Raw genomic sequence first — 57671 nt, forward strand, 5'->3', positions numbered from 1 at the left:
GCATTCGACCCTGGGCTATCTACCGCCCAACCGGTATGAGCGGCAGATAGCCTGAGCTCCCACATTGCGGTGTCCGGAAAAAGTTGACCAGCTCAGGGTTGTCAGCCTTTGTTTTTTCGGCGATGTATCGCGGGGAGGCTGTCAGGTTCGGCTCGGTACCGCGTCGTACCAACAAGGCGGACAACCATGGCCTGTCAGGCATAGGTACGTTGCAACAAATGTTGGAGCGGATTCATCCGCGATGCGCCGCGCGGGCGGCGCTCGATCTTCAGAGCGCTGCAAGCCTCAAGACAGGCACCTGGCGGCCTTGATGCGTTCCCCCCGACAAGCCTTCGAAGATATGCAGATCCCCATGCACATTGCGCCAGGCCAGACAGCGAACCACGTCCGCGCTCGAAACGTGGTTCGCCCACCGCAGGCGCGATTAGCTCTCCAGCACGCGCAAGCGCGACTTGCGCACCTGCTCGACAGGATCAGCGCTCGGCTGCAGGGTGAAGTCGAACACAATCTCGGCGAAACGCCCGGCTACGCCATGCTGCGCCGCACGGGCGGCATCGTCGCTGAAGGTGATGCTGGCGATCAGCTCGTCACGGGTGGCATAGGCGAAGTCGTCATGCAGGTAGGGATCGCCGTCGAGGTTGATCTGCGTGGTCAGATGACGGTGATCCGGCGCCGAAATGAAGAAGTGGATATGCGCCGGGCGCTGGCCGTGACGCCCCAGCTGGTCGAGCAGTTGCTGGGTCGGGCCATCGGGCGGGCAACCGTAGCCGGACGGCACGATGCTGCGCAGGCGGAAGTGCCCCTCGGCATCGGTGACGATGCGCCGCCGCAGGTTGAAGGGCGACTGGCTCGGGTCGAAGTAGGAGTAGGTGCCGGCGGTATTGGCATGCCAGACATCCACCAGCGCGCCGGCCAGCGGTTGGCCCTCCGCCCCGAGCACCTGCCCGCGCATGAACAGCGGCACGCCGGCGTCCTGCCCGTCATCCAGGCGGGCCTCCGAGCCATCCTCCACCAGCGGCGCGCCGGCCACATACAGCGGGCCCTCGATGGTCCGCGGGGTGCCACCGCTGAACCCGGCCTGGGCATCCTGGGCGTCGAGCAGCAGGTCCAGGTAATGCTCCAGGCCCAGGCCGGCCACCAGCAGGCCGGCTTCCTGGCGCGCGCCGAGGGTGTTGAAGTAGTTGACCGCCTTCCAGAACTCCTCGGGGCTGATGTGCTCGTCCTCGATGATGTGCACCGCCTCGCGCAGGATGCGGTGGACGATCGCCTTGAGCCGCGGGTTGCCCTCGGCCACCGTGAGACCACTGGCCTCCTCCAGCAGCTGCTTGACGTGGGGGGTATGGGAAATGTTCATGCTCATGATCAGGCCTCGTTGTTGTTGTTTGTGGGTGCTACGAAAAAAACGCTCAGAACGGCAGGGTCAGCTTCAGCCAGTAGGCATCGCCCTCGGCACGGTTGCGCACCGCGGTTTCACGCTGCCACTTGGCGGTCAGGAACCAGCCGTCGCGACTGGTGTATTTCAGCGAGGGGCCGATGGCGAAGACCCGGCCCTTGTTGTCGTCGATGCGCTCGCCATGCTGGCGGTCGTCGCTGGTCTGGTAGAGCGCATAGCCGCCAACCCCGACCACCCAGCCATTGCCCAGGCCCCAGCCGAGCGCGTAGTCGGCGTGCAGCTCCTGGCCCGAGCGATAGTCGGTGGCGCGGTTGCGCAGGTTGAAGTCGTACATGGCCTTGACGTCGATGTTCAGGCCGTCCGGGTCGACATACGACAGCGCGTACACCGGCTCGACCACCCAGTAGTTGCGCCCGATGTTGGCCAGGTCGCCACGCTCGTACTCGCCGCTGGGCGCGATGAAATCCAGGGCCAGGGTGCTGTGCAGCTTCTCGCTGTGATGGAAGCCCAGCGCCGGGCCGAAGATGATGTCGCCCAGCCCCTGCTTGCTCTGCGACTGGCCATTGACCTTCACGTCGAGGTCCACCAGCGGGACGATCGCGTGGAAGGCCAGGCTGGCGCCGAACAGTTGCTGCTCGGTGACCCAGATCAGCCGTGGCGTGAGCGCATTGGCGCGCACCCGGAAATCCACCGGCACCTTGCCGCCGCGGTTGTCGCGCAGGGTGTCGGCCTCGTAGTGGTTGACGAAGAACTGCGCGTACAGCCCCGGTGGCGGCATCGCCCCGGACATGTAGTTTTCCGCGCCCATGGGGTACGACGAGCCGCCCCCTTCCGAGGCCTGGGCCGCGCCGCCCAGCAATGCCAGCAGGCCGACGGCGACGATCACGGGGCGGCAGGCCCTTTCGCGTGTTGATTGCATGCACATTCACCTTTGTTGTTGTTCTTGGCGACCGCGCGCGGACCGCGGTCCGGCGGCCCGCGGCGCGGTGTGGCGTGAAGCGTCAGATACGTTTGAACAAGGCCGAGCGCGTGCCCTGGCCGGAGCCATCGGCGGCGCTGTAGAAGCGCTCCATGAAGATGTCGCGCTCGAACAGGCGTCCCTGCATCAGGCTGGTGACGGCCGCGTCGATCATCATCGGCGGGCCGCACAGGTAGGCCTTGTGGCTGCTGAAGCGGCCCTCGAAATGCGCCTTGGCCGCTTCGTGCACATAGCCGCGGAAGCCGCTCCAGGCGGGATCGTCCTGCACCTGGCTGAGCGCCGGGACATAGACGAAGTTGGCGTGTTCGCGGGCCAGGCGTTCGAACAGCTCGCGGTTGTACAACTCGGCCAGGTTGCGCGCCCCCTGGAACAGCACGATGCGCCGCGCGTCGCCGCCCTGCAGCAGGTCGAGAATCATCGACTGCGGACTCGACAGGCCCGAGCCACCGGCGATGAAGATCAGGTCGCCCGGCTGCGAGGTGCGCACGAAGAACTGCCCGTACGGCCCGGACAGCGCCAGCGGATCGCCGACCTGCAACCGCTCGTGGACGAAGCCCGTGACCGCACCGCCCTCGACGTAGCGAATGTGCAGTTCGACCTCGTCGGCCTGGCTCGGTGGATTGGCCAGGGAAAAGGCCCGCGTGCCCTCGATGCCCGGCAATTGCAGGTTGATGTACTGCCCGGCCTGGAAGGCCATCGGCCGGTCCAGCTTGAGGTGCACGCCCTTGATGGTCGGCGACAGGTCGACCAGCGCGGTGACCACCGCGGCGTAGTCCTCGACCGCGTGGCCGAGGAAATCCGGGTCGGCGTCGACATCGGCCTCGATGACCATGTCGCTGCGCGGAATCGCACAGCAGGCCAGGACCTTGCCTTCGTCACGCTCCATGTCCATCAGGGCGAACGACGACGCCTCGCCCAGGTCGGCCTCGCCTTCGAGGACCTGCACCTTGCAGGTCGCGCAGGTGCCGTGGCCGCAGGCAAACGGCAGCCAGACACCCTGGCGCAGGGCGGCCTGGAGGATGGTCTGGCCCTCCTCCACGGCGATCTGCTCGCCGGTGGGTTCGATGGTGACTTGGTAGCTCATGACAGCGCCCTCAATTGCAGGTACCGGCGATGCCGGTCAGGCCCGGGGTGTTCAGGTGCAACAGGCTCTTGTGGCCGATGCCGTTGCCGGCAAGGCTGGCGTTGGCGTCCGGGGTGAACGGCCGGCCGTCGAGGCGCCAGCTGGCCGCGGCAAAATCCACCGCGGGCGCATCGGGGTGCTGGGCGATCGATGGCTTGACCACCTGGGCGAGGAAGTCGCCGAACAGCATCGTCGGCGGCAACGGGAAGGTGAATGGCGCGCAGTACATCAGGTGCTTTTCCCAGCACAGGTACACCAGTTGCGCACCGTTGAACTTGTCCTGGCTGTCCAGGGGCGTGGCGGCATAGGCGCCGATAGCGGTCACGGGCATGATCTTGTGGTCCTTGTTCTTGTCGGGTGTCGGGAGCGGGCAGCCAGGCCCGCTCCGGCGGACGGCGGCGAGGCTCAGCCGGTCTTGCGCAGGTTCGTCTCGGTCGGGGCCGCGGCATCGGCGGGCTTGCCGGCCTGCCAGTCCTGCCAGCGGCGGTGCTCGGTGGAGCCGAGGTACTCGAAGTTGTCCTGGCCCGGCGCGATGTTGTAGTAGTCGCGCACGATGCTCTCGACATCGGCGCCGCCGCAGTTGCCCTGGAGGATCTGGTGCACCGGCAGCCAGGCCTGGATGTACTTGGTCGGCTCGTACTCGAAGATGTCGCAGCAGCCCTGGGAGCAGCAGTGGTAGCGCTCGCCTTCGTGCACCGCGCTGCGGTGGCTCAGCGTGGTGGGGTCGTCGGCCTCGGTGAACGCCAGCGGGATCTGGCACACCTGGCAGAGCATCGGCAGGGTCGCGTTGTAGAAGCGCTCGCCTTTTTCCTGCTGGGCCCGCCAGTGCTCGAAGCGTGGCCGGTAGATGCGCTCGAAGGTGTCGGGGTACTTCTCCGACAGCCAGTCCAGCTCCTGGTCGGACGGCATCCAGGTGTGGAAGTTGGTGGCCTGGGTGTACTGGTAGAAGATCGACCAGGCCTGGTGGCTGACGTGGTCCTTGCCGATGTTGGCTTCCTCGACGTGCTTCGGCGGGCGGATGCCATAGCGTTCGAGGTCCTTGAACAGGGCGCCGCCGGCGTCTTCGAAGTAGACCTTCCAGGCCTCGGCCCAGGACATGACTTTGTTCGGCAGCATGTAGTCCATCATCATGCCCACCAGGCTCAGCAGGCGGAAACCGCGCCAGAACCACTTGTCGATCCAGCGCTGGATGATCGGCACGTTGTCTTCGTGCTGTTCGAGGAGGAACTTGATCACCTCCAGGCCCAGGGTCATGTGCCGGGCCTCGTCGGATTGCGCCGAGAAGCCGAAGGTCACCGTGGCCATGTCGCCGTTGTAGGCGGCACCGGACATGAACGGCACGAACAGCAGGTTGGTCAGCACGTACTCGAAGGAGAACGAGATGGCCGTGAGGAATTCGAACGGCCCGGCGGTGCGCGCATCCTCGAAGAACGACTTGGGCACCGAGAGGAACCAGACCCGGTCGTGCATGTGGGCGAAATCATGCAGGCCGTTGAAGTGCTTGTTGTAGTGGCTCATCGCATGGATCTGCGTCTGCACGTGGCGCAGTTCGTCGATCGCCTGCATCTGGCAGGCCACCCGCGCCCCGGCCCCGCTGAACTGCCGGCCGACCCGGGCGAAGCCCTGGTAGGCCTGGTATTCCAGCGGCGTGACCCCGGACAGGAACAGCTTCAGGGCATTGACGTAGCGCGCATCGGAAAGGCCGGTATGGCCGTTGTTCTGCGAGAACGCATCGAAGATCGCGTAGAGCTTCTTCTCTTTCTCGGCCTGGTACTTCCAGTAGGTGTCCATGGTCAGGCGGAACGGGTCTTCCCACTTGTCCCAGTCGGTGATCTTGATGCCTTCGAAACGTTCGTGCGGGTAGATGTCCTCGTGACGCTGGTAGCTGGGCTCCCAGTCCAGGTCGCGGGTCATGCAGCGGTACTTGTCCTTGGCGTTGAGGCGTTTGTTCACGGCCATGAGCGGTCTCCAGGTGTTCTTGTTGTGTGGCTGAAGGTGGGGCGGGCGGTCAGCTGTTCCAGTGCAGGGCGAAGCTGTCGTCTTCCTCCTCGACGTTGCCGCCGAGGGTGATCACGTACATGAGCATTTCCTGGATGTCCCACGGCTGGCCGGTGATGCGCTCCACCGTCTCGCGGTTGATCACCAGGCGGTCGGCGGCCTCGATGCGGACCATCGACGGCTGCTGCTGCACCCGGGCATGGGGGTTGTCCTGCTCAATCGCCGCGACGATGGATTGCGCGTAGTCGTTGGCCTGCAGGTTCAGGTAGACGAGGGAGCTCATGCCGCACCTCCGGCCAGGCCGAGTTTGTTCAGGCGTGCGCCGAAGGCCGCATCCACCTCGGCCAGCGCGTCGCTGCCGGGGGCGATGGCCGCCAGAGGGGCCAGGGCCTCGACGGCGCGGGCGCGCCAGTGATCGACCCAGGCCTGCACCCGCGTGCGGTTCTCGGCGCTTTCGCCGACCACCGTCTTGACCAGCGCATCCACCCAACGCTGCGACTCGGCGAACCACAGGCGCATGAACTCGGTGAGCATGCCGACCTGCCCCGCACCGGAGGCCATCAACTGTTCGTCGAAACGCTGGAACATCAGCGGGTACAACAGGCCGTCGCTGACCAGGTTCTGCGCCACCGCCAGCTCGAACCAGTCACGGATTACCAGGCTGTCTTCGACATAGCGGCGCAGGCCTTGCCAGGCCGGTTCGTTCAGCCACTGCTGCTTGGCCTCGGCCAGCAGCTGCACGTCGCCGCCATCGAGCAGCATGCCGATACGCGTCAGGTACTGGGCGATGCCCAGGCGGTCCATGGCCTGGAACATGTGCATCTGGGTGACGCTGGTGCCGAAGCCGTCAGCGGCGATGTTGCTGTTGTTCATGTTCGCGCCCAGCTCGGCATGACGCAGGGGCAACAGCAGTCGGGTGATCAGCTCGCGGTGCTGCGGCGACAGGCTGGCGAGCATGTCGCGCTTCTCGCAGAAGGCGTAGTCGTGCTCGGCGTTCTCCTGCATCTTCGCGCGGGCCTGGACATAGGCGCCGTAGTAGTACTGGCGGGGGTCGCTGACGCTGTACCAGTCGGCCATCACCACCGCGGTGCGAGTGGCGTCGTTGAGCAGCTTGTCCGGTTGCCACAGCGGCCGGTAATGGAAGTTGGTGGCGGCCTCGATGTCGAAGCTGGCCTCCTGGTAGCGGCTGGCGACCTTGTCACCGAAGCGTCGACGGGTATGACTGAAGGTATTGCGCAGCGTCTCGACGGTGGCCGTCTTGATCTCGATACTCATGCAAGGCGTTCCTCTAGTTGTTGTTTTCGGGCAAGGCGGTCATTGCGCGCTGGCGCTTTCGCCATAACGCCAACGCTGCGCGTCGGCATCGAGGGCGGCGCACATCCGTTCATCCATGTGTTGAACTTTGTATTGTTCGCAAAACACCGCGAAGGCTGTTTGCGGCAGCACCAGTTCGACATACAGCTCGGGATAACCAATGGCGAAATCGAATTCGACGAATGCCGCCTTCGCGTCACTGCGAACACGTACATAGCGAGGCAGTTGATTGAAGACATCGTTGTTTGCAGACATGCCCGGAGCCTCTGTCACTGCTGTTGTTATTGTTGCCAGGGACTTGAGCAACAACGATGCCAATGCCGTTTCAGGCGCCAGAAATTTTTATAAAATCCTTTAAAAACAAACAGATATATAAAACCATGGGCTATTCATCCGGCATTTACCATGCCTGCTCGACAGCCGCCGACATGGGCGATTTGATTATTTGATCAATGCTTGGAAGGCAAGTTGATTAAATGAATAATCGAAGGCACTCCGAAAGTTAACGCCATGCCGATAGTTGGCCAATTCCTTGCGTCGTCCGATGAATATGCACATATCCAAAGTTCCACCCGTGCATTACCATTCGAGCAGCCGTGTGCCGCCTGGCCGGGTAACTCCCGACCCGCGCGTTTTCCCCCACCAACAAGAATTCAAGGGGTGCGTCTGCATGACAACGAAGTACCGAGCCGCCGAACATTCCGCCTGGCTCAAGGACCTGACCGAGCGCATCCACTTTCTCGGCAGCGAGGGCAAGATCTGGCTGGACGAGCAGCGCATGCTGCTGATGCAGGCCTCCGCCATGGGTTCGCTGCGCCGCGAGCTGATCGAGATGGTCGGCGAAGAACGGGCCAAGGGCTTCTTCCTGCGCCTGGGCTACCAGTCCGGCCTCAAGGACGCCGAGCTTGCGCGCAAGCTGCGCCCGCACAGCAGCGACCTGGAAATGTTCCTCATCGGGCCGCAACTGCACTCGCTCAAGGGCATGGTCAACGTGCGCCCGGTGACGATGGACATCGACATCGAGGCGGGCACCTTCTATGCCGATATCGAGTGGCTGGACTCGTTCGAAGTGGAAAACCACCAGACCGAACAGCTGCACAGCGACCAGGCGATCTGCTGGACGCTGCTGGGCTACGCGATCAGCTACTCGTCGTTCTTCATGGGCCGGCAGATCCTCTACAAGGAGGTCAGTTGCCGCGGCTGTGGCGACAGGATCTGCCGGATCATCGGCAAGCCCGCGGAGGACTGGGAGGATGCCGATGAATTCATGCGCTATTTCCAGAGCACGTCGATCATCGATGAACTGCACACCCTGCAACTGCAGGTGGAGCACATGAATCAACGCCTGCAGTTGCGTGCCGGGCAGTTCTACGGCATCGGCCAGTCGGCGACCTACCGCAAGACCTGCGAGATGATCGACAAGGTCGCCGCGGGCAAGGCCTCGGTGCTGTTGCTGGGCGAAACCGGGGTGGGCAAGGAGGTCATCGCCCGCAGCCTGCACCTGCGCAGCGAACGCGCGGGCGGTCCCTTCGTCGCCCTGAACTGCGCGGCCATCTCCCCGGAACTGATCGAAGCCGAACTGTTCGGCGTGGAGAAAGGCGCCTACACCGGTGCCCAGCAATCGCGCATGGGGCGTTTCGAACGGGCCCACGGTGGCACCCTGTTCCTCGACGAGATCATCGAACTCACCCCGCGGGCCCAGGCCAGCCTGTTGCGCGTCTTGCAGGAAGGCGAGCTGGAGCGGGTCGGCGACAGCCAGACCCGCACGGTCAACGTCCGGGTCATCGGCGCGACCCACGAAGACCTGGCCCAGGCGGTCAAGCAAGGGCGCTTCCGCGCCGACCTGTACTACCGCCTGAACGTCTATCCGGTGCATATCCCGGCGCTGCGCGATCGTCGCGAAGACATACCGCTGCTGATCGAGCACTTCCTCGACAAGCTCCACGGCGAGTACCAGAAAAAGACCCTCGGCCTCTCCGACCGGGCCCTGGAGGCCTGCCTGCGTTATGACTGGCCGGGCAACATCCGCGAGCTGGAGAACCTGATCGAGCGCGGAGTGATCATCACCGACGGCAACCAGAGCATTTCCGTGGAGGCGTTGTTCCCGCACCAGACCGAGGAACGCCAGAGTATCGGCCTGACCCTCGAAGGCGCGTTGGTCAGCCAGGAGTTGCGGCCTTCGGATGATTGGGTCGAGCGGCTATTGGACCAGGGCACCAGCCTGGACAGCATCGAGGAGCAACTGCTGCGCGGGGCGATGGAACGCGCCGGACAGAACGTCTCGGAGGCCGCGCGCCTGCTCGGCATGACCCGGCCTGCCCTCGCCTACCGGTTGAGAAAGTTGCCTGGCGAGATGCCGTGATTGGGGGGGGCTGCTGGGTTCCTGTCTTGAGTCTTGCAGCGCTCTGGAGATCGAGCGCCGCCCGCGCGGCGCATCGCGAGCACGCTCGCTCCTACATTTGTTGCAACGTACCTATGTCTGTCAGGCCATGGTTGACCGCCTTGTTTGCACGACGCGGTACCGCGTCGACCCCAAGGGCTTCCCCGCGATAGATCGCCAAGCGACAAAGGCTGGCGACGCCTATCCAACAGGCCATGGCACGTTGCAACAAATGTAGGAGCGAGCGTGCTCGCGATGCGCCGCGCGGGCGGCGCTCGATCTTCTGAGCGCTGCAAGATTCAAGACAGGCACCTGGCGGACTTGATGCGGTCTCCCGCCAAGCCCTCAGAGTCGTGTAGATACCCACGCAGTGCAGGCCAAAACGAAAAAACCCGAGCCCTCCCCGCACGGAAAGACCCGGGCAAAACCCTGCTCAGCCGCAGCGGCTGGCCACAAGCATCGGCGTACGTCGCTCAGCGATCATCCGCATGAATGGACGACGGGTGACGGCACAGCCCGTCGACCTCGATATCCATGTAGGGAAACAGCGGCAACTGCATCAAGGTATCGTGCAGCGCCTCGACACTGGGCAGGTCGAACACGCTGTAGTTGGCGTAGTGCCCGGCGATGCGCCACAGGTGGCGCCAGCTGCCCTCGCGCTGCAGGCGCTGGGCCAGTTCCTTCTCGTCGGCCTTGAGTTGCGCGGCCTTGGCCGGGTCCATGTCGACCGGCAGTTTCACGGTCATCTTCACGTGGAACAGCATGTGCTCTCTCCTCTGTTCAGCGGCGGGCGAAGCGCGCCAGCTGCGCCTCGTCCAAGGTCAGGCCCAGGCCCGGGGTGGCCGGGACGTGCAGGTGGAAGTCGCGGTACAGCGGTGCCTCGCGGACGATCTCCTCGGTCAGCAGCAGCGGCCCGAACAGTTCGGTGCCCCAGGTCAGCTGGCGCAGGGTGAGGAAGGCATGGGCCGAGGCCAGGGTGCCGACCGAGCCTTCGAGCATGGTCCCACCGTACAGGGCAATGCCCGCCGCCTCGGCGATCTGCGCGGTGCGCAGCACAGCACGCGGGCCACCGTTCTTGGCGATTTTCAGGGCGAAGATGCTCGCCGCACCCTCGGCGGCGAGGCTGAAGGCGTCCTCGACGCTTTCGATGGATTCGTCGGCCATGATCGGCGCCGGACTGCGCTGGTTGAGGCGGACCTGGCCACCGCGGTTGATCCGCGAGATCGGCTGTTCGATCAGGTCGATGCCATTGTCACCGAGCACCTGGCAGGCGCGGATGGCCTGGGACTCGTCCCAGTACTGGTTGACGTCGACGCGCACGCTGGCCAGGTCACCCAGCTCGCGCTTGATCGCCAGCACATGCGTGAGGTCCTGCTCCAGCGGGTTGGCGCCGATCTTCAGCTTGAACACGCGGTGGCGGCGGATCTCCAGCATGTGCTGGGCTTCGGCGATATCCCGCGCGGTGTCGCCGCTGGCCAGGGTCCAGGCCACTTCCAGGCTGTCGCGCACGCGGCCGCCCAGCAGCTCGCTGACCGGCAGGCCGAGGCGCTTGCCCTGGGCATCCAGCAGCGCGCTTTCGATGCCGGACTTGGCGAAGGTGTTGCCCTTGGCCAGCTTGTCGAGCTTGAGCATGGCGGCGTTGATGTTGCCCGCCGGCAGGCCGATCAGGGCCGGGGCCAGGTGCGCGTCGATATTGGCCTTGATCCCTTCCGGGCTCTCGTAGCCGTAGGCCAGGCCGCCGATGGTGGTGGCCTCGCCGATGCCTTCGACGCCGTCGCTGCAACGCAGGCGAATGATCACCAGGGTCTGCTGCTGCATCGTGTGCATGGCCAGCTTGTGCGGACGGATGGTCGGCAGGTCGACGATGATCGCCTCAAGACTTTCGATAAGCGTTTGCTTCATGGTTCGGATCAACCTATGCGATGGGACTTCGCCAGCGCGCCACGGGCCGGCACGTTGCCTGTCGCACTGTGCGCCAGCGCTGGGGTCGCGTCCAATATCGAATGGGTCTGCAACGATACCCTTGAGGTATTTTCGTCAACATCAATCAGCTGTAACCTCTGCAAAGCCCAATATCAGATGCAGGAGGTATCGTGGAGCTCAGGCATATCAAGTATTTCCAGGCGGTCGCCCAGACCCTGAATTTCACCCAGGCGGCGCAACGCCTGAACATCGCCCAGCCGCCGTTGAGCCGGCAGATCCAGCAACTGGAGGACGAACTGGGCACGCAACTGCTGGAACGCAGCAGGCCGCTGCAACTGACCGAGGCCGGCCGCTTCTTCCAGGAGCAGAGTCGCGCCCTGCTGCAGCAGTTCGAAAGCCTCTGCGAGAACACCCGGCGCATCGGCGCGGGGCAACGTCGCTGGCTGGGTATCGGCTTCGCCCCGTCGACCCTGTATGCGCTGCTGCCCGAGCTGATCCGCGAACTGCGCGAAGACCCGGAGCTCGAACTGGGCCTGCATGAAATGACCACCCTGCAGCAGGTCGAGGCGCTGAAGGCTGGTCGCATCGACATCGGCTTCGGCCGCATTCATGTGGCGGACGACGCGATCCACCAGCAGGTGCTGCGCGAAGACCCGCTGGTCGCGGTCCTCCCGGTCAGCCAGGCGCCGGCGGATAGCACGGTGAGCCTGGCATCCCTGGCGCACCGGCCGTTCGTGCTGTACCCGGCGCAACCCCGCCCCAGCTATGCCGACCATGTGCTGTCGCTGTTCGCCCGGCAGGGGCTGAGCCTGCACGTCGCGCAGTGGGCGAACGAACTGCAGACCGCCATCGGCCTGGTGGCTGCCGGTGTCGGCATCACCCTCGTCCCGGCGTCGGTGCAACAACAGCACCGCGCCGATATCGTCTATGCGGCGATCAGCGACCCCGAGGCCGTTTCGCCGATCATTCTCAGTCGCCGCAACGGTGATATCAGCGACATCGTCCAGCGCTGCCTGCACATCATCGAGCGGATCAATCGGCGACCCTGATGCGCTGCGCAGCATTTGCCTTACGCTTTTGTACCTTTTAGTTAATGCGCCCGATGGTGACTCCTTGTATCCTTGCATCGCGTCGAAATAGCCAAGTGCCATTACCCTCGCCTACCGCTCGTCAATCCAGGAATCGGCTTTCCCCCAGGTATCAACGTGAAGCGTGACATCCACCTCGTCGTTCTCTTGCTGTCAGTCATCGGTTGCTCGCTCGCTTCATTGACGCTCTGGAAAGTGATGGCCTCGCGAGAGCGGGCGCTGGAAGAAATCGACACCCACAGCCTGAACCTCACCCAGGCGCTCTCCACTTATTCCGAAGGCATCGTGCGCCAGAGCGCATTGATTCTCCTCGGCCTGGTCGAACGCCTGGAAACCGAAGGCAGCGGGCCGCGGCAGATCGAACGCCTGAGCCAGCTGGTCAGCCGGCAACAGCCGCTGATGCCGCAGTTGAGCGGCATCACCGTGTACGCCAGGGACGGGCGCTGGCTGATGTCGTCCAACCGCCCCATCCCGGCCGGCGCCAACAGCAGCGACCGGGCCTACTTCATTCACCACCGTGACGACCCGTCCCGCGAGCCCTTCATCGGTCTGCCCATCCGCAGCCGCGCCACCCAGGAGTGGGTGATCACCATCAGCCGCCGCTTCAACGATGCGCAAGGCGACTTCGCCGGGGTGGTGGCGGTGACGCTCGGCGTGGAGAACTTCCTGCGCCTGTTCGGCCAGATCGATGTGGGCCAGGAGGGTGCGATCGGGCTGACCTACACCGACGGCTCGCTGCTGGTGCGCTACCCGTTTCGCGAACAGGACATGGGGCGCAATTTCTCCAAGTCGCCGATCTATGCCAAGTACCTGGTCGACAACACGGTGGGCACCGCGTCCTTCACCTCCAGCCTGGATGGCGTCGAGCGCCTGTATGCGTTTCGCAAGAGCGACAAGCTGCCACTGGTGACGACGGTGGCGCTGGGCAAGCGCGAGGCGCTGGCGGCCTGGCAGCTCGAAGCCCTTTTTTCGCTGCTGGTGGTGTCCGGGCTGCTGGGCCTGACCGGCATCATTGGCTGGCTGCTGATACGCACCATGCGCCGCCGAAACCTGGCGGAAGGCGAGCTGAGGCTGGCCCAGCGGCAATTGCTCGACAGCAACCGCCAGCTCGAACACCTGGCGCGGCACGATGCGCTGACCGGGCTGGCCAACCGCCGCTGCTTCGACGAAGCCCTGGCCCAGGAAAGCGCCAGGTCCCGTCGAAGCGCGACGTCACTGGCCTTGCTGATGATCGATATCGATCATTTCAAGCGCTACAACGACACCCATGGCCACCCTGCCGGGGATGCCTGCCTGCAGCAGGTCGCCCGGTTGTTCTCGGCCTGCGTGCGGCGCCCTTGCGACGTGCTGGCCCGTTACGGCGGCGAGGAACTGGCGGCGATCCTGCCCGACACCGACAGCGTCGGTGCCGCCAGCATCGCCCGGGCGATGCTCGAACGCCTGGACCAGAACCCCATCGCCCATCACGACAGCCCGTTCGCCCGGGTGACCGTCAGCATCGGCATCGCCTGCATGACCGGCAGCGAACCGGACGTCACCCCGTCGCTGCTCGAACGCGCCGACCAGGCGCTCTGCGTGGCCAAGGAAAGTGGTCGCAACCGCGTGCATATCGGCTGAAGCGACGCGGCGGGGTTCGTCCTGGGCCAACGACGCATCGATTGAGCACAGCGGGGCAACGAGGCGCATCCGCGTGACGGCTCAGGCATCGCGCAGATGTATGTCCAGCCCCTGCACTCCCGGCGCCAGTTCGGGGCGCAGGGTCAGTTCCGGAATCAGGTAGTCCCCGTCGTTCTGCCGCCGCCAGGCAATCGGCGCGTCGCTCCACAATCCGTCCAGGCGCTGCTCCAGCGCCGTGCAGGCCTGCGCGAACGCCTCGGCGTCGATCCGGCTGGTGCGATGCAGGACAAACGGCGGCAGCACCTCGAAGCCCGGATAGAAAAGGATGCCGTGCTGGATCGGAAACAGGATCGCGTCCAGCGATCCATTGACGCCCCGCGGCGCGTAGTGCGAGGCCCAGCCACCGGTGCTGACCATCAGCATGGCGCGCTTGCCGCTCATGTTGCCCTCGCCGTAGCGGTCGCCCCAGTGGCGATCGGAGTGCTCGCCCACGCCGTAGGCGAAGCCACAGGCGTAGACCCGATCGACCCAGCCCTTGAGGATCGCCGGCAAGCCGAACCACCACAACGGGAACTGCAGGATCACCGCGTCGGCCCAGCGCAGCTTGTCCTGTTCCAGGGCGATGTCGGGGCTCTGGGTACCGTCGGCATAGGCCTGGCGCGAATCCTCCGCAACCCGGAAGCGCACCCCCGGCTGGCTCGCGCGGTTGTCGCCGACGTCGATCAGCGGGTTGAAGCCCATCGCGTAGAGATCGGACACCTGCACCGCATGCCCCTGGCGTTGCAGGTGGGCCAGCGCATGGTCCTTGAGCGCGCCGTTGAGGGAGCGGGGTTCGGGGTGGGCGTAGACGATCAGCACATTCATGGTGGTACTCCGCAAGAGATAGGCAGCGCATGATGGGCAGTCGCACGATATAGTTGAAATGAATATCCAATATGCCAGGTATTGCCGTGCATGATTCCCTGCGACGCCTCGACCTCAACCTGCTGGTCACCCTCGATGCCCTGCTCGCCGAACTCAATGTGACCCGCGCGGCGCAGCGCCTGCACCTGGCGCAGCCGACGGTCAGCGTGCAACTGGCGCGCCTGCGCGACCTGCTCGACGATCCCCTGCTGCTCCCCGGTCCGCGGGGCATGCGTCCCACGGCGCGGGCCGAGACATTGCGCGCGCCGCTGCGTCAGGCGCTGGAGGCTCTGCATCAGGCGATCGCACCGGCGCAGGGCTTCGACCCGGGCGCCGCCACGCAGACCTGGCGCCTGGCCGCCACCGACTACGGCGCGTCGACCATCCTCCTGCCGGCGCTGGCCAGGATCCGCGCCGCCGCCCCGGCCAGCCGGCTTGCCGTGCTCGACCTGCAGCCCGCGGCCATGGTCCGCCAGGCCGAACTGGGCGAGATCGACATGGCTTTCCATATCGCCGAGCGCGCACCGCCGCAACTGCGCCAGCGCTCGCTGTTCGTCGAGCATTACGTGCTGGTGGGCCGGGTCGACCATCCGGGGCTGCGGCGCAAGCCGACGTTGAAGCAGTTCTGTGCCCTTGAGCAGGTGATCGTCTCGCCCGATGGCGGCGGCTTTCACGGCCCGACCGATACCGCCCTCGCCGAACGCGGCCTGAGCCGTCAGGTGGTGCTGTCGGTGCCGCATTTCATGTTGCTGGCGGCGGTACTGGCCAGCTCGGACCTGGTGGCCATGGTGCCGCAGCGCCTGGTGCTCGACGACCCCCGGCTCAAGGTGGTGGAGGCCCCGCTGGCGGTGCGCGGGTTCGAGATGATGATGCTGTGGCCGGAGCGGGTGCACCGCGACCCGGGGCACCAGTGGTTGCGTGGGGTGATCGCCGGGTGCGTGGGTGATGGGCCCGTTGGTGGCTGAGGCAGATACCTTGCTCGGCGGGCCTGCCTATGGCTCGGCAGTTTGATCAGGCAACGACAGTGAAAGTCTCCCATCGTCGCGGATTTTCTTCACCTGCACCCGCAGGACCTGGTCCTGGACGTAACGAGCGGAAAGATCGCTATCGCCAGGTAGCTGACTGCGATGAAGCAGTCCCATGTGCGAGCCGATCGTCAGAAATACGCCGTAGTGCCGTATCCCTGCTACATGCCCGTCGTAGACGCCACCAATCACCAGGTCCTCCGGGACGCCATCGTTTTCCATGCCTGCGTAACGCAACGCCGGACCTTTTTCCGTCAGTTCCAGGACTTCCACGCTGATCGTACTGCCCACCGGATACTTCACTGCGAGGCTCGCCCAATCACCGCTGTTGATTCGATGCAGCAGCCCTGCCTGTCCCTCGACGCTTACGCGTAAACCGAAATCCAGCCGCTCAAGTACACGCCCTTCATGTATTCCACCGACCCTCAGCAACACGGGTCTGTCCACACTGACCTGGACTACTTCACGGTCCACGTTGAGTCTCTGCACAAAGAAAGAAAGCGTCACACCTTTGGTCCCACGAACGCCACCGTTCTCGTGAGCCCAGATAGCCATTAACCCGATCTCCAGCTCCACCCAGCAAAACTTCTGTCTGGCCACCATCACCCGACCCTTGACGGGCAGGACTTCATCCAGATATCGACGCGCCGTATTCCAGACGGGTGAGTCTCTACGTTCATGCACCGCCCGCCACCAGTTCCGCACGGGCTCGGGAAGCTCGGTATCGAGCTTCAAATCACCGATCAGCGCTTGCGTCCTGCACCAATGCTTGTTGTTTGGAATGGCTTGGATTCGTTGCTCCAGCGCCTGAGCGAAATCCGCCGAGGCTGCATGATATGGCGCCGCAACGATGAACTTGGCAGCCAGCAACGGCCACTCGGGTTTGCTCTCGGTGAGTTTCAGCCAACAGGCGGCTCGCTCGAACAGATCAGCGTCCTGGAGCCGTCGGTCAAGCAGCGCCTCACAGACGAAGCTCCATTCTTCGGCAGTGTCGCGGCCCACCAGCCATGCCACGCCTGAACGCAGTAGTTCAGCGAGTGGCACCAGATCCGGCCGTGCATCGGCATGCTTGAGCAAGTCCTGCCAAATGTGCGACCAGTCGGCGCGATCCTCGCGTCCTGCCAGCCAGGCGACACCTTGCGACAAATGTTCAGCCAGCGGCACGAGGTCAGGCATCGTCTCGGCATGCTTCAGCAGTTCCTGCCACACATACGCCCACTCCGCCCGATCCTCGCGCCCAACCAGCCACACAACGCCTCGATCGAGCAGTTCAGTGCGCGGTACGACCTCAGGCTGCACATCGGCGAGCCTCACCAACTCCTGCCAGATGTACGCCCACTCGTCCCGATCCTCGTTATGCGCCAACCAAGCAAAGCCTCGACGCAGCAGTTCGGCGAGTGGCACAGCGTCAGGCAGCGCTTCGGAATGCTTCAACAAGTCATACCAAACGTACACCCACTCGATCCGTTCTTCGCGACCTCTCAGCCATGACACGCCTCGACTCAGCAATTCAGAGACAGGCAACTCATCAGGCAGCGCATCGGTGTGCATCAGAAAGGACCGCCAGACATAGGTCCACTCGACCCGATCCTCCCTTCCGACCAGCCACTCGGCACCTCGAAGCAAAAGCTCAGCAACCGGCACAGCATCAGGGAGCGCAGCGGGACGCATCAGCAAGGTGCGCCAGACAAAAGACCACTCGACACGTTCCTGATACTTGGCCAACCATGACCAACCCAAGGTCGCCAGATAGTTCACCTGTGGACTGCCAGGCTCAGCCAAAGCGTAAAGATCCTGAAAGACATATGCCCAAACGGGGTCGTCCTGCTCGGCACGCAGACGGCGCATTCCAAGAATCAAGACGGGATCGCCCTGCCAGTCTGGCGCGGCCCCATCACGCAGCAACTTTTTCCAGACGATATGCCAGTCATGCCGGCGCAAGCGATGCTGCAACCAGCCAAGCCCCATATTCCGCCAGGTGTCCTCCTGAGCGGTGCTGCATTGCAAGCAGTCTTCCCAGACGAAGGACCATGTGGGGTGTGTGATCCGCGACGACTCTCCAAGGTGTTCAAAAGCCCATGCGAAAACTTCGTCATTACCTGGATAACAATTGATCAGCCGTCTCCACGCCTCAGGCCAGACCTTATAGGCCTGCCCCAGTTGCGCCAGCGCCCTCTCCAGCAGATCCGCCCCCAGAACACTGGCAATGCAAGGTGCGGTAGTCGCCCAGCAGGCCCAACTGACAGAGGCATCGGCCTGCCCATCCTCACTCAGCACCAGCTGATTGCCACACCAGGCCCTGGCACACTCACGGGCCAGTTGGTCACGCTCCACGATGCTCAGGCGCTCGCTGATCACCCCTGCTTCATTTACCGAAAACAGGCGCAGCAACTGGGACACCAACCCCGCATCCCGGGCGGCGAGCGCACGCCGGAAGGCGGCCACCAGATCGTTGGTGTACGCCAATCTGTTCGCGGGCTTGCGCAAGGCCTGGTAGAGGGCATCCGCCAGGTGCGGATGGGTCAGGCGCACGGTCTGCCCTTCGCTGCCCATTTCAAACAGGCTGAAATCTCCCTCACCGTTGAGCGTGGCCAGTTTCTCGCGGTCGCTTTCACTCAGCCAGTCGTACGGCGTACTCAGGTAGAGCCGGTTCAGCGCAAGCGGCAACCGCAACGCCTCATCGAGTCCATTGAGCTGTACCCGCTCGCCAAAACGCAGGGCGAAGACGTTCAGGTCACCGTGCGCCAGCTCGACCGCCACCGAGATGAACAGACCGCCATCGTCTTGTGACGCCTGGGACACCGCGGGGCCGCGCTGCGACGCCCGACCGGTGCGCTCGCGATACCAGGCCTCGACCTCGGCGGCCTCGTCGGCGGCGATGGTCTGGATCGTCAGGGGATAGAGATCGAAACCGCGGTAAGCGGAATCTTCCTTGAAAGCATCGGCGAACTCGGTCGGGCCGCAGGTCAGGATCATCGGCCAGGTCTGATGCCCACGCTCGTCGATGAACTCGCCCAGACGGCCGAGATCGAGCCGGGTGCGGGCGCTGCGATCGTAAAGATCATCGATGGCGATGAAATCCGGCCGCCATTGCGCCGGCGCATCGGCGACGGCCCGCAGGGCCGGTTCCAGCAGTTCGGCCTGGCCCTTGAGCCAGAGCACTTTCCAGCCTTCGCCGACAAGGCGCTCGACGGTCTGCAGCAGCAACACACTCTTGCCAACGCCAGAGCGCCCGCTCAGCCAGAAGACCCGCGCCTCGCTTCGGAGATCTCGCAAGCTCAGATCCTGACGTTCGAGCAACGTCGCATACAGGGCGTTCAGGCGATGGGAGCGCGGCATGTACTGCTGGTCGCGCAATCGCGCCAGGGTGATCTCACGGCCGATTTCCAGGGACCGGCTGGGAACGGCATTGCGCTGAAAGTCCGCCGCCGTCAGCAGTTGCCCAGGCAGTTCATGTCCTCGCCGGTCAGCGGCGAAGCGCTCGCAGATGTCGTCGCGGATGCGCTGGGCATCCACGGCCGATGGGGCACGACTCAATGCCCGCTCCAGAGCGAAGCGCAGGAAGCCGTAGGGGTCTTTCAGGTGCGTCCAGACGGCGACCACCGCCCGCCACCACGGATCCGCTTCGATAACGGGTGGCAGGAGCCGTCCCTGGCGCAGAAGCGCGTCGATCGTGGGCCGTGCGGGGTGTGCCGCCGGTACGTCAGTCCATTGCAGGCTGGCGTCGCCTTGAGAGGCGACCAGCTTGAACGTCACCTGCGCACTCATCTGTGGATAGTGCGTGGTCAGGAAACGCTGGATGGTCTCGACTTCGGCAGCGGCATCGGCGAAGGCCTTGCGCGTCAGGGTGCGCTTGACCTGGATGCACACCAGCGTCTGGTTCGCGGCCTGAATGGCGACATCGGAAAGGGCTTCGAGGAAGAGCCGGCCGACCTCGTCGAGCACGGCCCCTCCGGCGGCAAGCGACTCCACGAGTTCGGCCAGATAGAAGCGCAACTGGTAGTCGAAGCCAGCCAACGCATGAATACCGCCAAGTGCCCTGTGTGGTTCCGCTCGCTCATACGCCGAGAGGATGGATGTCATATCTGCCATAGAAACATCGAAGACCTGGTAAGACACGAACAACCCTTCGCCACTGGCCGGTCGTCATTCGGTGTGCGCTTTGAGTCCAATTTCCCGACAAGACGGTAGCAAAATGATGGCCTTCAGGCAAAAGCCTGCCGGACCAACAGAGGCCCGGCAGATCGAGGCGAACACCCCGCGGCCTTGATCCAGACTCCCGCCAGGCCCCCGAACCTCACCACTCAGACTCGCCAAGCGGACGCTGGCCGTCCGTCAGGCCTCGCGCATCCTCCCACAACCCGACAATGCTCCGCGCCTTGATGAACTCGCCCTCCTGCTCCGGCAACCAGCTCTGTCCATTGCGATCGACCTTGACGATATGCACGCCGCGCTCGCGGGTTTCATCCGCCGGACGGGCCAGGGTCCAGACGAACTTCGCGCTGCGTCGCAGCAGTCCGGCGCGGAAACCCGCCGCGGCATCGAGCAGGTCGACCCGCCATGGCAAGGGCGACTGCGCGTACAGCGGCAAGGACAACTCGATCCCGGTATCACGCGGGGCCCGGGTCAGCGCCGCATACAGTCCCGGCGGCGGCTCGGCCACCGGTTCGTCGGTGACGATCAGGGTCATGCTCAGCGGGCCCCCGGCGAAACTCGCGGCCAGTTCCAGCAGGTCGCCAGCGGCAAGGTCCGCCGGACGGCCATCGAGTTCCAGCAGACGCCCGAGCGACAACTGGTACACCCGCTCCGGCTGCAGCATGGCCGGTTTCCCCTCGGCGACACCGGCCAGCCGCAGGTCACGCGGCTGGCCACTGCGCGGCAGCGCGCGCAATGTCAGGTTCAGGGACGCAGCCGTCCCCTGCCCCGACTGGGTCCAGGCCATCAGGGTCACCGCGCCCTGTCGGTTGACCCGCTGGCGGTCAGCGCCGAACAGGTAGAGATCCTGCTCGCCACGCCGTGACACCTGGTGCGGCGGCGCGCTGAGTCCGGCGTCGTAGGCCGGGTCGCAGAACAGCAGCGAGCAGGGCTCCAGGGCCAGCGCACCGCGCCCGCGCAGCAGCGGCCAGAGGGCGAAGCGCAGCTCCAGCGGTGGGTTGGCAGCGCCGGACGGCAGTACCTGCTCGTCGCTGGCCAGGACAAAACTGCCCAGGTTGCGTTTGCCGCCCACCACCCACTCGCTCGGCTGCACCATCAGGCGCAACTGCACCGCGGGATTGCCAGCGGCGTTGGCCAGTCGCTCGGCGATGGCCGCCAGCACCGGACCGGGTACCTGGTTGGCCGGGGCGGACTCGCGCATGTCGAGGACGATGCTCACGTACCCCCGCTGGAACCTCTCGGGCTGCGGTTGCGGTGCCTGCCGCGGCGAGACCTGCAGGCTGCGGAAGACCAGCGAGTGACCGTCGATTTCCAGACTGGCCGAGGCCTGCACGGTATAGGGCGGCTTGGCCGGCAATGCCTGCGGCCCGAACAGCAGTTCCAGCAGTTCACCGGCCCAGGACTCGGGCACCGCACTCGCGGGCGGCTCCTTGTTGTCGTCATCCAGCACCGGTCGTTCGTCGATCTCGGCGATCAGGCGCAGGGTGCCGTCCCACGAGGAGGTAATGGTGCCCGAGGTTTCCGGGGCGGCGACCAGGGTCACGCTCCAGTCGAACAGGCTGCCATCGCCGCGCCGCGCGCGACCGCTGAGGCTGTCGGCCGGACCGATCAGGGCCCGGTGGTTGAGCCCGGGCAACAGCGGCGAGGCGCAGGGCCGACGGTCGAAGGCCGAATAGCCGCTATTGGCCGCCAACGGCCCGGGGCGCGGGGTGCGCTCCACCCGCGGCAGCGCGGCGCTGGCCTGCGCCGGGGCGCCGAAGCGCGGGAACGCCGGGTCGAACGCGCCGACAGCGGCGCCCTGCTGCCCGGCGCCGATTTCCAGACGCAGGTGACGCGCCATGAGGATGCCCGGCCGCTCGGAAATGGCCGCAAGCATGGCCTGACCGGTCAGCAGCGGCTGCCAGTTGCCTCCACCCTGCGCCCCGCCCAGCGCCTTGAGATGCGCGTCGAGCATCCCGGCAACCGGTACCCGCGAACGCGGCGCGGCCGGCACCAGCCAGGGAATCGGCTCGCAGGCGAAGCGCGAGCGGATCGGCAGGTACAAGGGCGCGCGCTGCTGGGCCAGCCAGACCGCCCTGGCCGCATCGGGCGCCGCGGCCAGGGCGGGCAGATCGACCCGCCGCGACAGCGCGGCGATACCGCTGCCGCCCTGCCGGTCGTCGCGCAGCGCCGCGCTGAAGCCCTCCTCCACCCCGGCCATTTCCAGGCCGCTGTGCACCGGCAACTGATAACCGCGGCCGGCATCGGCGAAATCCCGCGACAGCAGGGGGCGTGAGCGCGGCTGCAGGGTTGGCTGCGGCAAGACCACGCTGCGCAGTTCACCGCTGCGGTCGCAGAGCAAGGCCGCCCTGGGCCGTGTGTGCAGGGCGTAGGCTTTCATCGCCACCTGGGCATCGAAGCCATCCTCGGCCTGGCTGGCAAACTCCAGCCCCGGCCAGGGTTGGGCCAGCACGCTGTCGCCGGCCACCAGCAGTTCGCCGCGATCCTCACCCGGCAACCCGTCGTTCGGCCTGGTCGGCGTGCCCTCCCAGTCGCCGCTGGTCAGCAGGGCCGCCGCACGTCGCTGCGCCGGCCCGTCGAGGGGGTCGAGATGCACCTGCGCGACCACCGACAGGACCCGCGCCGCGGCAATGGCCGTCGCCTTGGCCCTGGCCTGCTGCCAGGCCTGCAACACCCGGCTCAGCGCCGCCGCCGAGGCGAAGAAGTACGGCGTCCGCTCCAGGGCCTGCGCAGTGAAGTTGGTGGCAAAAGCCTGCTCGACCAGCAGCGCTCCTACCAGCCGGCCGCCGGCCTCGGGATCACCGTGCAATGGCCGCGAGCCGATGCGCACGGCGCTCTGCAGGTCGGCGTCGGTGGCGCTCGCCGGGCTGGTGGCGCAGGCGAAGGTCGGCGCCACTTTCAGGGCGGCCAGGCTGTCCGGCCAGGCCACGTCGAGATCGATCGGGCCAGCGGGCTCATTCTGCAGCAGCAGCGGTTCCTCACCCTCGCCCAGGTAGCCCGGCGACAAACCCATCAGCGTCGGCAGGCGCAGCAGCGGCACCCTGTCGTGGCCGGCCTGCTCGATCAACCCGACGAAGCCACCGCTCACGACGACATTGCCGGCCTGCTCGCCCGCGGCGTAGATCGCCTGGCGAAACGCCTGGCCCTGGGCACCGTGCAGCACCGAACCGAGGCCGCCGCGCCCCGGCCAGAGCATGCCGGGGTTGCCGTCGCGGTAGCGCGCGGCGAAGGTACTGCGTGCCTGCCGCTCTTCCTTGAACGGATCGGCACCGCCCGGCCACGGCGGGATCAACGCGCCCAGGGCGCCCAGGACGATGCCGTCGACGGCGGTGAAGCGAAATACCTCGCCGTCCTCCTGCACCAGCGCATGCCGGGCCATTACCGTCGCGGTCCACACACCGTTCAGCGGATCGGCATGGTTGATGGCATGGGCAGTCTCCAGCGCCATGCGATGGCCATCGAGCAGCCACTCGACCTGATGGGCATGCACCGGGCCACTTTCGATGCGCAACGTGCGCCGGCCATTGGGCGCGGTTTCCGGGAAGGGAATTTCCTCGTCGACCGGGTTCGGCGCCGTCACCCGCGGCCAGCCGATGACACTGCAGCCGGCGAGCGTGCCATACAGGCTCAGTTCACCGTGCCAGGCGCCCGGGGTGCCGCCGCCTTCGATCAGGACGTGATCGAGCAGGTACCGGCAGCGTGGCACACCCCCCGGATAGGCCCACCGGTCGAGGGCACCGCGAAAGCGCGCCGACTGCAGCACTGACTGGGTGCCCGCACCAAACGCCGCGAGGCTGGCGAGCAGACCGAAGCGCAGGCGTTTGCTGTCGGGGAAACCCTTGAGCAACGCCTTGGCCGGACTGTCGCTGGTCAGGCTCAGCGCACCGCGGGTCAGCTCGACGTGCACCGGCACAACGCTGTCCAGCAGTTTCAGCACGCCCTCATGCCGACTGTCCTCGAGCCCGCCACTGGCGCGCACACGCAGGGCCGGTGTGCCCTGGTCCACCTTGCCCGGATCGATCACCAGCGCATGGGCGATGCGCAGGTGCGTCTGGCTGCCCTGCTCACGCAGCCCGACCTGCAACCTCGCCGCGGTGATCGACAGCTGTCCCGACTGCGCCGGCTCGCCGCGCCAGGTGAAGACCGGTCCCGGGTTCTGCCTGGCACACGCCAGGGTCAGCGGGTAGCCGGCGAAATCGAAGCTCAGCGCTGGATCGAGCAGGCGCAACCTGTCGCCAGCCAGCTCCAGCGTGCGCGCTTCGAGCATGACCAGGCGCCTGCTGACCATGACCGGCAGGCGCACCGACGCCTGCACCGGCAGCACCGCCTGCAAGGCCAGGTGGCCCGCTGGCGAGGCGAAGACCAGCTTGACCAGGTCGCCACCGTCGTCGACATCCTCGCGCTCGTCACCGATGGACAGGCGCGCCAGGATCGTCAGGCTGTCCGGCAGCGCGGCACTGGGCGCGCCGCCATTGAAGGGCACCTGCAAGGCGAGCAGGCGCAACGGCTCGATGAACAGATCGCCCAGGGCGATGCGCTCCGAGCCGCTGGCGAACGCCGTCGTCTTCCCGGTGGCGGGCAACAGGCGCCACTCGAAGCCGCCCTTGAGCAGGTGACCGTCCTGCCAGGCGAAGGTATCGACCCCCGGCGCATGCTCGAAACCACCCTTGTGGGTCAAGGGCAGGTCCTTGAACCAGAACCGCAGCAGCTCCAGACCAGGGTCGTCGTGGGCGCGCACCGTGAATGTCTCCGGACTGGAGAAACGTCCGGCCACCTTCGCGTCGTCCGCAAGCAGGCCGGACAGCGGACGCCACCAGCCATGGCGCGGATCCAGTGGCTGCGCGCCAACCCCACGGGCATCGACGAGATACGTGCCGCGCAGGTACGCGCTCGGGCTGTTGCCCAGCACCTGCACGCTCTGCGCACTGGGCGCGGCACCGATCTTCAGCTCCGTCGCGGACACCGCGAAGGTCGCGCTCAACCCGCGCAGCGCCTGGTTGCCGGAGAGTCTGGTGGTACTGCCCAGTTGCATCCAGCCATATGGCAGGGGCTGCGCCACGTCCAGACCGACCCCGATATTGTCCGTATTCCAGCGCAGGCCGCCGACCAGCGCGTCGACCGCGACCTTGTCGACCTTGCCCAGAGGCCGGTAGCCGACCATGTAGCTGTGCGCCACCCGGGCCAGTTGCAGGCGCCGCTCCTGCTCGCCCCAGAACTGCTCCAGAACGCTCCAGTCGAGGGCGGTGGCGATGGGCGCGGTGTCTGCCTGGCGGGCCGCGTCCGGCTCCTCGGCCGAGCGCGGCAGCGCCGCCGTGGCGAAGGCTTCGTCGAGCACCGGCAGGTCGAAGCGCAAGGCCGCCTGCAGTTCATCCCAGCGTCGGGTCTGCCAGCTGTTCAGGGTCGGCTTGAGCTCGGCACCGGGCACGCCGAAGGCCACCAGACCGATACCCCGATCGGGCGGTTCGAGGGCGTCCGGGGCTTGCGGATCCGGCGGCAATGGCCAGTGTGCGGCCACGCGGTAGCGCCAGTTGCCCTGCAGTACGGCGAAGACCTTCTCGCCCGACCAGTTCAGCTCCGCCACGCGCTTGTCCGGGGCGTCCGCAGGCCGCATTTCGAACGGCAGCAGGTCGCGGCTTTCCAGGGGCCGCACCGAGGCCGCGAGCATCCGCGTCATCGGCATCTGCGCGGCGAGCGGCATTTGCGGATGACGGGACCAGTAATACACCTTCGGCCTTGACCCATCGCCCGCGGCAGTACCGTCGCCCTCGATATCGATGGTCAGGGCCAGGCCCTGCCGCTTCATCGTCGCCCGCTGACCTTGCCGCGTCGAAAGCAGGCTCAGTTGCTCGATCGCCATGCTGACCACCGTGCGTTCCTGCTCGCTGCGCTCCAGGGCGATGTCGATGAACGCGCCAGGGCCGGCGCCCAGGCGCGGGATGGCTTCGCTGGCATCCGGCCGGTCGCTGGACAGCCACAGCAGGCCGCGGGTGGACAGGTCCGGCTGATCGACCACGGCCTGACCCCGCCGCAGTGTCGCCCCGCTGGCCGGGTGGCCTGGCGTCAGGCTCAGGGCCACGCGCAGCCGGCCAGCCCCCTCCAGGGTCACCGACCAGGGCGTCTGGCGGATCGGCAGACCAGGCGTGGCGGGCGGCGCGAATGCCGACTGCACCTGGGGCAGGTCATCGCGCGGGAGGAAGCGCAGGAAGCCATCCAGCGCGTTGGCCGTAGCGACCGGCCTGTCCTCCAGCAGCTCGCTGTCGAGTGCCGGGTTCAGCGGCGGCAGGTTGGCGAAAGGCAGTTGCAGCCAGCCGTCGCTCATCGGAATGAAACCGGGCAACCAGGGCCGCGCCGGGTCGGGCTGGCCGGCGACCAGCGCTGGCAGGCCATAGGCCCGACGCAGGGTATCGGCCAGGCGGCGTTCGTCCAGCGTCACGGCATAGGGCTTGCCGACGCTGGTCAGCAGGTCGACGTGCAACGCCGCCGGCGTCGACACCGTGCTCGCACTCGACTCCAGCTTCAGGTAGGGCGTGACCACTTCTTCCCCGGCATTTCGCGGGCGCGGCGACGCCCAGGCCAGGAGCAGCCCTGGTTCACTGTCCAGCCCGGCGCTGAAAGCCCGATACAAGGCCTGGCTGCCGAAATAGCGTTCTGCCTGGCTACCCAGCGCTCTCGGACTGCCGAGGACGAAATGGCCACCCGCGCACTCCACCACCCCGTCCACGCGCTGTTCGTCGGCCGGGCTGAGCAGGTTCAGACGCAGGTGCCGGGCGGGAATTTCCACCGGCAGGTAGCGGGTCTTGCTGTCGATCAGCAGGCCCGGACGGTTGGGGTGCGTGGCCGGCAGCCCGATGATCGACAGGCCGTAGCGAAACGCCGGGATCTGCCGGGCATCGCCGCTCAGGCGCATGCCGTGCAGCGCCTCTTCCTGGCGTCCCTGTGGCAGCACGGCCATCCAGGCCTCCTGCCACTGTTTGCGCTGCGGGTCGCGCAGACGCTCCGGCTGCAGGGTCAGCAGCAGACGCCGGTCATCGACCGACAGCAGGAAACGCCCGTCCAGCGGGGCGGACTGCCCGGGAAAGTCCACCTGGCAGTCCAGCTCGATACCTTCGGGGGTGAGCACCAGGGCATAGCGGCGGATTTCCTTGGGCTTGGCCGCGGCGGGTGCCTGGGGCTGCAATGCGCCCAACCACGGACAGGCGCCATAGGCCACCGCCAGTTCAATGCGCCCGGCCACCAGGGCGAATGCCGGCACCTCGATGGCCTTATCCACCTTGCCCGGCCAGGGCTGGCCCAGGTCCGGGCACGGCTCGACGAGAACGTGCTGGAATGCCGCCGCGGCGGGCTGCGCCGCGGTCTCGCCAGGGGCGGGCAGCGCACCGCTGATGAAATAGGCCGGGGTGGTCTGCTCCTTGCCACTGCCCGAGGGGTCGAAGGTCCAGCGGCGCCTGCACGGCAGCGACTGGCTCAGCACCTCACCCTTCTCGTCCGGCAGGTTGATCCGCAGCGCTTCCCGGCAGTCCACGCTGTAGCGCTTCTTGCCATCGTTCTTGGGCAGCGGCGCGAAGTTGTCCGGGTAATCGCGCAGCGCGGCCAGCGGGTCGAACTGAACACGCTCGGCGTCGAACCGGGTGCGGTACTTGCCGCTGCCGTGTCCGGCGATCAGGTGCAGGGAGAGCAACTGCGGATGGCGCAAACCGCCCTGCCCTTCGAGCCCGCTGGCATCGATCAGCAGCGCGCGCAGCGGATGGGTGTCATCTTCCGGCAGGTAAGCCTTGCCAGTCAGGGAAGCATCGGGCGCCGCGGCCGCGAGCTCCCACAACGGTTGCCCGTTGGCCAGCAACGGGCCGCGCAGCAGGATATGGCGAAGCGTGGTGTTATCCATGGTCTGGCACCCTCACTGGATCATCTTGACGAGTTTCGGCCATTGCACCGCGACGGCCATGACCCCCGGGTGTTCCGCCATCTGCGCCGACCAGCTGGCGCGGGCATCGATGGCGCGCAGTTCGAGGCTGGCGCTGCCGCCATTGAGCCGCTGCACCAGCAATTGCCAGAAGCGCGAACCCTGCGCGGCCAGGACGTGACCGCTGGCGACGATGGCGTCGATTTCGCTGTCGACGGGGATATCCCACAGGCACAGGATGTCGGCCATGTCCGCGTCTCTCAGGTACAGCGGCGCCGAATCCCACTCCGGTAGCGCCGGGTCCGGCCGTGGCCAGCAGCGCAAGGCAGGTGCGTCCAGGTCGGCCAGTTCACCGGCAGCGACGGCCTGGCTGAACAGCGCGGGCCAGTTGGCCGCCCCGCCATTCTGTTCAAGCCAGCGCGCCACCCGCTCGCCGGCCATGCGGCAATCGTCCAGCAGTTCGCCGCCATCGAACCTGGCGGCAGCCTCCAGACGGTTCGCCAGCGCCTTGCAGGCCTCGGGGAAGGCGACGATCCGGGCGGCGTAGTCATCGTTGCTCTCAGCCGCGGCTTGCTGTAGCGCGAAATACCGCTGATTGAGCCGCAGCACCCGGGCGAAGCGCACGATGGCCTGTTCGAACGGCGCGTCGTACTCCGGCCTGCCGGCCAGCGCCAGGGTCGCGCGCCACGGCGCCAGCGGCCGGAAGTCCACGACCAGCTGGAACGCACGCGGCGCCGGGTTACTGTCAATCCGCGGCAGGCTTTCCGCCGTGGTCCAGCGCGTGCCGCGGCAGCGTACCGCCACCGCTGCGGTCGTCGCATCCTCGGCCACCAGGCGGGTGTCGGACAGCTCTTCGCTGAGCCGCAGGCTGCCACTGGACGCCTGGAAGTGCAGCTGATAGCTGATGTCCGGGTCGGGCCACCAGCACACGTCCTGCGGGCCACCGCTGTTCCGCTCGCGAGCCACCTCCGGGGTCAGGTCGTGGTGCGACAGCAGGCGGTGACTGAGCCGGTACAGGGTCTCGCCGTGCGGTCCGGGCACCAGGCTGAGGATCGGCAGCAATGCCTGCGCGCTGTCCAACGTGCGCAAGGAACGTCGCGGCAGGTCGTCCTGCAGCGCCGAAACCAGCTCGGAGACGACAATGCCGGCCCGTGCCGCGGCCACCGCCAGCACCTTGTACTGCGGGGCGATGGCCGGGAAATTCAGTACCTCGGCGCCCTTCCACAGCCCCGCCCGGGTGTCCGCCATCTCGCCCAGGCGGGTCGGGGTCAGCCGGCGCACCTCGCCCGCCTGCGCCGGCGCAACGGCGCCCAGGTCGTCCCATTGCGCGGGTCGTTGCGGATGCTCGGCCAGACGCTGCGGGTAGAGTTCGGGGTCGTCGATGCCGTGGTCGGCGACCAGCTTCCGCGGCCAGGTCGGGGTGCGATAGGCGCGCAACTGGGTGAGCAGCACATCCGGCTTGCCCAGCCGGGCGAACAGCGGCCGATTGGAGGCGGCCAGCGACTCCTCGCCATGGCGGGCCAGGATCAGCTCCCAGGTCTCGTGCTGGATCGAACTGCCGAGGATCACCGGCGGCTCGATCCGCTCGGTCCGCGGGACCACGGCGATGGCATGGCCGACCGGCTGCTTGCGCATGTCCTCGGTCACCAGTTGCTCGCGCTCCGCCGCCGGCAGCAGACCGACGCCCGCCATCAGGTGCGCATAGCGCGAGACCGGGCGCAGGGCATAGGCGCGGGCATGTCCCCAGCGATCATCGCTGGGGATGTACAGGCGCACGCAGCCGGCGCCATCGGCGGCCAGGCGCAGCGGGTTGGTCCGGCTCGGCGCGGCCAGCGCCAGGTTGATCGACGACGTGCCGGCCAGGCCCGGGCCGGGGGCCGCGGCGTGATCCAGCAGGCGCTGGGCCCAGGCGGTGTATTGGCCCATCAGCGAGGTCCAGGTGTCGTCGTCGTAGCGCTTCGGCTCGGCGAAATTCGGCGCGACGGCGCGCAGGTGCGCGAGCAAGGTGCCCAGGCGACGCGGCTCGGTGCCCATCTGCCGTGCCCAGGCCTTGGCGTTCTGCATCGGGAACAGTTCGAAGACATCGAGGCCGGCCAATGTGACGCGAGGGCTGCGCCGCAGCTTGCAGCGGCTGGGCCTGACTGTCAGATAGACAGTTTTCTCGAACGTTCTGCCACCTTGCTGGGTAATCGTCACCTGCAACCCATAGCGAATTTTAAAACCGACCAGATCAGTCCGCCCGGCAGGACAACGCACCACTAACCGGTGCTGGCCCAGCGTGGACTGTGCCAGTCGCAACTCGACCTGCGGATCCTTTCTGCCCAACGTGACACCGAGGCCCGTCGCTGGATCGAGCAGATCGATTTCATCCTGGCTGGTGTCGCCGTGCGCACGTTTCAACCACAGCGACATCCGCTGCAGGCTCCACTGACCGCCGGACCCGGCATGACAATCAAGGCGCTCTCGACAAGCCTCGGCAGCATCGAAGGTCAACAGGCGATAATCCCATATCGCCTCCGGCACCGGCCGCAACGACAACTGGATCAGCGCCAGGCCATCGTCGTCGATGTCGAACGCCTTGCTCGCACTGCTCGCCGTGCTGACCGCGTCGAACGGCCGCACCACCCGGTTGGCGCCGGGCTTGAGCAGCACTTCGGCAAATGGCTGGCAGGACGTACCAAGGCGCCCGCGCCAGCGTTCGAACACCGCGCTGAACACCGCGTCGACCCGCGCCGCCACCTCGACCGGGCGCAGGAAGCGCCCTTCGCCCAGGTGGTACAGGCGCACCGTCGCCGCCAGCCCGAGGGCCTGCAGCACGCCCCAGCCGTAGGGATCGCTGGCCGGTGGGGTGGCCGCGAGCCAGGCGGCCAGCTCGCTACCCTCGACCTGCGCGGGCGCCTGCAGCATGACGTTGTAGGCGCGGTAGACCTGCGGAATCGCCTGGCCCTGGCGGTCGCGCAGGGCCAGTTCGGCAAGGGTTTCCTCCAGCAGCGGATGCAGCGGCGAACGGAAATCCAGCGCGACCGGGACGCTGGTCAGCAGTTCCTCACCGAGATGCGACGACAGCTCCAGGTTCAGACCGTCCAGCGCGCCAGGATCGCGTTGCCACGCCTTCACCTCCGGCCCCTCATCGTCCAGCCCTTGCAGGCACAGGCTGAGCAGCAGGTAGCGCAGTACGCTGGCAGTGAAACGCCCCGTCTGCAGCAGGGAGAAATGCTCATCCTTGGCGAGGCCGAAGAACGCGTCGGGTGCGGCTGCGCCAGCCAGCTCGACGACCGGCGTACAGAGCCCGACGCGCAGCGACGCCGAGATATCCTTGAGCGTGCGCGAGGCCGGCGAATCGATGGCGATGGTCAGGCGTGCCTTGATCGAATCGGGCCAGCCCTTGCGCAGCAACTCGATGATCGCCGACTCCGGTGCCTGCAGCAGCAGACGCTGGCGCGGCAGGCGTTTGGCGAAGCCCGGCGTGCTCTCGCGCGCCGAGTACCAGGCCCGTCGCGGCGCCGTTGCGCCCTGGCCCGGACGCGGCAGGGCGCGCCAGGATTCGCTCGGGTAATGCGCCTGCCAGCCCAGCCAGTCGGCATTGTTCGACGGCACCAGGCTGGCCTCCTCCGGGGCCAGCAGTTCGATATGGGCAATCCGCCGCGCCCGCTCCCAGGTCTGCGGACTCTCCTCCAGGGCCTGCGCGTGGGTGTCCAGCGGCGCCAGGTCGTCGAGGTCCAGTTCGTGCAAGTCGAAGCCGGCAATGCTGGTCTGGTGCAGCGGGTCGACCACATCCCCGGCCCATTGCGCCAACGCATCGAACTCCAGGTGTACCGCGCTGCGCCGCGCGCTGTCGCGCTGCACCTCGATACAGCGCTGATCGCCCGCCGCCCATTGACCCAGGCTGGCCCCCGGCACCGGCATGCGCAGATGCAGGAAACCGCTGCGCACCCGCAGGCGGTGCTGCGGCAGTGGCGGCAGACGCAGGTGCAGCGGCCACTCGAAGACTTCCGGGCGCAGGCTGGTCGACGCTGCGGCACGTCCGCCGGACAGGTGCCTGATGGTCAGCTCGCTGGGCACCGCAACCAGTTGCGAACTCAGTTCGACACCATCCGCCAGGGTGATATCGGTGCGCAGCCAGAAGCGCGCGGCGATGCGCTGGCCGTCCTGGTTGACCCAGAGTGCCTTGCGCAATTCGACCAGTCGCGCGGGACTCAACAGCGTCTGGTCCCATCCGACCTCGTGGGTCAGCGCGCCCCAGAGCTCGAAGCGGTTCCGCGTGTCGGCGTCACGCTCCAGTGCTTCCACGCTGGCGCGCTGCGCCTCGTTGGCGTTTGCCAGTGAGCGCAATTTGGCGAAGGGAATCTCGAAACGCAGCGCCGGCGCTGTCGCCTGCGCCCCGGCACTGCCCAGGCCGCGCACCTTGTCGGTGGCACCGCCGGCGGCATAGGCCCCCGCCGGCAGAATCAGCTCCTGCTCGACGATCAGGGTGTAGGAGCGCGTGGCCTTGAGGTCCTTCCGGGCCTGCCACGCCGGGTCGTGCACGGCGATATACACGGCGAGATCGTCCGGGGCGGTGTCGCGGGTCTGCCAGCACAGGTCGCAGTCCGCCGGGATGACCGCCGGGTTGCTGCGCAGGGTCTGCACCACGCGGATCTCGGCCTGCGCCGCGCGCACCGGCGGGCGCGGCCGTTCGAAGACATGCAGGAAACTCTTGCTCAGCCCGCGGGTACCGGCGATGTCCACCGGCGTCACCGACCAGGTGAAAGTGACATCCTCGCCGCCGATGTCCAGCTTCGCCCAGGCCCGGGTGGCCAGCAGGGCATCGGCCTCGTTGGCGGTGGGCAACAGGGCCCGGCGCCATTCGGCGGGCAGGTCGCTGAAGTCGTCGACGTACTGCCAGTCCGCCGGATGCACGGCGACATGGTCCAGGTCTTTCCCCTCCTGCTCCTGCGCCGCGCCGAAGGTCGCGGCGGGTTTGACCCGTACCAGCCGTGGCTGGTACTCGCGGCCTTCGATGGTGCGGCGGATTTCGTAGTGATGGAGGAACTGGTCGGGGTCGGGATGGATCTCCTCCAGCCAGGGCAACGACAGGTCCCAGTCCATGCACATGCCGTTGGCGCCCAGCTCCAGGCGCGAACCGGCGAAGATCGGGTCCTGGTGCTGGAACCAGCCGCGCACCGGGTTGAACACTTCCACCCGGGCCGCCGCGCGCTGGGCCTGGTCGTGCTTGTGCACGGTCAGGGACTCGGCCAGGGCTTCCAGTTGCGCGGCCGGACCATGGAACATCAGGCCCAGGTCGAGCACATGGGCCTCATCGAGGTTGGTCCGCGGGGTGCCGCTGGCGAAGGTGACGAACTGGTCGAGGAACATGCTCATGGCCGTCGAGCGCGCCTGCAAGGCACGGTCATCCGCCGGGTACTGCGCGGCGTTCGCCAGATGCTCGCGTTGCGCCAGATCGCGCTGCGCGGCGCGGTCGGCCTCGTCGCGACTGGCGGTGGCGGTCTTGCGCCGGTACTGGCGCGGGCGTTTCGGCTCCTGCCGGTCCAGCGCCAGGCGCCAGAATTCGCTGCCCTCCTGGCGCCAGGAGGTGCTGGTCAGGAAGCACTCGTCGAACAACTGGTCGAGGCGGAACTCCACGCCGGGGGTGTCGACCGGAATCCGCGAGGTCCAGCGGCTGAGCACGTACTCGACTTCGCTGTCGAGGTGTTCGCCCAGCCCATCGGGGCCCAGTCGCTGGACATCCTGCAGGTTGTCCAGCCGGCAGTAGTTCAGGCGGTAGGAAAAACCCGGCAGCGGGTCGCGCAGGCAGGGTGGCGAAGCGTAGAAGCCTCCACCGCGCGAATGGCTCACCTCCTGCGGCACCAGCAGGCCGTAAGCGTAGTCTTCGCCGTCGGGCGACAGCGCCCGGTACAGCACCAGCCAGAACGCCGTCTTGCCGATCGGCCGCCCCGCGTCCGGCAGATAGATCAGGTCAGGCCGGGACTCGCTGGTCGCCGGTTTCTGCTCGACCACCTGCTTGTCGGCCGGCTTCGCCTTGAGCGTCTCCACCTGCGCAGCGTCATCGATGCGCTGGTCACCGTCCTTGCTCGCCGCGGCCGGTGGCAGGTCCGGCTGGTCGGCGCTGATCGACATCGCCAGGAAACGCTGCACCTGTGCCCGCGCCGCATCCAGCTCGCCGGCGTTGAAGGCGAAACCGATACCCACGCCGAGGGTGCAGCCAAACGCCGAGATCGCCAGCCGGGCATTGCCGCGCCCGCCCACCCCGGAGGTGGTCACGGCCATTTCGATGGCGGCGCTGAACTGCACCGAATAGGAAAAACCGATGCGCAGGGTGAAGCTCTTGAAGCCGAGGTCCACCTCCATCCAGGCACGCACGCGGAAGGCCAGCGACGCATCGAGCATGACCAGGCCATAGACCATCGAACCGCTGAAGCGCCAGCTCAGGTAGGCGATCAGGCGGGCGACGAAGCGCGCCTGCAGAGTGGCTTCGAGCGCCACGCCGATCGAGCCGCTGCCGGCGCTGCCACCGAACGCCAGCCAGGCATCGGCCTCGATGTTGTAGCCCCATACCAGGCCATCGTCGGCGGCGCGGAAGATCATCCCGCCGCGCAGGCTGACCTTCATGTTCGCCTCGTCCACCAGGCGTACCGCCAACTGGTCGGGCCAGCCCAGCTCGTAGTGGAACAGCCCCGGGCGGATGTACAGGGTCGCCGACCAGTCCACCGACTCCACCGCGCGGCGCAGTGTCTGGCCAGTGCGCAGGCCTTCGAAGCGTTCGCCGATGAAACCTTTCGAATCACCGATCATCCGCGCCAGCAACTCCGAACGCGGCGCGCTGATATACAGGTAGCCGCGCAGGCCGGGGCGCTCGCGGAAATTGTCCTTGTTGCCGCGAAAGTCCGCGTAGTTCACCCCCAGCCAACCGCGCAGCGAAGCCAGCAGGGTCAGGTCGGAGCGCAGGGCGACGATCATGTCGAAGAAGAACGGGTTTTCCGCTTTTTCCTCTTCCTTTTCGATCCAGGCCTTTTTCGCCGGGTAGCTCTGCAACGCCGCGCGCAAGGCCAGGGTGAAGCGGTCGCCGTCCGGGTCGGGCGTCCAGGCGGCGAAGCGGCCGAGGTCGCCCTGGCGTTTCGACACATCGTCGAGCACGCGGATCAGCTGGGCCGGGGTCTTCGCCTCGTCAGCGTCGCGAATGCCCGTCAGGGTGTAGCGGAAACCGAAGCCCATGCCGGCTTCGCGCATGTAGAAATTCCAGAAGCCGGTGGGCACTTCCACCGCCAGCTTGTCCTTCTGCAGGTAGACGAAGAACGCCTTGCGCCGCGCGCCGGGCGCATCCTTGCGCTCCACTTCGAGGAAGCCAAGGCTCGCCTGCATCGCACCCCAGCCGGGGATCTCCACCTCGCCTTCGCCGAGGAAGCCGTAGGTGTTGTAGCCGTCCGGGGCGAACTGCTTGCCTTCGACGGTACGGGTCGAGGGATCCACCGCCAGCACCGAGCCACGCACTTTCACCGAGCCAGCCAGTTGCAGGTCCAGGCCCAGGCCTTCGGCGCTGATCCGCGGCAAGGCTTCGCCGTCCGCCGGCGGGGCGATCCACAGGCCGTGGAAATCGATCTTCGGCTGCATCACATCGCCGATCTCGGCGAACTTGATCTGCCCCGACAGGTTGATCGCCGGCGCGCCGTCGAAGCGCTCCGCCGAGGGATGGAAGCCGAAGCCACGCAGCTCGAAGGTGAACAGGTTGAACAGCGAGAAGCTTTTCTTCGGGTTCAGGGCCTTCTGGAACGACACGTGCCGCGCCAGCACGCGCGCATCGCCGGTCAGCGGGGTGCGCTCCAGGTTGATTTCGATGTCCTTGAGAAAGCCCAGCAGGCCGCCTTCGAATTCGCCGGCCTTGGGTGTGAAGCGCAGCGAGCCGGTGACCAGCAGGTACAGGTGATAACCGCCGTCCTTCTGGATGCCGAGGTCCAGGTCGGTGATCACCAGGGTGAAACGGGTGGCGTGACAGACGATGGCCTCGCCCTTCTTGTCCAGGGTGACCTTGCCCGAGCGCAGGACGATGCTGCCGCCCTCCTGGAGGAGGGCCAGGTCGAGGCTGCATTCGGCATCGCCGATCAGCGCCGGCGGCAGCTTGCCACGGCCACTGACCGTCGCCTCCTGCAGTTGACCCGCACGCATTTCGAAGCGGCCCTGATGGAAACGGAACGGCACGTCAAGGCCATTGATCCGTACCGGGCTGTCGGCGACGGTGGCGCTGATGTCGATGCCGCGGCGGCCGACGAAGAATGTCGAGACTTCGAACAGGATGCCGTCGTCGCCGCTCGACAAACCCTCGAAACGCAGGGTCATGCGCGCCGCTTCAGAGTTGAGCGCCAGCCCGGACTCACCGTCGAGGAAGCTCAGGGTGAACATCTCGACTTCTTCGTCGTTCTTGCGCTTGTTCTCGTCGCGCTGCTCGATGATCCAGGTCAGCCCGAGCGCCCGCTCGACGATGCGCCGCGACTTCAGCCCCGCGCCCTTGGGCGTGCGCAAACGCACGCGCAGGGTGTCCAGGGCGAGGATCAGGCCGAGCTCGACCCGGCTCTGGACCCCGGCCGCCTTGATGCCCAGGGCCAGCTCACCCTCCACTTCGCGCGTCGCCGTCCGGTACTCGTAGGTAAAGCCTTCGACCCAGACCACCTGGGCAAAGCTGTCCTTCAGCTTGTCGAGGAAGCCGACCGGTTGAGCACCGATCCCCGGCTCACCCATGCCCAGCAGCGGCAGCAGGCGATCCTTGGCGAATTCCACGTCGGCGTCCAGGTCCAGCGGCGTCAGCCGCCACGGTTCCGCGACCGTGGCCACGCCCGTGCTGATGCCATGCAGGCTGCCTTCGAGGCGCTTGAGGAACACGGCCCGACCGCGCTCGACACCGACCAGGACGATGTCCAGGCGCTGGTTCGGGAGCCGCGGGCTGACCTGGGTCTTCAAGGTGATGATGCGGGTATCGGCGCGCCCGCCAGTGTCGTGGCTGGCGTCCGGCATATGCCCGGCGCTGCCGGTGGCCTGGTCTTCCAGCCACAGGTCGGTGCCCAGGTCGGCGATCGCGGTTTTCGCCGCGGGCGTCGCGTGGCTCAGCAGCAGGTAGGCGCCGGGATTGTCGACCAGGTCGAGCAGCAGGCCGGGCTGCCAATCCTTGTGGAGCGTCAGCTCCAGCCCGGCGGCCGTGCAGCGCTGCACGCCGGACAATGCCTTGTTGCGCATGATCAGGACCTGGCGCAACTGCAGCGGTGCCAGGCCGATGCGCACTTCGCAGCGCAAGGGCACCGACAGCGTGCCCGGCCCGCTCAGGGCGAACGGATTGGACAACTGGCCGAGAAGCGCGCAGATGCCTTCGGCCAGGGCATCCAGGGCACTGACCAGCGCCTGACCGACGAACAGCGCCGCCTTCGCCAGGGCCGTGGCGAAACGGCCGAGGATTTCCAGCAGGCGGGTCAGCCGCGGCGGCGTGACATCCGGGCCGTCGAGTGTGGCGAGGAAGCTGATGACGTTGCCGACACCTCGCAGCAGGGCGGCGCCCGCGTCGGCCAGCAGTTCCAGCGGATAGGGCTCGACCAGCTTGAGGCGGACCAGGCGCGAGGCCGAGGGGCTGAACTGCACCTGCCCGCTGAGGCTGATGAAGGTCTGCGGGTCGTCCACCAGGCGCAGTTGCAGACGCTCGAAGGTGACGTCGGCGAGCAGGCAGCGACTGGCGCCATCCCAGAGCAGGTCGACCGTCACATCATCGGCCTTGAGGCCCAGCGGCCCGAATTGCTGCTGCGCAACAGCACCGGAGCGCACCCTGAGCGCACCGGACGGGTCCTTGTGCTTGAGCCACAGACCGTCGCCGGTATTGGCCACCCTGAGCTCGGCGATGGAAAGCGTGGCCGCGCCCCCGGTGATCGTCACGTTGAAGCGGACAAGCCGCGGCTCGATGTTTGCCCAATCGACCGCGTCCGCCGAATCCACCAGGGCCCAGCGCACCTTGCCATTGGCCAGGTCGATGGCCAGATGCGGCTGCCCGGACGTGGCGACCACCGCGACCTTGACCTTGTCGGCAAGCGACCCGCCAAGCTGGCCAAGCCGTTCGAGCAACGGCGACGCTCCCTCGTCACCCGGCCAGACAAGCGTGTCCCGCAGATCCAGGCTGGGGAACCTGAATTCGGGAAAGGCAAAGTTCAGGTCGTCCAGTTCCACCCGCAGCAGTGCCGGGTTATTCAGGCGCAGCACGCAGCACAGGCTGCTGCTGACCTGCAGCGAGGGCAACGCTGGATCGCCCTGCAACTGCAGGGTGGAGTGCAGGGAAAATTCGCCGATGCGCGAGTCATTGCCCTGCAACCAGTCCGCCAGCGGCAGTCTGATCTCGCCGTGGGTGGCGGTGCTCAGATCGAGAAAGGTACTGCTCTCGCCCCAGGTGACCTGCACCGACTCCAGGGCCCGCAATGCCGCGACCAGCTCGGCCCGCGCCTGCTCGCCGCGCCTGGCGATCTCCTTGCCCACGGCATCGACCGAGAGGCGCGGCGGATCGCCGTCGGCCGACGTCACGGCCCATTCGGGCACGCTCACCGGCGTCGGCAACTGCGCACTGATCCTGACCTGGTCGGCCTTGTCCAGGGCCACCGCGGACCACCCCTGACCCTGCTCGCGAGTCAGATACAGCACCAGGTCATTCTCGAACCGCTCGATGATCAAACGTTCCATGCTTCCCCCTCCCCTTGGCCCGACATGCTGCCGCGCGCCCCAGCCAGCGGGCGCAATCGGTCACACCGATACGCTGTCCTGTTCCTGTCTGGCGAGATCCCCGGGCACCCCGCCGCCCGCGCCCAGGCGGCGGATCGTCGACTTGGGCAAGGTCGGGGCATCGGCCAGCACCGCATCCAGGCGCTTGCGCAGGTCGGTCACCACGGCGCCGAGGCTGCCGTCCTGCTTGCCACTGGCCAGTTCCTCCTGGATTTCCCGGGCCATGGCGCCGAGCTTCTCCGCCGCGTCCTGATGCGCCGCGGCGCGGCTGTCGAAGTTGAGGAAGGTCTGCAGCGAGCTCAGCACCAGGGTCAGGATCGAGAACCCGGCGGCCAGGTAGCGCGGCCAGACCAGCTCGGAATTGGCGATCGAGCTGAACGCGCTGGCGCTGACCACCGCCGACAGCGCCACACAGGGGATGCCCAGCTTCCAGCTGAATTTTTCGAAGTCGCGGGCGCCGACCTCGTGTTCGATCTGCAGCCGGACGATCATCCGGCGCCACTTTTCCAACAGTTCACTCTGGCTCATGGTGTGCTCCTCGACACAGGTCCGGGCAAAGCGGGGTCACGCGGCCAGCGCAAGCGCGCGGCCGACAGGGCGATCTTCGGGAAGACCGGCTCCGCCTGGGAGCCGGCGCGGTGTTTCACGGCAGCGGCGGCGTGCTATCGATCCGGCACCCCTCCTGCCCCTGGTACGCCACGCGCAGGACGTGGATCAGGAACCGTCGGGCCTGGAGGACTTCGGCGCGGTACTTGCGATAGCTGGCGTTACTGACCAGTGCATCGCGGTAGCGCTGGTGCAGGGTCTCCAGCTCGCTCACGGCGACTTCGAGATCGTTCTTCGCAGCGGCGAAGTCGGCTCCTGCCTCGGACAGCGTTTCGGCAACCCGGGCCGCGGCCTCCAGCGCGCGCTTGGCGGACTCGGCGGGCGTCTTGGGTTTGCTGGCGTCGAGAAAGTCGGTGAACAGGCCGATGCGATTTTCAGTGAAGGCCAGCGCGACTTGTGCCCGCTCGGTGTCCGACTTTGCGTCGTACAACTGAATCCCGAAGTTCACCGATCCGACCACGACCTTCACGCCATAGGCGGAGCCGATGCACACGGGATTCCTGCTCATGACGCAGGTTTCCACGGCGATATCGACGACCGCATCGATCGCTTCCAGCGCCAGTGTCCTGCTTGCCTGGGCCAGGGCCTGCTCCTTCTTCTTCCTGGCGGCCTCGCGACGGTCCAGGGCAGCGAAAATCAGAATGGTCTCGGATTCCAGCGCCTTCTCGCTCATTGTCGCGGTCAGGGAGATCTGGTCTTGCAGGTAGGCCTCGAACTGCGCCAGCTCAGCGCAATTGGCCACGCTCGGGTTGGCGATCAGGGTGTTGATTCGCGACTTGCATTGATAGGGCATGGTGACTCCTCGGGAAAAAAGCGGCGTCTGCACGTCCGCCAACATCCGCGGCGAACGGTGTTTCCCCTAAGGCATTACTGGGGTTGGCTTGAATGACTGTAGCCAGCCCATGGAAAATCGCCCGGCTTTTTCATAGCCATTTGCCTTTATCGATTCGGCGTTGCCGTGGGGCTGTTCCGGGGCAGCACGACACCCTTCCAGCACCCTCAAAACAGGCACCTGCCTCGCCCAAACCAACTGTCATGGTCGCGCAACCATACAGTTTGGCGCCCATCCCCCCGCGCTGTACCGGTACATCCCCCCCTGCCCTTCTTAATCTGCAGCTGTTCATCAGGCACGGACGCTTCGAAAAACTGCGATTCCCCCTTCCAACAGTGCAATGAAAGGAGCAGCAATTGAGAACTGATGAAACGGTCGTCGTCACCGGGGTGACGTCTGGCATTGGCCTGGCTTGCGCCAGAATGCTGATGAAGCAAGGACGCAACGTTATCGGAATCGGACGTCGAAAAGAGCGCCTGGATAATCTGGCCGATGAATTCCACGGCCGATTCCATGCATTGAACTGCGATGTTCGCGACAGTCAGTCACTGAATAGCGCATTCAATGAGTTGCCCGACGAATTCGCCGATATCGGCAAACTCGTCAATGCCGCGGGTCTGTTGCAGGGCCAGGGAAGTTTGCTGGATATCACCGACGAACATATATCCACGATGCTCGACACCAATATCCACGGCCTGATCAACGTGACCCGCGCGGTACTGCCGAAACTGATCGAAAGTGGCCGTGGCCATGTGGTCAACCTGAGTTCCATCGGTGCCCATGTGCACTACAAGGGCGGCCATGTCTACGCCGCCTCCAAGGCCTTCGTCGAGCACTTCGGGCGCTGCCTGCGCACCGAGCTGGTCGGCAGCCGGGTCCGCCTGACCAGCATCGCGCCGGGCAAGACACGCTCGGAGTTCGCCCTGGTGCAGTGCGATGGCGACCAGGCCCGGGCCGACCGCGTGTACAGCAGCCTGACCCCGCTGGAGCCGGAAGACGTGGCCAACGCGGTGCTCTGGGCACTGCAGCAGCCGGACCACGTGAACATCAACCTTATCGAACTAACGCCTGCTGACCAGGAACTTTCGTACCGGTGACTCCATGAGCCAATCTCTCGCGAAGTATTACGTCAGAAACAAACTTACCCATAAGTTGATCAGCAAGCGTGTGTTGTCGCCGATTTCCCTGGCGCAACAACCGCCGGCCGACCTGGTCAAGGCACTCTGTATCGAAGAGGAAGTTTCCCGGCTGTCGGCGGTCTACAGCAACTTCCAGCAGGCCGATGATGAGCGCACCGGTTTGCCGCGGTATATGCCGTTCTATCGTTTCATCCAGTCGAAGTTCCCTGGCTTCCAATGGCAAGTGCGTAACAGCGACGGCAAGAAGACCCTGATTCTCGACAAGCCGTTCATCAACCAGAGCCGGCCCTCGCTGCTCAACCTGCTGCTCTGCGCGGTCAACGACAATATCGTCACCACACCGGCGCTGAAAGTCCGCTACCCGGCCATGGCGCCCCTGCCGGACGCCCTGGTGATCGACCTGGAGCAGGCCTTCGAGCGGCTGTCGTTCAGCAACTCGGCGCCGCACTTCATGACGCGCTTCGCCGAAACCCTGGTCAAGGGCCTGGCCGGGGAGCCCATCACCCTGGTCTCGCCGGTCTGCCCGGACTACGGCTACGAGAGCAAGAACGGCCGGCTGCGCTACACCTTCGACCACCTCGGCGAAGGCATCGGTCTGGTAGCCGGGCGCGTGGTCAAGACCCTGCCCGCCCTGCAGGCGGTGCTGCGCAAGCATGGCATCGATGCGCGCATCGCCATCGGTGCCGGCGACTTCGAAGGCTTCGACGAATCGACCCTGAACCGCCTCAAGGAAACCCGCGAAGGCTTCGCCCGCAAGCTGCGCATCAGCCAGGGCAAGATCCTCGACATCCTCGGCGCGCGGACCGAATCGATCATGATCGCCGAGGCCGCCGGTGGCGAAGCGCAGTGGCGCGTGCTCACCGCCGACGCCGAACGGCGCCTGGCCAGCCGCGACAACGGCTGCATCGTCGACAGCGACCTCGATTACGCGGCGATCTTCAATGCCCGCCTGCCGCTGTACCAGGCCTGGCACCAGCACCGCAGCAACGAGGAGCTGATGCACATCCTCTACGCCCAGGGTGCCGAGTACGCCGCCATCGGCCAGGTCTTCGCCCGGCAGTGGCAGAACCCGATCGTCATCGGCGCCGACCACAACCGCATGCAGCCGTTCTACTGGCTGTACAGCGATATCCCGGTCCTCTACCTGACGCGGGTGTACTGATGAGCCCGGTACAAGGCGCGAAACAGCGCACTCACTACTGCCAGTACGGCCCCCGCGGCAACGTCCGCGCCAGCTACGCCCATCTGCCGTTCCAGCCGCTGTGGACCTGGCTGACCGGCAAGGGCCTGGCGCAGCCGGCCGAGGACCTGAAAGCACGGATGGAGCAGACCGGCGAGGCGTTCCTGCGGGTTCACCTGCTGTTCACCTGGGCCTGCATGATCGGCCTGGTGCTGCTCGGCCAGGCGGTGCTGGACGGGGCCTTCCATCCGTTGCTGGCGCTGCTGCTGGTGCTCGGTGCCTGGGTGCTGATGGTCAACCGCCTGCGCAGCATGCAGGCGACCTTCCACTACCTGACCCATGGCGCGGTGCTCAAGGACAAGGCGCGCGCCCAGCGTTACGCGCGTTTCTTCCTGACCACGCCGCTGCTCTACCAGGACTGGGACACCTACAACCAGAGCCACGTGCGCGAGCATCACAACATCCATGTGCTGTGCACCGACATCGACCCGGACCAGCGCTTCATCGAAGCGCAGGGCTTTGCCCCGGGCATGTCGGAACTGGCGTACTGGTGGCGGGTGATCGCCACGCCGTTCCGCCCGACCTACCTGCTGCGCCAGTGGCGCGCCACGCTGAACGACAGCTTCGTGCGCCCGCCACGCCATGAAGTGCTGTTCCGCCTGGCGTTCTGGGGCGTGCTGCTGGCCGTGCTGTGGGCCACCGGGACCCTGGCGGCCTTCGGCCTGATCTACCTGATCCCGCGGGCCGTGCTGTTCGAGCACTCGATGTGGCTGCAGCTGTTCACCGAACACCTGTGGTTCTACCAGCGCGAAGCCGGGCGTGGCGACAAGCCGCATTACGGCCGCCTGACCTGGGGCCGCTTCCAGGGCCGCACGCCGCCCACCGGCGGGACCGTCGCCTGGGCCGGCTGGCTGCTCAAGGGCCTGCTGCTGGACGTACCGGTGCGCCTGTACGTGTATCCGCAGGACCTGCCCAACCACGACGCCCACCATCGCCGCCCCAACGTGCATTACCGGCATATCGCCCACTACCGCGCCAGCGTCGAGGAGCAACCGTCGAGCTACGGCCCGTTTCTCGAAGTCTGGGGCTTCATGGCCGGCCTGTACCTGATTCGCGACCACCTCTGCCGCGGCGTGCGCGAGCCCTTCGGGCCGCTGCAGGCGACCGCCATCGACCTGAACGACCACCTGTATTCCACGCCCAGTTCTCAAGGAGCCTGATCATGCAAGAGACCATTCAAACGGCAAGCCAGCAACTGAACAGCAGCGCCTATGCGGCCCTCGACGCCGCCCAGCTGTTCTCCCGGGAAGAGCTGGCGTACATGGAAGAAGCCTGCCAGGTGATCCCCAAGACCATCATCGAGATCGGTGACGTGGGCGAACAGAACTTCCTCTCGGTGGGCCGCTTCATGGAAGACCAGAAAGGCCAGTTGCCGGTGTACCGCAACGACCCGTGGGGCAAGAAAGTGGTGGAGATCCTCTCCTCCGGCAAGAGCCGCGAGTTCTTCAACGGGATCATGGGCGGCGAGTGCTACATCCGCCGTTGCCAGGCCAACCAGCTGGAGACCGGCAACTTCATCGGCAAGCACATCGACACCTACAGCAACCTGGAATACCGCTACTCGGTGGTCATCCAGTTCGGCAAGGAGTACGGCGGCGGCGAGTTCTTCGTCGACTACGAAGGCAAGGAAAGCCTGCTCAAGACCGGCTACGCCGACGTGCTGATCAATCGCTGCGAGATTCCCCACGGTGTGCGCAAGGTGGAAAGCGGTACGCGCACGTCCCTGGTGTTCTTCCTCAGCAAGAGCCCGCTGGACAAACCGAACCTGAACAACAAACAGATCTGACCGGCGTGCGCATCCGCCCATGGAGGGCGGATGCCTTACCGATCTAGCCAGAAGGAACCGTTGCAATGACGCAAAGTACAGTCGCCAGCTACCAGGACACCAAGAACCAGGACCTGCAGGCCTATTTCCTCGGACTCATCTCGGTCGCGGCGTTCGCCATGACCCTGCCGGCGGCGAAGATCCTCGCCGGCGACCTGAGCGCCCTCCAGGTCGGTTTCTTCCGCTCGGTACTGGCGGCGTTCGCGGCCATTCCGTTCTTGATCATCGGCCGCGCCAAGCTGCCCAACGGCTCGCAGATCAAGCGCATGCTGCTGACCTCCACCGGCATCGTCTACGGTTTCCCGGTCCTCACCGCGCTGGGCATGCAGTACGTCCCGGTCAGCCACGGTGGCGTGGTACTCGCCGCCCTGCCGCTGTCCACCGCGATCTTCGGCACCCTGATCACCGGTACCCGGCCGTCGAAAGCGTTCTGGGCGGTGTCGAGCCTGGGCTTCCTGACCGTGCTCGCCTACACCGTGGTCAAGTCCGACGTGCAGGACATCTACATCGGTGACCTGGCCCTGCTCGGCGCCGTGCTGCTGGCGGGCTTCGGCTATGCCCAGGGCGGCGCGCTGTCCAAGGAACTGCCGGGCTGGCAGGTCATGTGCTGGACCCTGGTGGTCAGCCTGCCGGTGCTGCTGCCGGTGAGCCTGTTCCTCTACGACGGCGAGACCCTCGCCAACCTGCCTGGCCAGGGCGTCGCCGCCCTGCTGTTCCTGGCCCTGATCAACTCGCTGCTGGGCTTCTTCTCGTGGAACCGCGCCCTCGCCCTGGGCGGTATCCAGCGCATCAGCCAGCTGCAACTGCTGCAACCGTTCTTCACCTTCGCCTTCTCGATCTGGCTGATGGGTGAAGCCTGGAACTGGCTGACCCCGGTGGTGTGCGCCGTGGTGATCGTGCTGGTGTGGTTGTCCAAGCGCATCTGAACACCGCGCGCGTCGGCTCGCCGGCGCGCGCTTTTTCATCCCTGTACCCGATGGAATTCATTTGATGAGTGCTCCGAGTTTTTTCCGCCCCGGCAGCGAACCACCAGAGCCACCCCTACCGTGCCTCGTCAACCACGCCGAGGGCGTGGTCGGTCTGCTGGCGCTCAAGACGGGCGAGCGGGTGCTGGATATCGGCTGCGGCGATGGCCGTCTGAGTGCGCACCTGGCCAGCCAGGGCGCCGAGGTGGTGGGCTTCGATGTCAGTCCGGAACGGGTGCTGGCCGCCCGCTCGCGAGGGCTGGAGGTCAAGCGCGGCAACGCCGAGGAGCTGTATTTTCATCAGGAATTCGATGCCGTGTTCAGCCATGACGCACTGAACGAAATGCACCAGGCCGAGCTGGTCGCCGGCGGCGCCTTCATGGCCCTCAAGCCGGGTGGCCGCTTCGTCGGCGAGTTCGCCGGCCGCGCCCACGGCGCGCTGATCCGCCAGGCCCTGCGCGGTGCCCTGGAACGTCGCTCGATCGACTCGCGCGGCATGGACCACGACTACCTGCCCAGCGCCCACCAGTACCAGCGGGTCCTGGAACAGGTCGGCTTCCATGTCAGCTACATCAGCTGGTTCGAGCGACCGATGGCACTGGACCGGCCCTTCGGCGAATGGCTCGAACAGCACTACAGCCCTTACCTGAGCGCGGTGCCGGCAGCACTGCGCCAGGCGTTCGTGGAAGAAGTCAGCGAAGAACTGGTCGGCGACCTGCTCGATTGCTGCGGGCGCTGGACAGTGGATGCGACCCGGTTGCGGTTTCGCGCGCTGCGCAAGGCGTGAACCATGACCCACCTTTCAATCAGTCGAACCAGGATCAACGATATGCCCATGCAAACCAATGGATTGGCGCTGAAGTCCTTCTATGCCGACACCCGCATCTGGTCCGGCCAGGACGGCAAGCCGCTGTACTGGATCGATGACCTGAGCCTGGCCGTCAATGGTTCGGAGATCCTCGAAGACAGCTTCATCCCGACCCTGCGCGACAACGACGTAGTGCAGATCCTCAATGGCGTCATCTATTCCTATGAGGACCTGGGCAAGGTCAGCACGCTGGCGGACTACTTCAAGCGCTGGCAGTTTCGCTGCATAGATGGGCATCGAGGAATTGCCGGAAACGCGGGTCGTTACAGTGACTGACGTTGAGGCGCAGGTACTGGTCGTAGTCGCGGGTATTGCTGAACAGTGAGCCCGGCGCCAGGAAGATGCGCGCGTCGTGCGCCTGCTCGATGAGCCGGCGAAGATCCACCTGCGCAGGGAAGCGCGCCCAGAGGAACAGGCCTTCGGCCGCCCCCTCGTCGAATTCCACGCCCAGCTTGCCCAGCCATTCCCGGGCCCGCGTGCGTTCCTGCATGACCCGTTGGCGCAAGGCATCCAGATGGTGCTGGTAGCGCCCGGACTCCAGGGTGTAGGCGACGATGGTTTCGTCCAGCGACGAGCCGCACAGCACGTTGTACATCTTCTGCTCGACCAGGCGCTCGACGAACGCCGGCGGCGCCACCACGTAGCCCAGGCGCAGCGCCGGGCTGAGCACCTTGCTGAAGCCACTGAGGTAGAAGGTCCGGTTCCACTCGTCCAGGCTGCTCAGGCGCAGGGTCTGGCGGGCGCACAGGGCGCCGAAGATATCGTCCTCGACAATGTGGAAATCGTACTTCTGCGCCAGCGACAGGATCCTGAAGCCCTTGGCCGGCGAAGTGTTGCCGCCGGTGGGGTTGTGCACCAGGGTCTGGGTCAGGAACAGCTTGGGGCGGAACTCCTTGACCATCGCCTCCATCGCCTCCAGGTCCGGGCCATCGACGGTGCGCGGCACGGTGATGATGTTGAAGTCGCGGTCCTTGATCAGCTTCAGTTGCAGCAACAGATAGCTGGGGTCTTCCACCAGCAGGTAATCGCCGGGTTCGAGCATCACGTTGCGGATCAGCGAAAACGCGTGGGTGGCGCCGATGCTCACCACGATCTGGCTGCTGGACGCATTGATCTGCAGCTCGCGCAGCTTCTTGGCGATCACCGAACGCAGCTCCTGGCTGCCCGCCGCCGGGGCCGGCACGCTGCACGACAGCGTGCTGCGAATCAGCCGGCCGGTGACCGAAGCCGGCACGGCATCGGCCAGCCAGGACGGTGGCAGGTAGCCGGAACTGACCGGCGTGTCGTACTGCGAGGGGTCCAGCGCGCGGTAGAGGAAGCCGGCGTGCAGGCTGGACGGCGGCACCATCTTTTCCAGGTGCTTGGTCCCGGCCGGGTCGGTGGGCAGGATGTAGTAGCCGGCGCCGGGACGAGACTCGATCACCCGCTGCGCGACCAGGTCTTCGTAGGCACTGCTGACCGTGAAGATACTCACGCCCAACTGCCGCGCCAGGGCCCTGACCGACGGCAGGCGGCTGCCCTGGACCCACTGGAAGGCTTCGATCCGGGCGATGATGGCGGTGCGGATCTGGTCCACCAACAGCACTTTGCTGTTGCGATCTATCTCGAACATTGCGGTTTCCTGATGAAACGGGGTGCTGCCTGAGGAAATGCGGTATGGCCTTTTGCTGTCAGACTACACCAGTAATGCGGGCTTCAGGATCCACGCCGAGGTTTAATTTCCTGAGCGGTCGTGGGAAATGGTTTCTGATGTGATGGCCAGATTGCCGGAACACCCAGCATTCGCTGGAGATCTGTCAGGCCTCGATCGGGGCGCTGCGCAAGGGCGTCGCCCGTGCGCAAGCGGAAAGATGAAGGTTTGATGGGTTAACGGGATCGCCTCCCGGGACGACCCCACGACTGCCGTAAACATGTCATCAGCGAGGAAACCCAAGCAGATTAAAAATCAATCTGCCGGCCGCCGATTTGCGTCTCCGTATCATTTTGACCGGCCACCACAGCCGAAGCGCTGATTGCATTTTGATTGGCCCAATCACGCAACTTCGTAAACTCGTCCTTGCGCATTTTGCTCATCGGCACCAAACGCGAAATAGTCGTTTCAAAATCAGCCATGGTCAGGTCGCTTGCATCAGCAGAACCACTCATTCGCCGCGAGAATGCTTCAATCAACGACTCGCCAACCCACGCTTCGATTTCCGCCCCCGAAAGCACGATATCCTGGCCAAAATTCGCCTCACCGCCCAGAGCGGACAAACGGTCCAGATCAAACTTCTCCGGGTCACGCTTCAGTTTCTTCAGGTGTATCTCAAGAATCTTCTTCCTTTCCACGGTCGACGGGAAGTCAACGAAGAAGATCTCGTCGAATCGCCCCTTGCGCAAAAACTCCGGCGGCAAACCGCTTATGTTGTTCGCCGTGGCAAACACGAAAACAGGCGTCGTTTTTTCTTGCATCCACGTCAACAGCGTACCGAATACGCGTGAAGCCGTGCCCCCATCGGATGCGCCTCCGGAAGAGCCGGAAAGTCCTTTTTCAATCTCGTCGATCCACAATATGCAGGGCGAAATGGCTTCGGCGGTACGTAGCGCGGAACGAATATTGGATTCCGAAGAGCCAACCACGCCCTGGAAGATCTTTCCCATGTCCAGGCGCAGTAATGGCATGTTCCATGACGACGCTACGCATTTCGCGGTCAGCGACTTACCGCAACCTGGCACCCCGGTCAGGAGCAGCCCCTTCGGGGTTCCGACACCGAATTCCTGAGCAGCCTGGCCAAAACACTGGCTGCGCAAATGGAGCCACTTCTTGAGCGTTGCCAGCCCACCAACATCGTCAAGATTCACCTTTGAGTCGATGTATTCCAGGATGCCTGTTTTGCGTACGATCTGTTTCTTTTCGGAGAGCAGGTCCTTCACGGTACTTTCATTGATACTCAGGCTCGATACCAATGAACGAGACAGGCTGTTGTCAATTTCCAATCCCGTGAGTCCCAGAGCGGCATCGATGAGTTTTTCATTGGTGTCGCTGGACAGATCAATCTTGACGCTGCTGTTGCCTTGCCAGGAGTTGACGAAGTTGTTTATCTGAACCTTGACTTCATCTCGTGACGGCAACGGAAAATCAACCAATGTGATTTCTTTTTGCAGGTCGTTGGCGATTTCAAAGCCAGGGGCCACGATGATGCAGTTACTTCGGTATCCGCGCGAGCGAATATTGATGGCGAAATCGCGAAGTCGACGACGGTAGGCAGGATTCGAGCTTGAGGTCAGATAATTATGAGCATCACAAAAAACGAATATGTTCTTGCTGCTCTCTTCTTTTGCCTTTTCTTCGCAAAAGTCCAAGGCCACCTTCAAATCAAAGGTTTTGTCCCCAGCCACGACCCCATTGGTCTGGACACCCAGTGTCGAGTTCCAGACGAACAAACGATGACTCAGCGTCTTGGCGATTTCAGAAATCTCATTGAGTGCGCGCTCTTCCTCGAAAGACTCAATGACCAATATTGCATAACGCGCCTTGAGGTAATCTGTTATCTGCTTGGTACGGCTCATGCCTGGTATCCCTGCGCTTGAATTGAGTTATCTGTGCACCGGCAGACCGGTTTTGGTAACGCCGGAATTCGAAACAACAAATTCGACAACTCTCCTGGTACGGAAAAAATCAACATCGACTCTGTCGCTGGTCTTGATGATCTGCTTGTGCTGATAAGGATGCTCCGCGTTATGCCGGTACCGACCAGCCAGCGTCAGGTCCACGGCCTTGACAACACGAATCATGGCGTCATTCTGGAATATTTCCTTTGGCGTATAGCCTGTATAAAGTATCCAGTTCTTATCGCCATCGACAGCACGTATCAGTTGCTCCAGGGCTGGTGCCTGGTCGAGCGGCTCCCCTCCTGAGAGGGTAACCCCCGCGATGTCCAGCGCATTTATCTTCTGCGCCAATTCATCAACAGACTTCAACTGGCTCGTTTCGCGAGCATGGGTCTGCTGATTGAAACAACCCTTGCAATTCAATGCACAACCCTGCACCCATAATGTCAAGCGTAGCCCGGGGCCGTTAACGTGGCTCAACTCCATGTGGTGTACATTGATTTTCATTTATAGATTCGCGCTGAGAATTTGCAGGGTTTGCTCTTCATGGACGACGGTATATTCCGGTTTCCACTCGGTCAGCAGTTCCGACGTAGGGCGGGAAAGCAGCGATTCAAGCTCTTCGGTGAGCCGCGTGCAGATGTCGCCTTTCACACCACGCACCTCCTCCATGATTTCATCCCCCGTAAAGGTCACATGGATGCTGTATTCGTGGTGAGGCCCAAATTCGATTTCGAACCCTTGGCGCGTTTCTTTCACGTTTGCTGGAACACCTGATGCTTCTATGCGCTTGACGGTCTCATCGATGGCGACACTGACATACGCTTTCTGAAAGCTCAAAGCCAGGTCAGCCATGATCGCTTCATCGCCGTCCGAAACGGTTTCCCGTTCAATGAGGAGTGTGTAGACGCCCTCCTCGACCTGGCAGACAAACAGATTGAATCCATCAGCCGTCTGGCCACAGATCGCTCTGAATTGCTGCGTGCCCATATAACCGATTCTGCTCAGCACCTTTTTACTGAAATCGCTGGCAAATGTGGCGACCAGGCCCGTCGTTGGGCTGAGGCCCATCTTGCCGAACGCTTTGGCAATCGCCTCTTCGTTAACATAGGAAAATTCAAATTTTGTACAGTGAGACATATCAAAGCTCCAGCCGGCGACCAGGAACAACCTCTTCGGCGCTCTGGATGGCCTTCAATACGTCAGGGGTAAATTCAATGTTGCGCGTCGGCGCGGTGGATGCAAGCGCGGGCTCAGGTGCGGCAACGTGTGAAGTCGAGGCTGGAACCCCAGCGTCGACAACCGCACGACGCCTGCGTGCCACCTGTGGCGCAGCACTGTCACCCAGGAGACTTGCATCGATCACTTCCAGCAGCTTTCTGATTACCAGAATGGGATTCGATGTCAGCTTTTCATAGAGTCCGATGGTCAACAGAACATCGGAACCATCAGTGAATTTCAACTGAACAAAGTAACTCTGATTTTCATTGCTGATAATACCAATCTGCGCAACATCGCTCAGCTCCCGTGACAACTTTTTCCAACGCTGCCCATCAAACGACGCCACGATCAATTTTGTTGCCGTTGCGGCAAACGCATTGCTACCAACGGCAACGTCGTCGGCATCGAAATTCTGATAGCTGACAAGGGTCTTCTCCCCTGTTGAGAACCCCAGCGCGGTCGCCAGATACTCACTTGTCGAAAAATCGATATCCGCGTGGAATTTCAAGCTTTTTGACAGCACATAGAGGCCACCCAACCCTGACAATCCGAGACCTATTGTCTGAAACGCGTGTTTCGGTTCAAGCACCACGAAAACCGCCATGATGAAAACCATGATTCCATAACCGTAGTTTATGGCGATCTGCGTACTGAGCTTTTTATTTCTATAAAACCAGAATGTCTTGCCCGGAATATATTTCTTCGACGGTACCAGTGCCAGAGCGCACGCACCAAAAAAAACCAGGCCAATAAGCCCCATTGCAGCTTGACGCGCCTGCCCGTCCTGCAGCCCTTCAATAAACATTCCCGCACCGGCAACGATAAAAACAGGCAAGGCCGCGAGCACCAGGCCGCCTATTATCTTTCCCTTGGTGACCATCATCATTTTCCACATCGGGATAGTCTTTATCATTCACAAACTCTCCTAGAGTTGGTACAGCATCGCGTAGCAAGGGGATGTCTTTGGAACTGTTTACCGCCCTATGCTACATGACGGTCTTGAGCCTTTCACGCTCCAGAGAGGATCTGGAGCAGCCCTGTTTCTCGCGGCAACTTCGAGGCTCTGTACGAAATACATCCGAGCTCGCCCATGCTGCGTTGAAAACAGACGTGACCCCTCGACTACCGGCCTCGAAGCGTCCCCCACCGAAAAGCTAATGGCAATTTGCCTTGCCACTGCTAGGCTGGCTGTTTCATTTCGAACCGAACAAGCGATGCTCACCATCAACAACCAGCAAATGCAGGCATTCGAGCGCGCTCAACTGCACGGTTTCGTCCAGCGCGTGCTGGTCCGCCTGGAACTTGCCTGTGGCCAGGCGCACGGCTGGGTGGCGAACGATGTGCTGCTGGGCCTGGAAGCCGCGCGCGGCTTCGGCCTGGAGCATGAAGCCGAGGTGGCCGATTTCATCGAGGTCAGTTGCCACTATCTGCCGCCCCTGCCGGCGTTGCCGCTGACCCGCGCCAACTGGCCCGTGCCGGCGCTGGCGATCCTCTGCAGCCATGGCCTGGCGCCGAACGAAAAAATCAGGCGCTATCGCGCCTGGGCCAGCAACTGGGACCGGGAGCTGCCATGACTCTGGTCGGCGCCACCATCATTCCCTGCCCCAGGTCCGAGCAGAAGGTGGCCACGCACTGGCTGGAGTTCGAACTGGTGGGCGAGGACGACCAGCCGGTGCCCTGGGAGCACTACCTGGTGATCTTCCCCGACGGTACCCGGGCCTCGGGTTATCTGGACGAAAACGGCAGCGCGCGCCTGGAAGGGATCACCCAGGAAGGCGTCTGCAGGGTCGGTTTCCCGGAACTGGACGGCGAGGCCTGGGAGGAGCTCGAACTTGAGTAAGGACAGCAAGAAGCGCAAGGATTTCGACGGGAAAGATGCCTGCGGTCTGTGCGGGAACGAAAGCCAGACGCTGCATCTGTGCGGGGCCTGCACTACCAACGGTTGCGACGACTGCATGAGCAGCAGTCGCCACCCCCTGTATGGCAAGGCGCGTTCCGGCAACCTCTGCTGTATCGGCAATGGTGGCAGGTGCCCGACCTGCATGATGCCCTTTCGCACCGACGAGAACGTACAGTGCATCGTCTGCAAGCAGGAGGTTCCATCCTGCGACTGCTACATCAAGGATGTCTGCCGCACCTGCCTGGTCCCGAAGAGAACCGAGGTCAAAAAGAAAACCATCAAGTTCCAGCCCATACCCGGTTCCGCCAACACCCTGAAGCGTCAGGTCTTCGTCGACGCCCCGATAAACAATCACAAGGTCCCGCCACGCAAGTCGACGCCCGCCTGCCTGTCCGCGCCATCGAACGCGAACGAAAACGAGGACATCGGCGATATGCGCCTGTTCGATCGAGGCCACATCATTTCCCTTGACCTGAACGGCACCGACCATAGCCACCTGATCACACCGATGAACCCGCAGTTCAACCGCAACGGCAAATGGCGCCAGATGGAAACGACCATCGGCGACCTCATCGGCGGCGGTGCAGCCTGGAATATCGCTGACGAACGGGTGACGATGCCGACGAAAAGCAAGGTCACGGTGTCCCCGGGTACGAAGAATGCGCTGAATGTCGTCAACAGAATGGAGGTGCGCCTGTTCTACGACGACACCCACGGCGACGGGCGCATACCGGTCTGGTTTCACGTGAAGCTCATGCGCAATACGCAGATGGTGACGCATTTTTCCCTTGGCAATCGTGGCGTCGCACCTGCCACCGTGACCAACGACACAGCCCACGGCGAGTTCAGGGCCGCGAAGAAGATCTTCGAGGGGCTGGACCGGGAGACATTGCGCGGGTTTCTGTTCGATAAAAACGATCTCGATCACTATGTGCTCGGCGAGGGAACCCCCTCCAAGCCGCCCAACCAGTTGCTGCAGTTCATGTGGGAGGTCAACCACCTCTCGCAGAACCTGAGCCGCGCCAGGGTCTTCAGCACCATGGACGTGGGCACGCAAAGCCCGTCAACCGCCTATGACGATTTCCAGCGTCACTACCTGCGCCTGTTCAACCGCTGGAAAAACGACGGCCAATTGCTTTCGGATGTCAGCGAGGATGAGCTTTACGAAGGCGAGACGGCTGATGTCTGGGCTGAACTGGACGAACAGGGAGGAAAAGCGGCCCCCGAGGTCGATCATGTTTTTCCCAGCTACCAGTCAGGCAGCAACAGCTATCTGAACGCGCGCCTGGTCAGCTTCCAGCACAACCATGCGTACCGGGAAAAAAAGACGATAGGGGCGCAGCCGGTCCATGTGACGTTGACGGAGGCCTTTCGAACGAAAGCTGCGGGACTCCTGCACAAGGGCGAGATCCATTTAGCGCAGAGCGTTCCCGTCATGACGAGCGTCCCCATCACGAACAAGCGCAAGTCAGCCGTGGCCTGCATACCTGTTCCCTTTGATCCGCATCCGCTCACCAATGATCAGGTCGAAGTCGAATTGGAAGAATGGTTCAGCGACGAAGCTCTGTTTGACGCGGAGGCAAACCATGTTTTCCTCAATGGCCACAAAATGGGGACAGACTCGATACCGCATAAATTGAGGCACGAGAGACAGGGTTTCCTGAAAGCAGAAGCCGCGCGCAAAGCGCGGCAGGCGCTGGAAAAACAAAGGAAGCCGATCTATGTCGCCCTCTATGCACGGCATGCACAGGCAGTGGACCAGGTGACAGGTACACTCCGCGACCATGAAGGCAATTCCTTGCAATCCCTGATCGACGCAGCAACGCTGTGCGAGCCCTCCGATGTCATCGGCTCGAAGAACGCAGACACGAGCATGAGGATCGAAGACACCAGCGTCAGCGACGCAGCCTGCGAGCGCGCGCTCCAGGCCATGAAGGATCTGCTGACCGCCATGGGCAAGGGGGCCTGACATGCCCATCTACCACCTCGTCAGCGGTAACGACAGCGTCGACAGCATCGCCTACGACAACGGCCTGTACTGGCAGACCCTCTGGCATCACCCGAACAATGCCGAGCTGCGCCAGGCGCGCGGCGACCAGCGAAATATCCTGGCCGAAGGCGATCGCCTGTTCGTCCCCGACATCACCCCCCGCGATGTCGCCAAGGCGCTCGATCGCCGCCACCGCTTTCGCCGCAAGGGTATTCCGGTCACCGTGGAGGTGCGCCTGACCGAGAATGACGACGAGCCGCGCGCCGACCTCGGCTACCGGATAAAAGCCGGCAAGCGTGAAACCGAGGGACGCAGCGACGCCGACGGCTGGATCCGTTTCGGCCTGATGCCGGACATCGGCAGCGGCACCCTGACCCTGGAAACGGGCGAGACCTTCGACCTCGTGTTCAGCTCGATGCGACCAAGCGCGACCCTCAAGGGCGTACAGGGTCGCCTGCGCAATCTCGGCTATTTCGACGGCCCGCCCGATGGCAAGACCAGCCCCGCGCTCGACGCTGCGCTGCGCCATTTCCAGGCCCTGTGCGGGCTGCAGGTGACCGGCGAGGTGAACGACGCAACGATCGCGGAACTGGAGAGACGCCATGGTTCGTAGCAGCCCCGGACTCGGTTTTCTGCCTCGCGACGCATCCCGGAGCAGACCATGCTGACCATCCGCAACGCTCAGCGCGTGGCGCTGCTCGACGCCTTCGTCGTCTGGACCCTGGACTATCTGCGCGAGCAGGTGCCGACCCAACAGTTCGCCCCGCCGCCGTACGCGGGCGCCGAATGCGACCAGGCGCTGCTGCGCAAAGGTATCGAGAGCGTCTGCGAACGCGGCCTCGCCGCCGGCCTGGAAGATACTCGCCTGCTCCTGCGTCTGGTCCTGATCGTGGCGTCGATGCCTCCGACCTTCCTTCAGGATGAACACGCCGCACGCCTTCTCGACGACCGCACGCGCTCCGCCGAGCGCCGTCTGGACGACCTTGCCCTGCTGGCCGAAAGGAGCCGCTGATGGCCTATCCACCCGACATCCGCGACGCGGCGATGTTTCCCGCCGCACCGCCGGTCGCCATCGTCGCGGCCTGCAACCTGGCCCAGGACACCTGTTCCATCGACAGCCTGACCCTGACCGGGCACCCCTCGGCCGGGACCAGCTTCGACGCCGCTCCCGGCGCGGACCTTGCCGCGGGTACCGCCGGGCGCTATGTCATGGCGCCGCTGGTGGAGAACTTCCCCGTGGCCTGGACCCTGAGCGGGCACGCACGCATCCGCCGCCTGCGCCTGGAGCTGTACCGACGCGGTGATGCGCTGGCGTGCTGGTGGAAAGAGCTCGACTACGGTGGCGGCGGTATCGCCGCGAATGGCTCGACCACCTTCGACGGCGATCTGCACAACAATGTGCACCTGGCGAGCAACCCCGCCTCCGTGGTGGCGGTCGGCGCGGCGCTGGGCGGGAATTTTCCCCTGCAGGTGATGACCGCCGAGCATGCGCCCTACAAGCTGGTGCTGCGGATTCAGGAGGTCGAGGCGCCGACCCGGGTGACCTGCGCGGCACGCTGGATCTACCTGGATGTGCAGGTGCATGACATCCAGTTGCGCCTGCAGGGCGCGGCCTGGATACCCCCTGCCGGCCCGACCTACCCGGAACAACGCTTCCGGCTGTTGACCGTCGACACCCACGCCGCACTGACGGCGCAGCTCAATCCCGGCGACCTGGGCGCCGCTGCACCGGCCAACGTCAGCGTGCCCCTGACAATGAACGTCTTCTCCAGGTCGTCCAAGGACTTCTACTCCAATGCCGTGTTCGCCGGACATAAACGCCTGTTCGGCGACGGACCGACCTTGCCGCTCGAAGCCACCCTGCGTATCCGCCGCTCGGATGGCACGCCGGCCGGCGCACAAGCGGGAGCGAGTGCCCTGGGCGGACTGGGTGTGCAGTGGGATTGGCAAAGCGGTGCGCGGCCGGTGCACCCGAACGCCACGGCGCAGGCCTTCATCAGCAACGCGCTCAACTACAAACCCACGGAATGGCCCCATGCCCTGAGCAACTGCCATGCTGACCATGGCGGCAAGCGCAATGGCCTGAGCCCTCACTTTCTACCCCTTGACGCGGGAACCCTGGGAGCACCGGCCGATGCCCTCGGCGCGGTCGCGAACCGGCCCTGGGCCGCCAGCTCACAGCCGATCGCCGACTCGGCCAATGCCAATGGCGGCAAGGCTGGCATCCTCTTCCTGCCCTCGCGGATCGCCGGGGACACCTACCGTCTGCGCATCTATCTGGGCTACCCCAACCTCGGCGCCTTCGCTGTCGCCGCGGACGCGGCACTGCAGACCGCCGCGGACAACAGCGTGAGCCTGAGAAGCGCCAGCACCTTGACCGTCCGGCATCGGGTCGATGTGGCGCGCCAGTGGCGCAAACACAACGCCGTCGACGCGGCCGGACTGGTCTGGGCCGATGTCCGCGCCTTTCTGGCGGCAGCTTGCGTCGACCTGGTCGCGCCCCCTGCTCCGCAGGACATCACGCCGATGCACTACCAGGCGATCGCGGGCGCGTACTTCCCGACCATGGACCGCGCGCAGCGACTGGCAGTGGCCGCCGCCGGCAACCAGCACAACGGCCATTACGCGCTCACGTTCGTCGACTACGCAGCGTTCTGCGTCGCCGTCAGAAATCACGGCGACTGGCTGGATGGTCAGGTCGGCGCGATGCACTTCATCGATGATGCTGCCTGCAGGGTCGCGCAGCTCAATGCCATGGGCCTGAATGGCATCAACCGCCCCAACGGCTACCACAGCACCGATCTGGTTCTGCCTACCCGGGCCGATCTGCAGCGGACCTCCGTCGGACGTCGTGACGCACTGCTCAAGACCATCGGCATCAGTGACGAGGACAGCTACAAGCAGAAGTGCAAGGACTGGGGCGGCGACATCACCGCGGCCTTGTGTGGCTGGCATGCGC

38 protein-coding genes (1 of these 38 running past the window's edge) are annotated in these 57671 nt (G+C 65.0%); 17 read left to right on the forward strand and 21 right to left on the reverse strand.

Annotated elements, in window-relative coordinates; all coding sequences use genetic code 11:
• Positions 1 to 424: 424 nt before the first annotated feature.
• The 8 genes from catA to CHB99_RS25315 form a co-directional block, all read right to left on the reverse strand.
• The gene (gene catA / locus CHB99_RS25280; protein ID WP_042130584.1) at positions 425 to 1360 is read right to left on the reverse strand and encodes a catechol 1,2-dioxygenase; all 936 of its coding nucleotides are present in this window, start codon (positions 1358 to 1360) and stop codon (positions 425 to 427) included.
• Between the two features lie 46 nt (positions 1361 to 1406).
• Entirely contained in the window at positions 1407 to 2312 is a 906-nt protein-coding gene (locus CHB99_RS25285; protein WP_042130582.1) for a SphA family protein, read from the reverse strand.
• Between the two features lie 82 nt (positions 2313 to 2394).
• Entirely contained in the window at positions 2395 to 3456 is a 1062-nt protein-coding gene (locus tag CHB99_RS25290) for an NADH:ubiquinone reductase (Na(+)-transporting) subunit F (RefSeq protein WP_042130580.1), read from the reverse strand.
• 10 nt (positions 3457 to 3466) lie between these two features.
• Complete coding sequence (locus tag CHB99_RS25295; RefSeq protein WP_042130578.1) at positions 3467 to 3826, reverse strand: phenol hydroxylase subunit P4; 360 nt, start codon at positions 3824 to 3826, stop codon at positions 3467 to 3469.
• A gap of 74 nt (positions 3827 to 3900) precedes the next feature.
• Positions 3901 to 5454 (reverse strand): aromatic/alkene/methane monooxygenase hydroxylase/oxygenase subunit alpha, encoded by a 1554-nt coding sequence (locus CHB99_RS25300; protein WP_042130576.1) that lies wholly within the window; start codon positions 5452 to 5454, stop codon positions 3901 to 3903.
• A 49-nt stretch (positions 5455 to 5503) separates the two neighbouring features.
• Positions 5504 to 5776, reverse strand: coding sequence for an MmoB/DmpM family protein (locus tag CHB99_RS25305; RefSeq protein ID WP_042130574.1), 273 nt, complete (start codon positions 5774 to 5776; stop codon positions 5504 to 5506).
• A complete protein-coding gene (locus CHB99_RS25310) occupies positions 5773 to 6768 on the reverse strand; it encodes an aromatic/alkene monooxygenase hydroxylase subunit beta (RefSeq protein WP_042130572.1) in 996 nt (331 codons plus the stop codon). The genes CHB99_RS25305 and CHB99_RS25310 overlap by 4 nt, the downstream gene beginning before the upstream one ends.
• A gap of 39 nt (positions 6769 to 6807) precedes the next feature.
• The gene (locus CHB99_RS25315) at positions 6808 to 7062 is read right to left on the reverse strand and encodes a phenol hydroxylase subunit (RefSeq protein WP_042130569.1); all 255 of its coding nucleotides are present in this window, start codon (positions 7060 to 7062) and stop codon (positions 6808 to 6810) included.
• A gap of 415 nt (positions 7063 to 7477) precedes the next feature.
• On the opposite strand from CHB99_RS25315, the gene CHB99_RS25320 reads away from it, so the two are divergent.
• Positions 7478 to 9169, forward strand: a complete 1692-nt coding sequence (locus CHB99_RS25320) for a sigma-54-dependent Fis family transcriptional regulator (RefSeq protein ID WP_042130567.1) — start codon at positions 7478 to 7480, stop codon at positions 9167 to 9169.
• Positions 9170 to 9660: 491 nt separating this feature from the next.
• Here CHB99_RS25320 and catC read toward each other — a convergent pair whose 3' ends face one another.
• Both catC and CHB99_RS25330 read right to left on the reverse strand, forming a co-directional pair.
• On the reverse strand, positions 9661 to 9951 hold the full coding sequence (catC, locus tag CHB99_RS25325; RefSeq protein WP_042127247.1) for a muconolactone Delta-isomerase: 291 nt from the start codon (positions 9949 to 9951) through the stop codon (positions 9661 to 9663).
• A gap of 16 nt (positions 9952 to 9967) precedes the next feature.
• Positions 9968 to 11089 carry a muconate cycloisomerase family protein gene (locus CHB99_RS25330; RefSeq protein WP_042127245.1) on the reverse strand — a complete coding sequence of 374 codons (1122 nt, stop codon included), beginning with the start codon at positions 11087 to 11089 and terminating at the stop codon, positions 9968 to 9970.
• 191 nt (positions 11090 to 11280) lie between these two features.
• Here CHB99_RS25330 and CHB99_RS25335 point away from each other — a divergent pair, with 191 nt between their 5' ends.
• Positions 11281 to 12159, forward strand: coding sequence for a LysR family transcriptional regulator (locus CHB99_RS25335; RefSeq protein ID WP_042127243.1), 879 nt, complete (start codon positions 11281 to 11283; stop codon positions 12157 to 12159).
• A gap of 156 nt (positions 12160 to 12315) precedes the next feature.
• Complete coding sequence (locus CHB99_RS25340; RefSeq protein WP_084702839.1) at positions 12316 to 13815, forward strand: sensor domain-containing diguanylate cyclase; 1500 nt, start codon at positions 12316 to 12318, stop codon at positions 13813 to 13815.
• Between the two features lie 81 nt (positions 13816 to 13896).
• Here CHB99_RS25340 and CHB99_RS25345 read toward each other — a convergent pair whose 3' ends face one another.
• Positions 13897 to 14679 carry an NAD(P)H-dependent oxidoreductase gene (locus CHB99_RS25345; RefSeq protein WP_042127241.1) on the reverse strand — a complete coding sequence of 261 codons (783 nt, stop codon included), beginning with the start codon at positions 14677 to 14679 and terminating at the stop codon, positions 13897 to 13899.
• Between the two features lie 71 nt (positions 14680 to 14750).
• On the opposite strand from CHB99_RS25345, the gene CHB99_RS25350 reads away from it, so the two are divergent.
• Complete coding sequence (locus tag CHB99_RS25350) at positions 14751 to 15683, forward strand: LysR family transcriptional regulator (protein WP_212555925.1); 933 nt, start codon at positions 14751 to 14753, stop codon at positions 15681 to 15683.
• A gap of 27 nt (positions 15684 to 15710) precedes the next feature.
• On the opposite strand, the gene CHB99_RS25355 is transcribed toward CHB99_RS25350, so the two are convergent.
• From CHB99_RS25355 to CHB99_RS25375, 5 genes are all read right to left on the reverse strand, one after another.
• Positions 15711 to 19862: a P-loop NTPase gene (locus tag CHB99_RS25355; protein ID WP_212555926.1), complete on the reverse strand. Its 4152-nt coding sequence runs from the start codon at positions 19860 to 19862 to the stop codon at positions 15711 to 15713.
• Between the two features lie 178 nt (positions 19863 to 20040).
• Positions 20041 to 27780: a hypothetical protein gene (locus CHB99_RS25360; RefSeq protein ID WP_042127239.1), complete on the reverse strand. Its 7740-nt coding sequence runs from the start codon at positions 27778 to 27780 to the stop codon at positions 20041 to 20043.
• A 12-nt stretch (positions 27781 to 27792) separates the two neighbouring features.
• Positions 27793 to 38496 carry a hypothetical protein gene (locus tag CHB99_RS25365; RefSeq protein ID WP_042127237.1) on the reverse strand — a complete coding sequence of 3568 codons (10704 nt, stop codon included), beginning with the start codon at positions 38494 to 38496 and terminating at the stop codon, positions 27793 to 27795.
• A gap of 60 nt (positions 38497 to 38556) precedes the next feature.
• Entirely contained in the window at positions 38557 to 39063 is a 507-nt protein-coding gene (locus CHB99_RS25370; RefSeq protein WP_042127235.1) for an SLATT domain-containing protein, read from the reverse strand.
• 115 nt (positions 39064 to 39178) lie between these two features.
• Entirely contained in the window at positions 39179 to 39967 is a 789-nt protein-coding gene (locus CHB99_RS25375) for a hypothetical protein (protein WP_141137340.1), read from the reverse strand.
• A 362-nt stretch (positions 39968 to 40329) separates the two neighbouring features.
• Between CHB99_RS25375 and CHB99_RS25380 the strand changes: the two genes are divergently transcribed.
• From CHB99_RS25380 to CHB99_RS25410, 7 genes are all read left to right on the forward strand, one after another.
• Positions 40330 to 41070, forward strand: coding sequence for an SDR family NAD(P)-dependent oxidoreductase (locus CHB99_RS25380; RefSeq protein ID WP_042127231.1), 741 nt, complete (start codon positions 40330 to 40332; stop codon positions 41068 to 41070).
• A 4-nt stretch (positions 41071 to 41074) separates the two neighbouring features.
• Positions 41075 to 42274, forward strand: a complete 1200-nt coding sequence (locus CHB99_RS25385) for a hypothetical protein (RefSeq protein ID WP_141137341.1) — start codon at positions 41075 to 41077, stop codon at positions 42272 to 42274.
• Positions 42274 to 43512: a hypothetical protein gene (locus tag CHB99_RS25390; RefSeq protein WP_052419502.1), complete on the forward strand. Its 1239-nt coding sequence runs from the start codon at positions 42274 to 42276 to the stop codon at positions 43510 to 43512. Before CHB99_RS25385 ends, CHB99_RS25390 begins: the two co-directional genes overlap by 1 nt.
• Before the next feature lie 2 nt (positions 43513 to 43514).
• Positions 43515 to 44138, forward strand: coding sequence for a 2OG-Fe(II) oxygenase (locus tag CHB99_RS25395; RefSeq protein ID WP_042127227.1), 624 nt, complete (start codon positions 43515 to 43517; stop codon positions 44136 to 44138).
• Between the two features lie 65 nt (positions 44139 to 44203).
• Positions 44204 to 45103 (forward strand): DMT family transporter, encoded by a 900-nt coding sequence (locus tag CHB99_RS25400; RefSeq protein WP_052419501.1) that lies wholly within the window; start codon positions 44204 to 44206, stop codon positions 45101 to 45103.
• Positions 45104 to 45167: 64 nt separating this feature from the next.
• Complete coding sequence (locus CHB99_RS25405) at positions 45168 to 45929, forward strand: class I SAM-dependent methyltransferase (RefSeq protein WP_042127225.1); 762 nt, start codon at positions 45168 to 45170, stop codon at positions 45927 to 45929.
• Positions 45930 to 45971: 42 nt separating this feature from the next.
• A complete protein-coding gene (locus tag CHB99_RS25410) occupies positions 45972 to 46286 on the forward strand; it encodes a hypothetical protein (RefSeq protein WP_042127223.1) in 315 nt (104 codons plus the stop codon).
• On the opposite strand, the gene CHB99_RS25415 is transcribed toward CHB99_RS25410, so the two are convergent.
• The 5 genes from CHB99_RS25415 to CHB99_RS25435 form a co-directional block, all read right to left on the reverse strand.
• A complete protein-coding gene (locus CHB99_RS25415; RefSeq protein WP_042127221.1) occupies positions 46213 to 47622 on the reverse strand; it encodes an aminotransferase-like domain-containing protein in 1410 nt (469 codons plus the stop codon). The two genes, CHB99_RS25410 and CHB99_RS25415, sit on opposite strands and share 74 nt — an antisense overlap.
• Before the next feature lie 326 nt (positions 47623 to 47948).
• On the reverse strand, positions 47949 to 49559 hold the full coding sequence (locus CHB99_RS25420) for an AAA family ATPase (RefSeq protein ID WP_042127219.1): 1611 nt from the start codon (positions 49557 to 49559) through the stop codon (positions 47949 to 47951).
• A gap of 27 nt (positions 49560 to 49586) precedes the next feature.
• Complete coding sequence (locus CHB99_RS25425) at positions 49587 to 50108, reverse strand: 4Fe-4S single cluster domain-containing protein (RefSeq protein ID WP_042127218.1); 522 nt, start codon at positions 50106 to 50108, stop codon at positions 49587 to 49589.
• Positions 50109 to 50741 (reverse strand): DUF2997 domain-containing protein, encoded by a 633-nt coding sequence (locus CHB99_RS25430; RefSeq protein ID WP_042127216.1) that lies wholly within the window; start codon positions 50739 to 50741, stop codon positions 50109 to 50111.
• A 1-nt stretch (position 50742) separates the two neighbouring features.
• Positions 50743 to 51735, reverse strand: coding sequence for a hypothetical protein (locus CHB99_RS25435; RefSeq protein WP_042127214.1), 993 nt, complete (start codon positions 51733 to 51735; stop codon positions 50743 to 50745).
• 301 nt (positions 51736 to 52036) lie between these two features.
• Between CHB99_RS25435 and CHB99_RS25440 the strand changes: the two genes are divergently transcribed.
• The 6 genes in view from CHB99_RS25440 to CHB99_RS25465 are tightly spaced (at most 48 nt apart) and all read left to right on the forward strand, a layout consistent with a single transcriptional unit that may run on beyond the window.
• Positions 52037 to 52396, forward strand: a complete 360-nt coding sequence (locus tag CHB99_RS25440) for a hypothetical protein (protein ID WP_042127212.1) — start codon at positions 52037 to 52039, stop codon at positions 52394 to 52396.
• Positions 52393 to 52662, forward strand: coding sequence for a hypothetical protein (locus CHB99_RS25445; protein ID WP_052419500.1), 270 nt, complete (start codon positions 52393 to 52395; stop codon positions 52660 to 52662). The genes CHB99_RS25440 and CHB99_RS25445 overlap by 4 nt, the downstream gene beginning before the upstream one ends.
• On the forward strand, positions 52655 to 54691 hold the full coding sequence (locus CHB99_RS25450) for a DNA/RNA non-specific endonuclease (protein WP_042127210.1): 2037 nt from the start codon (positions 52655 to 52657) through the stop codon (positions 54689 to 54691). Before CHB99_RS25445 ends, CHB99_RS25450 begins: the two co-directional genes overlap by 8 nt.
• Position 54692: 1 nt before the next feature.
• Entirely contained in the window at positions 54693 to 55325 is a 633-nt protein-coding gene (locus CHB99_RS25455; protein WP_042127209.1) for a peptidoglycan-binding domain-containing protein, read from the forward strand.
• 48 nt (positions 55326 to 55373) lie between these two features.
• Entirely contained in the window at positions 55374 to 55724 is a 351-nt protein-coding gene (locus tag CHB99_RS25460; RefSeq protein ID WP_042127207.1) for a hypothetical protein, read from the forward strand.
• Positions 55724 to 57671: the 5' portion of an FYVE zinc finger domain-containing protein gene (locus tag CHB99_RS25465; RefSeq protein WP_042127206.1), read on the forward strand. 1115 nt of this gene lie beyond the right edge of the window; only the first 1948 of its 3063 coding nucleotides appear in the window; the start codon lies at positions 55724 to 55726; its stop codon lies beyond the right edge, outside the window. Before CHB99_RS25460 ends, CHB99_RS25465 begins: the two co-directional genes overlap by 1 nt.

Origin of the sequence: Pseudomonas japonica (genome assembly GCF_900188455.1) — a bacterium.
GTDB classification, from domain to species: Bacteria; Pseudomonadota; Gammaproteobacteria; order Pseudomonadales; family Pseudomonadaceae; genus Aquipseudomonas; species Aquipseudomonas japonica.

What these genes read in the sequence shown, in the direction of transcription:
- CHB99_RS25315 (WP_042130569.1), bottom strand. Translation starts at nt 7,062, where the DNA reads ATGTCTGCAAACAACGATGTCTTCAATCAACTGCCTCGCTATGTACGT.
- CHB99_RS25285 (WP_042130582.1), bottom strand. Translation starts at nt 2,312, where the DNA reads ATGCAATCAACACGCGAAAGGGCCTGCCGCCCCGTGATCGTCGCCGTC.
- CHB99_RS25415 (WP_042127221.1), bottom strand. Translation starts at nt 47,622, where the DNA reads ATGTTCGAGATAGATCGCAACAGCAAAGTGCTGTTGGTGGACCAGATC.
- CHB99_RS25360 (WP_042127239.1), bottom strand. Translation starts at nt 27,780, where the DNA reads ATGGATAACACCACGCTTCGCCATATCCTGCTGCGCGGCCCGTTGCTG.
- CHB99_RS25435 (WP_042127214.1), bottom strand. Translation starts at nt 51,735, where the DNA reads ATGATAAAGACTATCCCGATGTGGAAAATGATGATGGTCACCAAGGGA.
- CHB99_RS25300 (WP_042130576.1), bottom strand. Translation starts at nt 5,454, where the DNA reads ATGGCCGTGAACAAACGCCTCAACGCCAAGGACAAGTACCGCTGCATG.
- CHB99_RS25420 (WP_042127219.1), bottom strand. Translation starts at nt 49,559, where the DNA reads ATGAGCCGTACCAAGCAGATAACAGATTACCTCAAGGCGCGTTATGCA.
- CHB99_RS25445 (WP_052419500.1), top strand. Translation starts at nt 52,393, where the DNA reads ATGACTCTGGTCGGCGCCACCATCATTCCCTGCCCCAGGTCCGAGCAG.
- catA (WP_042130584.1), bottom strand. Translation starts at nt 1,360, where the DNA reads ATGAGCATGAACATTTCCCATACCCCCCACGTCAAGCAGCTGCTGGAG.
- CHB99_RS25455 (WP_042127209.1), top strand. Translation starts at nt 54,693, where the DNA reads ATGCCCATCTACCACCTCGTCAGCGGTAACGACAGCGTCGACAGCATC.
- CHB99_RS25310 (WP_042130572.1), bottom strand. Translation starts at nt 6,768, where the DNA reads ATGAGTATCGAGATCAAGACGGCCACCGTCGAGACGCTGCGCAATACC.
- CHB99_RS25440 (WP_042127212.1), top strand. Translation starts at nt 52,037, where the DNA reads ATGCTCACCATCAACAACCAGCAAATGCAGGCATTCGAGCGCGCTCAA.
- CHB99_RS25405 (WP_042127225.1), top strand. Translation starts at nt 45,168, where the DNA reads ATGAGTGCTCCGAGTTTTTTCCGCCCCGGCAGCGAACCACCAGAGCCA.
- CHB99_RS25320 (WP_042130567.1), top strand. Translation starts at nt 7,478, where the DNA reads ATGACAACGAAGTACCGAGCCGCCGAACATTCCGCCTGGCTCAAGGAC.
- CHB99_RS25460 (WP_042127207.1), top strand. Translation starts at nt 55,374, where the DNA reads ATGCTGACCATCCGCAACGCTCAGCGCGTGGCGCTGCTCGACGCCTTC.
- CHB99_RS25370 (WP_042127235.1), bottom strand. Translation starts at nt 39,063, where the DNA reads ATGAGCCAGAGTGAACTGTTGGAAAAGTGGCGCCGGATGATCGTCCGG.
- CHB99_RS25305 (WP_042130574.1), bottom strand. Translation starts at nt 5,776, where the DNA reads ATGAGCTCCCTCGTCTACCTGAACCTGCAGGCCAACGACTACGCGCAA.
- CHB99_RS25395 (WP_042127227.1), top strand. Translation starts at nt 43,515, where the DNA reads ATGCAAGAGACCATTCAAACGGCAAGCCAGCAACTGAACAGCAGCGCC.
- catC (WP_042127247.1), bottom strand. Translation starts at nt 9,951, where the DNA reads ATGCTGTTCCACGTGAAGATGACCGTGAAACTGCCGGTCGACATGGAC.
- CHB99_RS25430 (WP_042127216.1), bottom strand. Translation starts at nt 50,741, where the DNA reads ATGTCTCACTGTACAAAATTTGAATTTTCCTATGTTAACGAAGAGGCG.
- CHB99_RS25425 (WP_042127218.1), bottom strand. Translation starts at nt 50,108, where the DNA reads ATGAAAATCAATGTACACCACATGGAGTTGAGCCACGTTAACGGCCCC.
- CHB99_RS25385 (WP_141137341.1), top strand. Translation starts at nt 41,075, where the DNA reads ATGAGCCAATCTCTCGCGAAGTATTACGTCAGAAACAAACTTACCCAT.
- CHB99_RS25365 (WP_042127237.1), bottom strand. Translation starts at nt 38,496, where the DNA reads ATGGAACGTTTGATCATCGAGCGGTTCGAGAATGACCTGGTGCTGTAT.
- CHB99_RS25330 (WP_042127245.1), bottom strand. Translation starts at nt 11,089, where the DNA reads ATGAAGCAAACGCTTATCGAAAGTCTTGAGGCGATCATCGTCGACCTG.
- CHB99_RS25350 (WP_212555925.1), top strand. Translation starts at nt 14,751, where the DNA reads ATGCCAGGTATTGCCGTGCATGATTCCCTGCGACGCCTCGACCTCAAC.
- CHB99_RS25400 (WP_052419501.1), top strand. Translation starts at nt 44,204, where the DNA reads ATGACGCAAAGTACAGTCGCCAGCTACCAGGACACCAAGAACCAGGAC.
- CHB99_RS25290 (WP_042130580.1), bottom strand. Translation starts at nt 3,456, where the DNA reads ATGAGCTACCAAGTCACCATCGAACCCACCGGCGAGCAGATCGCCGTG.
- CHB99_RS25410 (WP_042127223.1), top strand. Translation starts at nt 45,972, where the DNA reads ATGCCCATGCAAACCAATGGATTGGCGCTGAAGTCCTTCTATGCCGAC.
- CHB99_RS25390 (WP_052419502.1), top strand. Translation starts at nt 42,274, where the DNA reads ATGAGCCCGGTACAAGGCGCGAAACAGCGCACTCACTACTGCCAGTAC.
- CHB99_RS25295 (WP_042130578.1), bottom strand. Translation starts at nt 3,826, where the DNA reads ATGCCCGTGACCGCTATCGGCGCCTATGCCGCCACGCCCCTGGACAGC.
- CHB99_RS25345 (WP_042127241.1), bottom strand. Translation starts at nt 14,679, where the DNA reads ATGAATGTGCTGATCGTCTACGCCCACCCCGAACCCCGCTCCCTCAAC.